The organism is Pseudomonas sp. NPDC089408 (genome assembly GCF_044749445.1).
In the GTDB taxonomy this organism is placed as follows: Bacteria; Pseudomonadota; Gammaproteobacteria; order Pseudomonadales; family Pseudomonadaceae; genus Aquipseudomonas.
This window is the reverse complement of record NZ_JBIVHY010000002.1, coordinates 136,039-193,709: the sequence shown is the minus strand read 5'-3', so window position 1 is coordinate 193,709 and position 57,671 is coordinate 136,039. Positions and strand designations below refer to the sequence as shown.

At 63.7% G+C, this 57,671-nt stretch carries 27 protein-coding genes (1 of these 27 running past the window's edge); 11 read left to right on the top strand and 16 right to left on the bottom strand.

Annotated features, from left to right (window positions below; genetic code table 11):
• The first annotated feature begins 269 nt into the window (after positions 1–269).
• Both ACIP02_RS04215 and ACIP02_RS04210 read left to right on the top strand, forming a co-directional pair.
• Complete coding sequence (locus ACIP02_RS04215; RefSeq protein WP_400613539.1) at positions 270–1,130, top strand: formylglycine-generating enzyme family protein; 861 nt, start codon at positions 270–272, stop codon at positions 1,128–1,130.
• Between the two features lie 127 nt (positions 1,131–1,257).
• Positions 1,258–3,720: a TonB-dependent siderophore receptor gene (locus tag ACIP02_RS04210; RefSeq protein ID WP_400613537.1), complete on the top strand. Its 2,463-nt coding sequence runs from the start codon at positions 1,258–1,260 to the stop codon at positions 3,718–3,720.
• Between the two features lie 421 nt (positions 3,721–4,141).
• Here the strand turns inward: ACIP02_RS04210 and ACIP02_RS04205 are convergent, their stop codons facing one another.
• The 5 genes from ACIP02_RS04205 to ACIP02_RS04185 all read right to left on the bottom strand — a co-directional run bounded on the left by ACIP02_RS04205 (position 4,142) and on the right by ACIP02_RS04185 (position 38,524).
• Positions 4,142–17,212: a non-ribosomal peptide synthase/polyketide synthase gene (locus ACIP02_RS04205; protein ID WP_400613534.1), complete on the bottom strand. Its 13,071-nt coding sequence runs from the start codon at positions 17,210–17,212 to the stop codon at positions 4,142–4,144.
• A 22-nt stretch (positions 17,213–17,234) separates the two neighbouring features.
• On the bottom strand, positions 17,235–29,621 hold the full coding sequence (locus ACIP02_RS04200; RefSeq protein WP_400613531.1) for a non-ribosomal peptide synthase/polyketide synthase: 12,387 nt from the start codon (positions 29,619–29,621) through the stop codon (positions 17,235–17,237).
• A 1-nt stretch (position 29,622) separates the two neighbouring features.
• Complete coding sequence (locus ACIP02_RS04195) at positions 29,623–36,090, bottom strand: amino acid adenylation domain-containing protein (RefSeq protein WP_400613529.1); 6,468 nt, start codon at positions 36,088–36,090, stop codon at positions 29,623–29,625.
• A 484-nt stretch (positions 36,091–36,574) separates the two neighbouring features.
• Positions 36,575–36,835 carry a DUF3077 domain-containing protein gene (locus ACIP02_RS04190; RefSeq protein ID WP_201203624.1) on the bottom strand — a complete coding sequence of 87 codons (261 nt, stop codon included), beginning with the start codon at positions 36,833–36,835 and terminating at the stop codon, positions 36,575–36,577.
• Between the two features lie 705 nt (positions 36,836–37,540).
• Positions 37,541–38,524 carry a TauD/TfdA family dioxygenase gene (locus ACIP02_RS04185; protein ID WP_400613527.1) on the bottom strand — a complete coding sequence of 328 codons (984 nt, stop codon included), beginning with the start codon at positions 38,522–38,524 and terminating at the stop codon, positions 37,541–37,543.
• Between the two features lie 180 nt (positions 38,525–38,704).
• On the opposite strand from ACIP02_RS04185, the gene azu reads away from it, so the two are divergent.
• The gene (gene azu / locus ACIP02_RS04180) at positions 38,705–39,154 is read left to right on the top strand and encodes an azurin (RefSeq protein ID WP_400613524.1); all 450 of its coding nucleotides are present in this window, start codon (positions 38,705–38,707) and stop codon (positions 39,152–39,154) included.
• 34 nt (positions 39,155–39,188) lie between these two features.
• Entirely contained in the window at positions 39,189–40,841 is a 1,653-nt protein-coding gene (locus tag ACIP02_RS04175) for a cyclic peptide export ABC transporter (RefSeq protein WP_400613521.1), read from the top strand.
• A 530-nt stretch (positions 40,842–41,371) separates the two neighbouring features.
• On the opposite strand, the gene ACIP02_RS04170 is transcribed toward ACIP02_RS04175, so the two are convergent.
• Together ACIP02_RS04170 and cysK are read right to left on the bottom strand one after the other, a co-directional pair.
• Complete coding sequence (locus ACIP02_RS04170) at positions 41,372–42,307, bottom strand: aspartyl/asparaginyl beta-hydroxylase domain-containing protein (RefSeq protein WP_400613519.1); 936 nt, start codon at positions 42,305–42,307, stop codon at positions 41,372–41,374.
• Positions 42,308–42,479: 172 nt separating this feature from the next.
• Positions 42,480–43,454 carry a cysteine synthase A gene (cysK, locus tag ACIP02_RS04165; RefSeq protein WP_400613517.1) on the bottom strand — a complete coding sequence of 325 codons (975 nt, stop codon included), beginning with the start codon at positions 43,452–43,454 and terminating at the stop codon, positions 42,480–42,482.
• Positions 43,455–43,587: 133 nt separating this feature from the next.
• On the opposite strand from cysK, the gene ACIP02_RS04160 reads away from it, so the two are divergent.
• The 3 genes from ACIP02_RS04160 (at position 43,588) to ACIP02_RS04150 (ending at position 46,912) form a co-directional block, all read left to right on the top strand.
• The gene (locus tag ACIP02_RS04160; protein ID WP_400613515.1) at positions 43,588–44,661 is read left to right on the top strand and encodes a DUF748 domain-containing protein; all 1,074 of its coding nucleotides are present in this window, start codon (positions 43,588–43,590) and stop codon (positions 44,659–44,661) included.
• Between the two features lie 213 nt (positions 44,662–44,874).
• Positions 44,875–45,720: an AAA family ATPase gene (locus ACIP02_RS04155; RefSeq protein WP_400613513.1), complete on the top strand. Its 846-nt coding sequence runs from the start codon at positions 44,875–44,877 to the stop codon at positions 45,718–45,720.
• Between the two features lie 13 nt (positions 45,721–45,733).
• Entirely contained in the window at positions 45,734–46,912 is a 1,179-nt protein-coding gene (locus ACIP02_RS04150; protein ID WP_400613511.1) for a VWA domain-containing protein, read from the top strand.
• Positions 46,913–47,026: 114 nt separating this feature from the next.
• On the opposite strand, the gene ACIP02_RS04145 is transcribed toward ACIP02_RS04150, so the two are convergent.
• From ACIP02_RS04145 to ACIP02_RS04130, 4 genes are read right to left on the bottom strand one after another with little or no spacing between them, the layout of a single operon-like run.
• The gene (locus ACIP02_RS04145) at positions 47,027–47,944 is read right to left on the bottom strand and encodes a biotin-dependent carboxyltransferase family protein (protein ID WP_400613509.1); all 918 of its coding nucleotides are present in this window, start codon (positions 47,942–47,944) and stop codon (positions 47,027–47,029) included.
• The gene (gene pxpB, locus ACIP02_RS04140; RefSeq protein WP_400613507.1) at positions 47,941–48,627 is read right to left on the bottom strand and encodes a 5-oxoprolinase subunit PxpB; all 687 of its coding nucleotides are present in this window, start codon (positions 48,625–48,627) and stop codon (positions 47,941–47,943) included. The genes ACIP02_RS04145 and pxpB overlap by 4 nt, the downstream gene beginning before the upstream one ends.
• Positions 48,624–49,403 carry a 5-oxoprolinase subunit PxpA gene (locus tag ACIP02_RS04135; RefSeq protein ID WP_400613504.1) on the bottom strand — a complete coding sequence of 260 codons (780 nt, stop codon included), beginning with the start codon at positions 49,401–49,403 and terminating at the stop codon, positions 48,624–48,626. The genes pxpB and ACIP02_RS04135 overlap by 4 nt, the downstream gene beginning before the upstream one ends.
• 9 nt (positions 49,404–49,412) lie before the next feature.
• Positions 49,413–50,699, bottom strand: a complete 1,287-nt coding sequence (locus tag ACIP02_RS04130; protein ID WP_400613502.1) for an MFS transporter — start codon at positions 50,697–50,699, stop codon at positions 49,413–49,415.
• A 129-nt stretch (positions 50,700–50,828) separates the two neighbouring features.
• Between ACIP02_RS04130 and ACIP02_RS04125 the strand changes: the two genes are divergently transcribed.
• A complete protein-coding gene (locus ACIP02_RS04125) occupies positions 50,829–51,740 on the top strand; it encodes a LysR family transcriptional regulator (RefSeq protein WP_400613500.1) in 912 nt (303 codons plus the stop codon).
• 213 nt (positions 51,741–51,953) lie between these two features.
• Here the strand turns inward: ACIP02_RS04125 and ACIP02_RS04120 are convergent, their stop codons facing one another.
• From ACIP02_RS04120 to ACIP02_RS04110, 3 genes are read right to left on the bottom strand one after another with little or no spacing between them, the layout of a single operon-like run.
• Complete coding sequence (locus ACIP02_RS04120) at positions 51,954–52,475, bottom strand: DUF2937 family protein (protein WP_400613498.1); 522 nt, start codon at positions 52,473–52,475, stop codon at positions 51,954–51,956.
• A 9-nt stretch (positions 52,476–52,484) separates the two neighbouring features.
• Entirely contained in the window at positions 52,485–53,258 is a 774-nt protein-coding gene (locus tag ACIP02_RS04115; protein ID WP_201200685.1) for a class II glutamine amidotransferase, read from the bottom strand.
• A gap of 14 nt (positions 53,259–53,272) precedes the next feature.
• On the bottom strand, positions 53,273–53,770 hold the full coding sequence (locus tag ACIP02_RS04110) for an MFS transporter (protein ID WP_400613496.1): 498 nt from the start codon (positions 53,768–53,770) through the stop codon (positions 53,273–53,275).
• Positions 53,771–53,884: 114 nt separating this feature from the next.
• Between ACIP02_RS04110 and ACIP02_RS04105 the strand changes: the two genes are divergently transcribed.
• Positions 53,885–55,927, top strand: a complete 2,043-nt coding sequence (locus ACIP02_RS04105; RefSeq protein WP_400613494.1) for a S9 family peptidase — start codon at positions 53,885–53,887, stop codon at positions 55,925–55,927.
• A gap of 141 nt (positions 55,928–56,068) precedes the next feature.
• On the opposite strand, the gene ACIP02_RS04100 is transcribed toward ACIP02_RS04105, so the two are convergent.
• Complete coding sequence (locus tag ACIP02_RS04100; protein WP_400613492.1) at positions 56,069–56,347, bottom strand: hypothetical protein; 279 nt, start codon at positions 56,345–56,347, stop codon at positions 56,069–56,071.
• A gap of 133 nt (positions 56,348–56,480) precedes the next feature.
• On the opposite strand from ACIP02_RS04100, the gene ACIP02_RS04095 reads away from it, so the two are divergent.
• Positions 56,481–56,852, top strand: coding sequence for a YajD family HNH nuclease (locus ACIP02_RS04095; protein WP_016488597.1), 372 nt, complete (start codon positions 56,481–56,483; stop codon positions 56,850–56,852).
• Between the two features lie 71 nt (positions 56,853–56,923).
• A complete protein-coding gene (locus ACIP02_RS04090) occupies positions 56,924–57,394 on the top strand; it encodes an RNA methyltransferase (RefSeq protein ID WP_400613490.1) in 471 nt (156 codons plus the stop codon).
• A 172-nt stretch (positions 57,395–57,566) separates the two neighbouring features.
• Here the strand turns inward: ACIP02_RS04090 and ACIP02_RS04085 are convergent, their stop codons facing one another.
• Positions 57,567–57,671, bottom strand: partial view of an aldehyde dehydrogenase gene (locus ACIP02_RS04085; protein ID WP_400613488.1) — the end only. The gene runs 1,386 nt beyond the window's last position; the window shows 105 of its 1,491 coding nt (coding positions 1,387–1,491); the start codon falls outside the window, past its right edge — the gene reads right to left on this strand; the stop codon is at positions 57,567–57,569.

Sequence of the window (57,671 nt, the reverse complement as noted above, 5' to 3'; positions counted from 1 at the left end):
CTGCTGGCTGCCACGCACGACCATGCCCGCGACTGGCGCGATGGCAAAGCATGTGGTGGAAGGGCTGGCTGGCATGAACAGGTCTTCGGGAAGAGAACAATGGGCTGGACTATAGCCCGGTGCTTTGCGGCTGGCAACCATCCCTGCATCACTCGATCCCCTGTGTAGGAGCGGCCGCGCTGGCTGAACATGCACTGGTTAATTTTCCACCACCCCGACTCGTCTGAATGCGAAACGCAGCACGCATTCACCTGCTTCGAGGAGTACCGATGAACGTATCCACCTGGCTCTACCGGCCAGCCCAGATCACCTGCCTGCTGCTGGTCAGCGCCTACGCCCACGCCGCCAAGCCCGGCGATGTGTTCAAAGACTGCAAGGACTGCCCGGAAATGGTCGTGCTGCCCGCCGGCAGCTATGTCATGGGCGCCCCCGACGACGAAGTCGGCCGCCAGCCCGACGAGGGCCCACTGCACACCGTGACCTTCGCCAAGCCGTTCGCCATGAGCCGCTACCAGGTTACCGCGGGTGAACTGGACGCCTACATCAAGGCCACCGGCACCGTCATCAAGAGCGGCGACGAGCGCCCAGGCCGCTGGTGCGAAGCCAGCCAGCCGACCTACAAGCAGGGCCCCCGCCAACCCGCAGTGTGCGTCGACTACGACGAAGTGCAGGCTTACACCCAGTGGCTGGCCAAAACCACCGGCAAGCCTTACCGCATGGTCAGCGAGGCCGAGCGCGAATACGCCGCCCGCGGCGGCTCGACCGGGCCCTTCCCCTTCCCCTTCGACGAGCCGGGCAAGTACGAAATCAGCAAGCACGCCAACACCTACGGCCCCAAGGACGGCTACGCCTTCACCTCGCCCGTGGGCAGCTACCCGGCCAACGCCTTCGGCATGTACGACATGCACGGCAATGTCTACGAATGGGTTGCCGACTGCTATCACGAAAGCTACGAAGGCGCCCCCAGCGACGGCAGCGCCTGGATCCACGACCCCAAATGCATCCGCGCGCACATGCGTGGCAACGACTGGGGCGAGCCGCCGATCTTCTCCCGCTCGGCCAACCGCAACGACCGCCTCAAGACCACCCGTGGTGACTTCCTCGGCTTTCGCGTAGCACGCGAATTGTGAAGGTGTGACGCGGTAGACGCAGCAGCCCTGAAAAAAATCGCCAATAAGAATCGTTCCGGTTTTTCTCGGGTGCTGCGTCACATAGCTGACATAACTAAAAACCCCTCTGCCAACGAGACCGCAATAGATGTCCAAGTCCTTGCCCGGCCCGCTCAACCCGCTTGCCAAAGCGTTACTGATCCGTCATTCCCTTCGCCCCCAGCGCGCACTGTCGCGCATCGGCCTGGGCCTGGCCCTGTCCGGTGCGCTGGTTGCCCAGGTGCAGGCGCAGGAATGGACGTTGGATATTCCGGCGCAGTCGATGAATTCGGCGCTGCAGGCGCTGGCCAAGCAGACGGATACCCAGTTGCTGTATAGCCCGGAGGATATCAGTGGAGTGCGTTCCACAGCACTGAAAGGCAAGCATGACCTGCAGTCTTCGTTGCGGACATTGCTGCAAGGCACCGGCTTGCGTTACCAGATCGATGGCAACACCGTGACCGTGACGGCCAGCTCAAGTGCAAAGGACGGCCAGGTCGAACTTTCGGCGACCAACGTCAATAGCATTGGCCTGGGGGCCACTACCGAAGGCACGGGTTCCTACACTACTGGCTCCACCAGTACTGCCACCAAGATGAATCTGTCGATTCGCGAAACACCACAAACCATCAGTGTCATCACCCGCCAACGCCTGGATGACCAGCAACTGCATACGATGAGCGAAGTGCTGACCCAGGCACCGGGCATTACCATGTCCCAGGATGGCGGTGAGCGTTTCAACATCTACTCGCGTGGCAGCCAGATCAACACCTACCAGATCGACGGAGTGACCACGACCCAGGAAAACCAGACGCGGACCATGCCCGGTACGTTGATGGACATGGCCTTGTACGACCGCGTGGAAATCGTGCGCGGCGCCACCGGCCTGATGACCGGCGCAGGCGACCCCAGCGGCGTGGTCAACGTCATTCACAAGCGCCCGACCGCGCATTTTCAGTCATACGTCCAAGGTACCGTCGGCTCCTGGGATTACAACCGCCTGGAAGCGGACGTTTCCGGCCCGCTTGTCGACAGCGGCAAACTGCGCGGGCGCTTTGTCGCAGCCAAGCAGAACAACAACACCTTCATGGATTGGTACAGCCAGGACAAGAACATTGCTTATGGCGTCATCGAAGCCGATGTGACCGATACCACGCTGGTGCGTTTCGGCGTTGACTATCAGACCTACAAGGCCACAGGCGCCCCAGGCGTGCCGCTGATGTACAACAATGGCCAGCAAACCAACTTTTCGCGCTCGACCAGTGCGGGGGCACGTTGGGCGTATGATGATTACGAAACCTACAACTACACCATCAACATCGACCAGCAGCTTGCCAATGACTGGCAACTCAAGCTGGCCGCAAACTACATGGATGTGGACCGTGACGTAGGCGTTGCCTACTACGCCACCAACAGCGTTACTTCCAGCCTGGATCCGGCAACCAACCGCGCCAATGCCGAACGCGGAAAATCCTGGGCCGACCAGACACAAAAAGGGATAGACGTGACATTGCAAGGGCCCTTCCAGGCCTTTGGCCAGACACATGAGCTGATTTTCGGCTACAACTATCAAGAATACGACAACACACACTTCTCCTACACCGGCGGTACGCAAAGTTTCGATTTCGATACCTGGGACAACGAGCTGCCCAAGCCGGATACCTACACGCCTTTGCTGGACTTCAACATCAACTCACGGCAACGCGGATATTTCGCGGCGACGCGTCTTAACTTTACCGATGATCTGCATTTGATCCTGGGTGCACGCGGTAGCGACTACGAGTACAACTACTATTCGAAGGTGCTCAACAACGTGGCCTTGACGCCGGTCGACTACGGCATGAAAGAAAACGGGGTGGTCACGCCGTACGCGGGGCTTGTCTACGACTTGACCCCCGAACAGTCGGTGTACGTCAGCTACACCGATATTTTCAAGCCGCAAGCAAACCGGGACATCGACAACAAGCCACTGGACCCCGTGGAAGGCACCAACTACGAGGTTGGCTGGAAGGGTGAGTTCTTCGACAGCCGCCTCAATGCCAACGCTGCGCTCTATTACATCAAGCGTGACAACCTGGGTGTCGCCACTGGCGAAACGATCCCGAACACCAATGATAACGCCTACAAGGCTGTCAGCGGCGCAAAGACCAAGGGTGTCGACCTGGAGCTTTCCGGTGAGGTTCTGCCGGGCTGGAATGTGCAGTCCAGCTATAGCTGGTCCCGTACCGAGGATTCCGACGGCAATCGCCAGCTGACCCAGTTGCCCACCGACACGGTACGCTTCTGGACCACCTACCGCCTGCCCGGCGAGTGGGACAAGCTGACTGTCGGTGGCGGCGTCAACTGGAACTCCAACACATCGCTGTACTTCACCCGTTACCAGACTTGGGCAAAACAGGATGACTACTATGTGGCCAGCCTGATGGCACGCTACCAAGTCACCGATCACCTGAGCACTACCCTGAACATCAACAACCTGTTCGACGAAAAGTACTATGCCGGTTTTGCCGGGAACTACGGCCACTACGGTGCACCGCGTAATGCCATGTTGAACCTGCGCTACGACTTCTGACGGGCTGCTCGATACAAAAAAAGCGGCGTTGTTCCTGGTGAACAACGCCGCTTTTTTATTGCCTGCTCTGATAAAGCATCTTGGCTGAGAGGTGCTTGGCACAGCATTTTTATCGGCTTTGAGATCGAGCGCCGCCCGCGCGGCGCTTCGCGGCTAAAGCCGCTCCTACATTTGTTTCGGGCCAGTTATGCCTGTGCCGGAGGCGCGCGCACCCTGGGTGCATGGCTGGAGATCGATGAAGAGCAACTGCGTCCCCTTCGATAGCAAATGAACAAACAAGGCGGACAGCAGTGACCTCACAGGCGTGACTGGCCGAAACAAATGTAGGAGCGGCTTTAGCCGCGAAGCGCCGCGCGGGCGGCGCTCGATCTGTGCATCACCTCAAACCCCAAGGCATGCACCTGCAAGCCCTGACCCTACCTCATTGCATGGCCGGCTCCTCCATCAACAGCTTAGCTGCCAACTGCTCGACCACTTCGGCGTGTTTGAGGATGCTGTAGTGGTCCACATCAAACGCCCGGTTCTCGCTGCTGCCCCGAATCAGGCCAGGGTTGGCCTCTCTCGCCGCCCACCAGCACATTGCGGATACCGCGGTTGCCGGCAAGCCCGGCAACTGCCGTGACAAGGCTTTGAGCTGCATTGCCACCCTGAAGGTATGGGCCAGCTCCGAGCTGTCGATACTGGCGTAGGCCGAGGCCTTGCCCCACTGTCCGCGCACGTCATCAATCAACCGGACCAGCCTGGCCTCATCGCTGTCAACCGAAACTACCGGCAGCACAATTTGTGCTTTTTCAACATCGAGGATCACCCTGAGGAAACCCGCCAGGTCTTCTCCCCAATCGCTTTCCTGTTCCGACACCTCGCCAGATGGGATAAAGCTGTCCACCAGTGCAAGCAACGAAACCTGCTGCCCTTGGCTCTCCAGCTCTTCTGCCACCAACACCGCCAACGTCCCACCCAGCGACCAGCCCGCAAGCCGGTAAGGGCCTTCTGGCTGCTTCTGGCGGATGTACTGTGCGTAGTCGATAGCCATCGTTTGTAGCGACTCATCCTGCCACTCACGGTCCAACAGCATGCGGCACTGCAGGCCATAGACACTGCACTGGCCATCCAGGCGGCGCGCCAGTGGCTCGTAGTCGAACACCGTGCCAAAACCTGCATGCAGGCAGAACAGCGGGCTCACTGCGGCGACTCGGGTGTTGAGCAACAACAGCGGGTCAAGGCTGGCCTCGCCATCGGCATAACCAGACAACTCAGCAATCGTTGGTTTGGCCATCACATCACGTAGTTTCAGTTCGATGGCCAGGTCGTCACGTGCGCGCACCTGCGACAACAGTTTGAGTACCCGCAGCGAATCCCCCCCAAGTTCGAAGAAGTTGTCATCGATCCCTACCTCATTCACTTCCAGTACGTTTTGCCAGATCTGCACCAACGCCTGCTCCAAGGCATTGCGTGGGGCCACCCGCACGCGCTCGACGTTGCTCTCGGGCGCAGGCAGCGCATTACGGTCGATCTTGCCATTGGGCGTAAGCGGCAGCGCCGCCAGCAACACGATCCGCGCCGGAACCATGTAATCGGGCAGTTCTGCGCGCAGGGCATCACGCAGCTGTTCGGCCGAGCTCGAGGCCGCAGCCGACACCACATAGCCAACCAGCTGTTTACCCGTGGCGCCCTCCCGTGCCACCACCACAGCGTCTTTGACATCTGTCAGGTTACGCAGGCGTGCCTCGATCTCGCCAGGTTCGATGCGGAACCCACGGACCTTCAACTGGTTGTCCATGCGGCCAATGAAGTCCACCACACCATCGGCCCGGCGGCGCACGCGGTCACCAGTACGGTAAAGGCGCGAGCCTTCGGCGAACGGGTCGGCGACAAAACGTTCGGCAGTCAGCGCCGAGCGCTGGTGATAACCACGGGCAACCCCTTCGCCGCCGATGTACAACTCGCCGGCAACGCCATCTGGCACCGGATTCAGATACTGATCGAGCACATGCAAGGTACGTTGCCCTACCCGCGCACCGATCGGTGCGTACACCGCCTCGCAGCGTTGCTGCGCCGACACCTTCCACAGCAGCGGCGTAACTACCGTTTCCGTGGGCCCATAGCCATTGGTCAGGTACTTTGGGCGCAGTGCGCGCTTGACCAGTTCGAACAACGCATCCGGCACGGCATCGCCGCCAAAGCAGTAGATGCGCACCGGTGGTGCCTGCTCCTGACGCGCCTCGGCAAATTCTGCCAACTGCTGCAGATAGGCCGGCGGGAAGCAGGCGATATCGATGCCTTGGTCATGCAGTACTTGCCAGGTTTCTTCGGCAGTCCACAACCGGTTGTCGCGCACCACCAGGCAGCCTCCTGACGACAAGGTCGACAACCAGCGCTCCTGGGCACCGTCGAAGGCGAACGACATGAACAGCAGCTCGCGGGTGGACGCGTCCATCTCGTACAACTGCGCGATCGCCTGACAGTGCATGCGGATCTGGCCATGGCTCACCGCAACGCCTTTGGGTTTGCCTGTGGAACCCGAGGTGTAGATCAGGTAGGCCAGGTTGTCATCGCTGACGGTACTGAGCACCAGGTTGCCTGGTACCGCCGCAGGCTCGTCACGGTCCAGTTCGATGCAGCGTTGCACCGTGGCAAAGCGCTCGCGCAGTGCACTGCTGGTGATCAGCAGGTGCATGGCTGAATCCTCGACGATCCAGTCCAGGCGCTCTTGTGGGTAGTCAATGTCCAGCGGCACGTAGGCCGCCCCCGTCTTCATCACCGCCAGGAAGGCAACGATCACCTCTACGGAGCGCTCCAGAGCAATACCGACGGTGGCCTCAGGACGCACGCCAAGGGCAAGCAGGCGCTGGGCAAGGCAATTGGCGCGCGCGTCCAGCTCGGCATAGCTCAGCTGGCTTTGACCACACACAACCGCCACGGCATCAGGCTGCGCAGCAACATGCTCGGCAATGCGCTCGGCCAGCCGAGGTCCAGCAGGGCTGCGTGGCTGCAACCTGTTGCGCTTACTGGCCTGTTGCAGCTGGGCGTCACCCAGCATCTGCAAGCTGCCGAGGGTCGCCTGGGGGTTGTCCAGCATGGCACCCAACAGGCTTTCGAAGCAGCTGCGCACTTCACGGGTCGCGGCTTCGGTAAAGCGGTTGCGCAAATACAGGAATTCTACCGAGAAGGTGTCATTCAGGTGCACCGCCAGGTCCATGGCGTAGTTGGTAACGTCACGCGAGCTCACCTGGCCAAAGCGCAAGGTGTTGCTGCCGCCTTCCTGCAGGCGCTGGTCCACCGGGTAGTTCTCGAACACCACGATGCTGTCGAACAATGCCTGCCCTGGGCGCCCCGCCCAGCGCTGAACATCGGCCAACGCTGCATGCTCATGGTCACGCAGTTCCAGGTTGCAGGCTTGCAGTTGTTGCAACCAGCTGCTGACACTTGCCTCCGGCTTCGGGGTCTGCACCACCGGCAAGGTGTTGATGAACAGCCCAAGCATCTCGTCGGCCCCGGCCAGGCCTGCCGGGCGACCGGCCACCGTGGCACCAAAGCAGACGGTGGGCTGCCCGGTGTAGCGCTGCAATAGCAGAAGCCATGCCGCCTGTACCAAGGTATTGGGGGTCACGCGCAAACGCTGCGCCTGCTCACGCAAGTAACGGGTACGCTCGGCGTCCCAATGCAGGTACAGCGCATCGTGCCCGACCAGCCCGGCGTCAGGCTGCGGCGCAACACTGTTGGCCAGCAGCGTCACGCTGTCCAGCGCTGTCAGCCGAGCGCGCCAGAACTGCTCTAGCTCCAGTTGCGACTGTTGGCCCAGCCAGCGAATGTAATCGCGATAGCGGCCGGCGGGTTGAACCACCGAATGGCCATGGTAAGCCTGCAGCACCTCGCCCAGCAGCCGTGAACTGCTCCAGCCGTCCATGAGTATGTGGTGGCGCGTCCATATCAACTGCAGGCGCTCATTACTCAAGCGTACCAATGTCAGGCGCATCAACGGTGCCATGCCCAAGTCAAACCCTTGCGCCGCATCGTTGGCAAGCAATGCCTGCAAATCCTCGTCAGTGCTGTTGCGCCCGCGCCAATCGAGCATGCGCAAAGGCAGCTCGATCTGGCGATGCACGATTTGCAGGGGCTCTGCCAGCGTCGCCGCTGACCAGAAGCTGGTGCGCAAGATATCGTGCCGCGCGATGACCGCGTTCCAGGCGGCAACGAAGCGCTCGATTTCAAGGCCCTCGACCTCCACCGACGCCTGGTTGATGTAAAGCGCCGCTTCCGAGCCCTGCAGGGTGTAGAACAGCATCCCTTGCTGCATCGAAGACAGCGGGTAGATATCGACAACCTGGCGGCACGGCACCGGCAAATCGTCCAGTTGCGCCTGGGTCAGCCTGGCCTGCGGGAAGTCCGATGGGGTAACCGCACGGTTGGTTTCGTCACCGCAATGTGCGATCAGCACCTTGAGTTCCTGGGCGTAGTCATCGGCCAGGCGCTGCACGGTGGCATCGTCAAACAGGCCCCGACTGAAGCTCCAGGCCAACTTCAGCTCACCGCCATACACCTGGCCGGTCACGGCCAGCAGGCTGCTGAGCGCCGAGCTTGCACTTTGCGTGGCGCCGCCGTTTTCCTTGGCAGGCACGAACAAACCACTATCACCGTCGAAGCTGCCATCGAACTGCCCGAGGTAGTTGAAGACGATTTCGCCTTGCGCCAAGCGCTCAAGGGCTTTACGGCTCTGGTCGTCGCCCAGGTAGCGCAGCAGGCCATAGCCCAGTCCTTTGTTCGGGATGGCCCGTAGTTGCTCCTTGATGGCCTTGATCGATTCACCCATCGTCGGCTGTGGGCTCAGCTTGACCGGGTAGATGCTGGTGAACCAGCCCACCGTACGCGTCAGGTCGATGTCGTCGAACAGGTCTTCGCGACCGTGCCCTTCCAGGCGCACCACCAGCTCTGCCTGCTCGCTCCAGCGGCAGACAACCCGTGCCAGCGCGGTCAGCAACAAGTCATTGATCTGGGTCCGGTACGCTACAGGTGCGTCTTGCAGCAATTTGCGCGTCCATGCCTGGTCCAGGTGAGTGGTCACCGAGGTCGCATGCTTCAGCTGGTTGCTGCCTTCCGGGTGATCGCAAGGCAATGCATCGCTGACACCTTGCAACTGGGCCTGCCAATATGCCAGCTCCGGCACGAGCAGCGGGCTGCGCGCGTGGGCCTGCAAATGCTCGGCCCACGCCTTGAACGAACTGCTCTTGGCGGGTAGCACCAGCGGCCGGCCTGCGGCAAGCGCGCTATAGGCCGCTTGCAGGTCTTCAAGCAAAATACGCCAGGACACGCCGTCTACTACCAAGTGGTGGACAACCAACAACAGCCGCTGGCTGCCGTCGGGCAGGCTACCCAGCATGGCGCGCAGCAATGGACCCTGTTCCAGGTTCAGGCTGCGTTGCACCTCGTCAGCCTTCTTCTCCAGCGCCTCGACACTGTCGAACGCATGTACCTGTAGCTCGTGCCCATTGGCCTGGTCGAACTCAGCATGCCATTGCGCTTGCTGATGCTGGAAGCGCAGCCGCAGCGCGTCGTGGTGTTCGCCAAGCGCCCGCAGCGCCGCCTGCAGATGCGTCACTTCCAGCGCCTCGTTAGGCATAAGCAGAACAGACTGGTTCCAGTGCTGCCGCTGCGGTATCGACTGTTCGAAGAACCGCTGTTGCACAGGTGTCAGCGGCAGGCTGCCGGTGACCTTACCTTGCTCGCCTGTCACCCCTTCCACGCGCCGTATCACAGCCATCAGGCCTTGCACGGTCTGGTGTTCGAACAAATCCTTGGGGGTGAACTGGATGCCTGCCTGCCGGGCACGGCTGACTACCTGCAAGGAAATGATCGAATCACCGCCCAACTCGAAGAAGTTGTCGGTCAACCCCACCTTTTCCAGCTTCAGCACATCGGCCCAGATCGCTGCGACTTGCAGCTCCAACTCGGTGCGTGGCGCCACATAGTCTGCTTGTAACAGGCTGGCATCGGCTTGTGGCAAGGCCTTGCGGTCCAGCTTGCCGTTAGGCGACAACGGCAAGTTGCCCAGGAACATCACATGCGCAGGCACCATGTACTCCGGCAAGCTCGCCTTCAACTGGCCACGCAAGTTGTCACGCAGCTCGGCCTGGCCATCAGCGCGCTGCAGTAGCTCGGGCGATGCCGGCACCACGTAGGCCACCAGTTGATTGCCAAGCGGCCCTTGTTGGGCAATCACCACTGCATGCCGCACACTGGCCTGCGCGCGCAGTAGCGCCTCGATTTCCCCCAGTTCGATACGGAAACCTCGGATTTTCACCTGGTGGTCGACCCGGCCGACATACTCCAGCACACCGTCGGCGCGCCAGCGAGCCAGGTCGCCGGTGCGATACAGGCGCTGCCCGCCTTGCCCGGCGAACGGGTTGGCAACGAACCGTTCGGCGCTTAGCGATGGCTTACGGTAGTAACCACGCGCAAGTGCTTTGCCGCCCAGGTAAAGTTCGCCACAAACCCCTACCGGCACCGGGCAAAGGCCGGCATCCAGAACATGCACTTGCGTGTCTGGCAGCACCCTGCCGATCTCCACTTCGCCCGTTCGCTTGCCCAGGCGCTCACTGTGAGTGGCGTTGATGGTGGCCTCAACCGGGCCATAACGGTTGAAGATCGCCACCTGTGGCAAGCACTCGATAGCCGTGTTCAGCAGGTCGTGAGAAATGGCTTCGCCGCCCGAGAACAAGCGTTTCAGGCTGCGGCACTCTGCAACGCCCGGTGCCTCGATAAAGCTCCTGAGCATTGACGGAATGAAGTGCAAGGTCGTGACCCCATGCTGGCGAATCAGCTCGATCAGCAATTGTGGGTCACGTTGATCGCCTTGCCGGGCGAGCAGCAGGCGCGCACCACTGGTCAGTGGCCAGAGGAACTCCCATACCGATACATCGAAGCTGAACGAGGTCTTCTGCAGCACCACATCCTGCTTGTTCAAGGCGTAGGTGCCCTGCATCCAGCTCAAACGGCCGCACAGCGCCTGCTGGTCGATCCCCGCCCCCTTCGGTTTGCCGGTCGAGCCCGAGGTGTAGATCACATACGCCAGGTTTTGCGCTGCAACCCCTGGCGCGGGGTCAGCAACCGGGTAATCGTCAAAGGTGCCTGGCGCCAGGCATATACGCTGGATATGCGCCGGTACCGACAGACCATTGTCGTGCTGAGTCAGCAGCAGCCTGATGTCGCTGTCTTCGAACATGTAGGCCAGACGGTCCTGCGGGTACTCAGGGTCGAATGGCACATATGCCCCCCCGGCCTTGAGAATCCCCAGCAGGCCGATGACCATCTCCAGGCTGCGTGACATCAGGATGCCCACCAGCACATCCGGCCCTACTCCCAACTCGCGCAAGCGGTGCGCCAACTGGTTGGCTCGCCGGTTGAGCTCTGCGTAGCTCAACGTCTGCTCAGCGAAGATCACCGCCGTGGCATCGGGCGAGCGGGCCACCTGTGCCTCGATCATCTGCGCCACACTGCAACCCTCTGGGTGCTGCAGGTCGGCGCCATGCCAGCCGGTCACAACCTGGCGATACTCGTCCTCCAGCAACAATGGCAAGTCACCGACAGCGGCTGTGGCATCTTCGATCAGCGCCTCAAGCAGGTTGCGCCAATGGCCAGCGACCTGGGCAATCGCCTCATCGCTCCAAAAGGCGCGATCATGGGTGAACCTGCACGTGAGGTTGCCACCCAGCACCACTGCCACGCTCAAGGGGTAGTTGGTCTGCTCAAGGTTAGCCACCTCACCAAAGCGCAGCCCCGCGGTAGCCCCCTGCTGCAGCGCCTCGGATACCGGGTAGTTCTCAAACACCAGCAGGCTGTCGAACAGGGCTTCACCGCCCAGGCCCGCCCAGCGCTGCACATCATTCAACGGTGTGTGCTCGTATTCTCGCAGGGCCAGGTTGCACGCCTGCACCTGCTCGATCCACTGCCCGACCGACTGCTCCGGGCGTGGTGCGCCAGCAACCGGCAATGTGTTGATGAACAGGCCAATCTGCTCTTCGACCCCCACCAGTTCCGCAGGCCTGCCGGCCACTGTGGCGCCAAAGCACACCGTGGCCTGGCCGGTATAGCGTTGCAGCAGCAACAACCAGGCCGATTGCACCAGGGTGTTCACGGTAACCCGGTTGGCCCGGGCGAACACTTCAATGCGCGCGGTCTGTTCACGGTCAAACTGCAGGCGATGAATGCTATGGCCACTGCGCTTTTCTTCAGCGTCGATGCGTAGCGCCTGCGCCAGGCGGGTGGGTTCTTGCAAGTCAGCCAGCTGGCCCTTCCAGAAGGCTTCAGCAAGCGCGGCATCCTGGCGTTGCAACCAGGCGATGTAGTCCCGGTAGTGACCGGCCTGCGCGGCGACCGGCTGGCCGGCATAGCGCTGCAGCACCTCTCCCAGCAAGCGGGAGGTGCTCCAACCATCCATCAGAATGTGGTGGCTGGTGTAGATCAGGTGATGGCTGGCAGTGCCCGTGCGGATAATCTGCAACCGCAGCAACGGTGCTTCGCTCAAGGCAAAACCCTGCTGGCGATCGGCTTCGGCCAGGGTGCGCAGCGCCTCGTCCAGATGCAACTGGCCACGCCAGTCATGCTCGGCTACGGGCAGTTCCACATGCTTGCTCACCACCTGCACGGCCTGGCCCAGGTTACCTTGCCAGACAAAGCCGCTACGCAGGATATCGTGCGCCTCGATGGCCCCACGCCAGGCCTGTTTGAAACGTTCGGCATCCAGTCCGTCCACGTCCATGCGCATCTGGTTGATGTAATGGCCACGCTCCTGCTCGTACAGGGTATGGAACAACATGCCCTGCTGCATCGGCGACAGCGGATACACATCGGCGATACGCTCGGCGGCCACTGGCAGGTTGTCCAGCTGCACCTGCGAAAGCCCTGCCAGCGGGAAGTCCGAGGGCGTAACACCCCGGTGCTGTGGTTGGCAGCAATGCGCGATCAGCACGCGCAACTGCGCAGCGTAGTCATCTGCCAGCTGTTGAATGGTCGCGGGGTCGAACTGCTCCCGGCTGAAGTTCCAGGCCAGTTTCAACTCACCGCCGTAAACCTGGCCATTGAGCGCCAACAGGCTACCCAGCGGCGCCTCGGCATCCTGGGCGGCGCCGGCATACTCTTTGGCCGGTACGAACAGCCCAGCCTGATCATCAAAGCTGCCGTCGAACTGGCCCAGGTAGTTGAAGACGATTTCACCCTGTGGCAAAGCCGCCAGCGCTGCCTGCGCCTCGGCGCTACCCAGATGGCGCAGCAGGCCATAGCCCAGGCCTTTGTTGGGCACAGCCCGCAATTGCTCCTTGATGGCCTTGATCGACTGGGCCAAGTCGGCCTGAGGGCTGAGCTTCACCGGATACATGCTGGTAAACCAGCCCACGGTACGGCTCAGGTCAATACCTTCGAACAGGTCTTCGCGGCCATGGCCTTCCAGGCGTACCAATACTTCCTCACGGGCCGTCCAGCGTGCCACCACCCGCGCCAGCGCAGTCAGCAGCAGGTCGTTGATCTGCGTACGGTAGGCTGCCGGGGCTTCCTGCAACAACTGCCGGGTGGTTTCCCGGTCCAGGCGGGTAACGAGCGAGGTAGCATGGCGTTGCTGGTTACCCCCCTGTGGGTGATCACAAGGCAGAGCATCGCTGCTGCCCTGCAACTGGCTTTGCCAGTAGCCAAGCTCCGTTTGCAGCTCAGGGCTAGCGGCATAAGCCTGCAAGCGCTCGGCCCAGGCCTTGAACGAGCTGGTCTTGGCCGGCAACTTCAGCGCTTGCCCGGCGCACAGGGCTTGATAGGCCTGTTGCAGGTCTTCAAGCAGCACGCGCCACGACACGCCGTCCACCGCCAAATGGTGAACCACCAGCAGCAAGCGTTGGCTGCCATCGGCCAAGTGTGCCAATACCGCTCGCAACAACGGCCCCTGAACAAGGTCGAGGCTACGCTGGGCTTGCTCGGCCAATTGCTCCAACGCCTGTACGTCGGCGCAGTGATGCTCCCACAACACGTCCGTCGCCTCGACAGCGCCGAAGCTCACCTGCTGGTCGAAGCGCAGCCGCAGCGCATCATGATGCTCGAGCAGCGCCTGCAGCGCCGCGTTCAGATGCCGCGCCTGCAACGCCTTGCCGGGAACCAGCAGTACCGACTGGTTCCAGTGGTGACGTGCAGGGATCGGCCGTTCGAAGAACCAATGCTGGATCGGCAGCAATGGGGTAACGCCAGTGACCGGCCCCTGGTCGATGGCGCTGTTTTGCACAAGACGCGCCACAGCCGCCAGGGCCTGCACGGTCTGGTTGAGGAACAGTTCCTTGGGGGTGAACTGGATACCTTGTTGCCGTGCCCGGCTAACCACCTGCAACGAGATGATCGAGTCGCCGCCCAGCTCGAAGAAGTTGTCACTCAGGCCAACCTGCTCCAGCTTCAGCACATCCGCCCAGATCGCCGCAATTTGCTGCTCCAGTTCGCTTTGCGGGGCGATGTATTCGCCCTGCAACTGGCTGGCATCCGGTTGCGGCAAGGCTTTGCGGTCCAGCTTGCCGTTCGGCGTTACCGGCAGTTTGTCGAGCAACAGCAGGTGCGCAGGCACCATGTAGTCCGGCAGGCCGGCCTTCAGTGCTTCGCGCAGGCTGTCGCGCAAGGCGTTCTGGTCTTGAGTGCTGTCGGCAGCTACCACATAGCCCACCAGTTGCTTGCCGCTCGGGCCGTCCTGGGCCAGCACCACCGCTTCCTGCACGCTCGGCAGTTCCAGCAGGCGTGCTTCGATCTCGCCCAGTTCGATACGCAGACCGCGGACCTTCACCTGGTGGTCGATACGCCCGGCGTAATCAATCACGCCATCGGCACGGTAGCGCGCCAGGTCGCCAGTGCGGTACAGACGTCCGCCATTAGTGCTGAACGGGTCCGGCACGAAACGCTCGGCAGTCAGCGATGGGCGCTGGTGGTAACCGCGGGCCAGGCCCACGCCGCCCAAGTACAGCTCGCCAGCACTGCCACGTACGGCCGGTTGCAGGCTGCCTTCGAGGATGTGGGTTTTCAGGTTGTCGATCGGCTGGCCGATCGGCACGCTGATGCTCTCGTCCGGCTGGCAGGTCCAGTGGGTAACGTCGATCGCCGCTTCGGTCGGGCCATACAGGTTGTAAAGGCCGGCCGCCGGCAGGCGTTGCTGGGTTTGGCGCGCCAGCTCGGCCGGCAGCGCTTCACCGCTGCAAACCACGCGCTTGAGGCTGGTGCAGCTCTCGACCGCTTCGTGGGTCATGAACGCCTGCAGCATCGATGGCACGAAGTGCAGTGTGCTGATGCCGTACTGGTTGATGGTTTCCACCAGCAGTTGCGGGTCGCGGTGCGCACCCGGCTGGGCCATCACCAAACGTGCGCCGGTCATCAGCGACCAGAAGAACTCCCACACCGACACGTCGAAGCTGAACGGGGTTTTCTGCAGCACGCTGTCGCTGGCATCCAGGCCATAAGCCTTCTGCATCCACCACAGGCGGTTGACCAGTGCCTGATGGCTGTTGCCGGCGCCTTTCGGGCGGCCGGTGGAGCCGGAGGTGTAGATCACATAGGCCAGGTTCAGCGGTGCCACGTCGGTGTTCGGGTTGGCGTCGCTGTAGCCGCTCAGGTTCTCGGTATCCAGGTCCAGACTGCGCAGGCCGGCCGGGATCGGCAGGGTTTCACGCAGGTGCGACTGGGTCAGCAGCAAGGCGATGCCGCTGTCTTCGAACATGTAGCTCAAGCGGTCTTGCGGGTATTCCGGGTCCAGCGGCACGTAGGCGCCGCCGGCCTTCACGATGCCCAGCAGGCCGATCACCATTTCCAGGCTGCGCTCCATGGCGATGCCTACCAGCACGTCCGGCCCTACGCCCTGCTCGCGCAGTTTGTGCGCCAGCTGGTTGGCCCGGCCGTTGAGCTCGGCATAGGTCAGGGTCTGCTCGCCAAAGGCCAGTGCCGGGGCGCCAGGGCTGGCAGCGACCTGAGCTTCGATCAGGGCATGAATAGCCTGCTCGTCCGGGAAGTCGGCTTGCGTGCTGTTCCAGCTCAGCACCATCGCCTGCTGCTCTTGCTCACTCAGCAGCGGCAACTCTGCAACCTGCTGCTCAGGCTGGCTGACAATGCCATGCAGCATGTTGCGCCAATGCTGCGCCATCGCCTCGATGGTCGATGGGTCGAACAGCTCGGTCGCATACGTCAGTGCGGCCTCGATGCCACCCTCGTGCTCGACCGTATCCAGTTTCAGTTCGAATTGCGCGGTATTGTTGCTCCAGGCCACGCTCTCTACCTCCAGGCCCGGCAAGCTGTGACGCTCGCCTTTGACTTGGGTCTGGTGGTTGTACATGACCTGGAACAACGGGCTGTGGCTGAGGCTGCGCTCCGGCTGCAAGGCTTCGACCAACTGTTCGAACGGCAAGTCCTGATGCGCCTGGGCGCCCAGCACACGCTGTTTGACCTGAATCAGCAGCTCTTTGAAGCTGATGCGTGGGCCGAACTCGGCACGGATGACTTGGGTATTGACGAAAAAGCCGATCAGACGCTCGGTTTCCACCCGGTTGCGGTTGGCGACCGGCACCCCCACGCGAATATCCGCTTGCCCGGTGTAGCGATGCAGCAACCCCTGGAAGCTCGCCAGCAGCAGCATGAACAGCGTCACCCCCTGCTCCTGCGCGCATTGCTTGAGCGACGCTACCAGCTCACCAGGCAGGCTGACGCCAGTACTGGCACCGGCGCTGCTGGGCACGGCAGGCCGTGGCCGGTCAGTGTGCAGTTCAAGCACCGGCTGCTCATCACCCAGCTGTTCTTTCCAGAAAGCAAGCTGACGTGCCTGCTCGCCGGCTTCCATCCAGCGGCGCTGCCAGATGGCATAGTCGCGATACTGAATGGGCAAGGCTGGCAGGTTAACGGTCAGGCCCTGGCTATAGCCTTGGTATAGCTGTACCAGTTCCTGCACCATGACCGGCATCGACCAGCCATCGGACACGATGTGGTGCAAGGTAACGACCAATACGTGTTCATCCTGCGCCAGGCGTAACAAGCCCACCCGCAGCAGCGGCCCGCTGGCCAGGTCGAAAGGCTGCCGCGCCTGGGCCTCGACCCAAGCCCGTACCGCCTGCTCATCGGCTTGCTCCTGCACTTCTGGCAGCAGCTCGAATGGCAAGTCTTGCTGCACCACTTGAACGGCCTGGTCGTCCTCCAGATGGAAGGTGGTGCGCAGTGTTTCATGGCGGGCGATCAGTGTCTCGAAGCTGCGCTGCAGGGCCGCCGTGTCCAGCTGCCCCCTGAATTTCAATGCCGAGGGGATGTTGTACGCCGCGCTTTGAGGCTCCCACTGCCACAGGAACCATTGACGTTGCTGGGCATAGGAAAGCTCACAGCGCTGCGTGTCATGCCCCACCACTGGAATGGGCAATTGCGCCAGGCTGATGCCTTTTTCGCCGAGTTTTTCCAGAAAGAGCTTACGTTGTGCAAGAGGCAGTCGAACGAAGCGTTGGACCAGGTCCATGTTTCTTTTTTCCATGTGCATCTCAAATGGCCTCAAGCTCATTCATGAAGTCCTGAAGCTCATCCAGGTCTTCGTCACTATTGGTGTTCAATTCACTGATCAGGGCGGCATAGGCCTGCAGGCTCTCGGCCTGGAACAAAAGCGCCAGCGGCAGGTTCAGGCCAAGCTCGACTTGCAGACGGGCCATGACCTGGGTGGCCAGCAACGAGTGCCCACCCAGCTCGAAGAAGTTGTCGTTCAGGCCAACCCGGTCGAGCTTCAGGACATCGGCCCAGACGGCGGCTACCCGCTGCTCCAGCTCGCTGCGGGGCGCCAGGTACTCCGTTTGCAGCTGCCGTGCGTCCACAGCCGGCAGGGCCTTGCGATCGAGTTTGCCGTTGGCGGTCAGCGGCAAGGCTTCGAGCAGCAACAGGTGGGCCGGTACCATGTAATCCGGCAGGTCGGCCTTGAGCGCGCCGCGCAGGGTTTCGCGCAATGCCGCCTGGCTATCGGCAGTGGCCAGGGCGGCAGCGTCGGCAGGTACCACATAGCCCACCAGCTGCTGGCCACTCGGCCCGTCCTGGGCCAGCACGGCCACCTGGCGCACCACCTGTTGGCCCAGCAGGCACGCTTCGATTTCACCCAGTTCGATGCGGAACCCGCGAATCTTCACTTGGTGGTCGATACGGCCCATGTACTCGATCACCCCGTCCGTGCGGTAACGGGCCAGGTCGCCGGAGCGATACAAACGGCCACCCTGGGCAGCGAACGGGTCTGGAACGAAGCGCTCGGCAGTCAGCCCGGCCCGGCCAAAGTAGCCACGCGCCAGGCCAGCTTCGGCGATTACCAGCTCGCCATGCCCGCCAGGCACCACCGGGTTCAAGGCGGCATCGAGCACATACCAGGACAGGTCGGCGATCACCTCGCCGATCGGGCTGGTGGCGCCCTTGTGCAGGTCTTCGAGGGTGATTGGGCGGTAGGTCACATGCACCGTGGTTTCGGTAATGCCGTACATGTTGATCAGCCGTGGCTGGCTATCGCCGAACACTTCGAACCAGGGTTTCAAGCTGGCAACCTCCAGCGCTTCACCGCCGAACACAACGTGGCGCAAGGCCAGTTGCTCCCCGGCTTTGGCCCGCTCGCAGGCTATCGGCATCAGCTGTTTGAAGGCCGACGGCGTCTGGTTGAGCACGGTCACCTGCTCGCGGACCAGTAAGGCATGGAAGTCCTCGAATGAACGGGCCACATCCTTGGCCACGATGACGGCCTTGCCGCCGTACACCAGTGCGCCGAACAGCTCCCATACCGAGAAGTCGAAGGCATAGGAGTGGAACACCGTCCACACATCGCTGGCGTCGAAGCCGAACCCGTCATGGGTTGCCGCGAACAAGCGCACCACGTTGCGGTGAGCCAGCAAGGTGCCCTTTGGCTTGCCGGTCGAGCCGGAGGTGTAGATCACGTAGGCCAGGTTGTCTGCAGCCACCTCAACGTTGGGGTTGGCAGAGCTGTAGCCGGCAAAGCTGTCCGCTACGATGTCCAGGCATTGGACGTGTGCCGGCACAGGCAGCGCCGCGGCCAAGTGGGCTTCGGTCAGCAACAGCCCGATCCCACTGTCCGCGAACATGTAGGCCAGGCGCTCCTGCGGGTAGCCTGGGTCCAGCGGCACATAGGCACCCCCGGCCTTGAGAATGGCCAGCAGGCCCACCACCATTTCCAGGCCGCGCTCCAGGGCAATGCCGACCAGCACATCCGGCCCCACACCCAGCTCACGCAGCTTGTGCGCCACGCGGTTTGCGCGGCTGTTGAGCTCAACATAAGTCATGGCCTGATCGGCAAAGGCCAATGCCTGCGCCTCTGGCGCAGCCTGTACCTGCGCTTCGATCAGTTGGTGAATGGCACGCGTGTCCGGGTACTGCCTGTGCTTGGGGTTCCAGCCCTGCAAAATCCGCTGCTGCTCAGCCACGCCCAGCAACGGCAACTCTCCCAGCACCTGGCTGGCATCCACCGTCAGCGCCTGCAGCACGTTGCGCAGATGGCCAGCGACCTGCTGGATAGCCGCCTCGCTCCAGCACGCCCGGTCATGGCGGTACTGGATCGACAAGCGGTTGCCCAAGCTCACCAGCAAGGTCAGCGGATAGTTGGTCTGCTCCTGCACGGCCACTTCGCCAAACTGCAGCCCACCGGGTGCACCCTGTTTCAAGGCCTCGGAAACCGGGTAGCTTTCGAACACCACCAGGCTGTCGAACAGCGCCTCGCCGCCCAGCCCTGCCCAGCGTTGCACATCGTACAAAGGCGTGTGCTCGAATTCGCGCAGGGCTAGGTTGCACGCCTGCACCTGGGCAAGCCATTCGCCCACGGTTTGCTCGGGGCGCGGAGCCGCGACCACCGGCAGGGTATTGATGAACAGGCCAACCTGCTCTTCCACACCCGCCAGCTCGGCCGGGCGGCCGGCGACGGTCGCACCGAAGCACACCACCGACTGCCCGGTGTAGCGCTGCAGCAGCAGCAACCAGGCCGACTGCACCAAGGTGTTGACGGTGACCCGGTTGGCCCGGGCAAACGCTTCAATATGCGCCGTCTGCTGCGCATCGAAGTACTGCGCCAGGTCGTGCTGACCGCTACCGGTGCAGGCCTGCGGCTCGCGTATGGCCTTGGCCAGGTGGGTTGGCGCCGGCAAGTTCGCCAACTGTCCTTTCCAGAAGACTTCTGCCGCCGCGCCATCCTGATGCTGCAACCAGGCGATGTAATCGCGGTAGCTGCCCTGCTGGGCTGGCAACGACTGGCCTGCGTAATGCTGCAGCACCTCGCCCAGCAGCCGAGAGCTGCTCCAGCCGTCCATCAAAATGTGATGGCTGGTATAGATCAACTGATGGCGGCCGGCATCGGTGCGCACCAGCACCAGGCGCAGCAGTGGCGCCTGGTCCAGGCTGAAGCCTTGCTGGCGCTCGCTGTCGGCCAGCGTCTGCAAGGCCTGCTCCAAGGCCGGCTGGCCGCGCCAGTCATGCTCGGCAAACGGCAGCGCTACCTGCTTGTGCACCACCTGTACGGCCTGTTGCAGCGTGCCCTGCCAGACAAACCCGGTGCGCAAGATGGGGTGAGCCGCCAGCGCCGCTTGCCAGGCCTGCTTGAAGCGCGGTACATCCAGGCCGTCTACATCGACCCGCAACTGGTTGATGTAGCTGCCGGCCTGTTGCTCGTACAGGGTATGGAACAGCATGCCCTGCTGCATCGGCGACAGCGGGTAGATATCCGCGACCTGCTCTGCCGGCACTGGCAGGCTGTCCAGTTGCTGCTGGCTGAGGCCGGCCAGCGGGAAGTCCGAAGGCGTGATGCCGTAGTGCGTTTGCAGGCAGCAATGGGCGATGACGTCGACCAGCGCCTGCTGGTAAGCCGCAGCCAACTGCTCGATGGTTTGCGTGTGGAAAACAGCCTGACTGTAGGTCCACTCCAGGCGTAGTTCACCGCCATAGACCTGGCCACTCAGCGAAAGCAGACTGGTCAAGGTTGCCGCCGGGTCTTGCTTGGCGCCGTCGTTTTCCTGAGCGGGTACGAACAAACCGGCAGGGTCGTCAAAGCTACCGTCGAACTGGCCAAGGTAGTTGAACACGATATCGCCTTGCGGCAGTGCCGCCAGCGCCGCCCGGGTTTCGGTACTTCCCAGGTAACGCAACACGCCATAACCCAGGCCCTTGTCAGGGACTGCCCGTAGCTGCTCCTTGATGGCCTTGATCGATTCGGCCATGTCAGCCTGCGGGCTGAGCCTGACCGGGTACATGCTGGTGAACCAGCCCACGGTGCGGCTCAGGTCCATGCCGTCGAACAGGTCTTCACGGCCATGCCCTTCAAGGCGTACCAGCACGTCTTCACGGGCGCTCCAATGGCCAACCACGCGGGCCAGGGCCGTCAACAGCAGGTCATTGATCTGCGTGCGGTAGGCAGCCGGGGCGTCCTGCAACAACTGCCGGGTGGTTTCCCGGTCCAGGCGGGTGGTGACAGAAGCGGCATGGCACTGTTGATTACTGCCTTGCGGCATATCGCAGGGCAAGGCACCGGCAGTACCTTGCAGCTGTGCTTGCCAATAGGCCAGTTCTGCCTGCAAGCCGGTGCCTTGAGCGTAGCTATGCAACTGTTCTGCCCACGCCTTGAACGAGCTGGTCTTGGCCGGCAAGCTCAAAGGCTGGCGGTCCGCCAATGTGCGGTAAGCCTGTTGCAGGTCTTCCAGCAGCACACGCCACGACACGCCGTCCACGACCAGGTGATGGATGACCAGCAGCAGGCGCTGGCTACCATCCGCGAGCTCGGCCAACACCGCCTTGAGTAACGGGCCTTGCTCAAGCACGAGGCTGCGCTGGGCATCATTGGCCACCTGTTCAAGCGCTTCGATGTTCGGCAACTGAACTGTCGAGACCAGCTGCGCCGTCTCTGCATCGGCATACGCCGCCTGCACACCACTACCCGCCTGTACAAAACGCAGCCGCAGGGCATCGTGATGTTCGACCAACGCACGCAAGGCGGCGTCCAGGTACAGGCTGTCCACGGCAACGGTAGGTTTGAGCAATACCGACTGGTTCCAGTGGTGGCGCTGAGGAATCGCGTGTTCAAAGAACCAGTGCTGGATAGGTGTCAGTGGGGTCACGCCAGTGACTGCACCCTGGTCGACAAGCGGGTTGTCTTCTTGGCGAGCCACCCACGCCAGTGCTTGCACGGTCTGGTGCTCGAACAGTTCCTTGGGCGTGAACTGGATACCCTGTTGCCGTGCACGGCTGACCACCTGCAACGAGATGATCGAGTCGCCACCCAGCTCGAAGAAGTTATCACTCAGGCCAACCTGCTCAAGCTTCAACACATCCGCCCAGATCGCCGCGATCTGCTGCTCCAGTGCGCTTTGTGGCGCGATATACTCGCCCTGCAATTGGCTGGCATCCGGTTGCGGCAAGGCCTTGCGGTCCAGCTTGCCGTTCGGCGTTACCGGCAGTTTGTCGAGCAGCAGCAGGTGCGCGGGCACCATGTAGTCCGGCAGGCCGGCCTTCAGTACTTCGCGCAGGTTGTCGCGCAATACGCCCTGGTCTTGTGTGCTGTCGGCAGGCACCAAGTAACCCACCAACTGCTTCCCGCTCGGCCCGTCCTGGGCCAGCACCACGGCTTCCTGCACTGCCGGCAGTTCCAGCAGGCGTGCTTCGATCTCGCCCAGTTCGATACGCAGGCCGCGGATCTTCACCTGGTGGTCGATACGCCCGGCGTAATCAATCACGCCATCGGCGCGGTAGCGCGCTAGGTCGCCGGTGCGGTACAAGCGTCCGCCATAAGTGCTAAACGGGTCCGGCACGAAACGCTCGGCGGTCAACGCTGGCCGTTGGTGGTAACCACGGGCCAGGCCCACGCCGCCCAAGTACAGCTCGCCAGCACTGCCACGCACGGCAGGTTGCAGGCTGCCTTCGAGGATGTGGGTTTTCAGGTTGTCGATCGGCTGGCCGATCGGCACGCTGATGCTCTCGTCCGGCTGGCAGGTCCAGTGGGTAACGTCGATCGCCGCTTCGGTCGGGCCATACAGGTTGTAAAGGCCGGCCGCCGGCAGGCGTTGCAGGGTCTGGCGCGCCAGCTCGGCCGGCAGCGCTTCACCGCTGCACACCACGCGCTTGAGGGTGGTGCATCTCTCGACCGCTTCGTGGGTCATGAACGCCTGCAGCATCGATGGCACGAAGTGCAGTGTGCTGATGCCGTACTGGTTGATGGTTTCCACCAGCAGTTGCGGGTCGCGGTGCGCACCCGGCTGGGCCATGACCAGGCGTGCGCCGGTCATCAGCGGCCAGAAGAACTCCCACACCGACACGTCGAAGCTGAACGGGGTTTTCTGCAGCACGCTGTCGCTGGCGTCCAGGCCGTAGGCCTTCTGCATCCACCACAGGCGGTTGACCAGGGCCTGGTGGCTGTTGCCGGCGCCTTTCGGCCGGCCGGTGGAGCCGGAGGTGTAGATCACGTAGGCCAGGTTCAGCGGTGCCACGTCGATGTTCGGGTTGGCGTCGCTGTAGCCGCTCAGTTCCTCGGTGTCCAGGTCCAGGCTGCGCAGGCCGGCCGGGATCGGCAGGGTTTCACGCAGGTGCGACTGGGTCAGCAGCAAGGTGATGCCGCTGTCTTCGAACATGTAGCTGAGGCGGTCCTGCGGGTATTCCGGGTCCAGCGGCACGTAGGCGCCGCCGGCCTTCACGATGCCCAGCAGGCCGATCACCATTTCCAGGCTGCGCTCCATGGCGATGCCTACCAGCACGTCCGGCCCTACGCCCTGCTCACGCAGTTTGCGCGCCAACTGGTTGGTCCGGCCGTTGAGCTCGGCATAGCTCAGGGTCTGCTCGCCAAACGCCAGCGCCGGGGCATCCGGTGTGGCGAACACCTGGGCCTCGATCAGCTGATGAAGGCTGCGCTCGTTCGGGTAGGCGGCCTGCGTGGCGTTCCAGCCTTCGACCAGCTGTTGCTGCTCCGGCTGATCCAGCATTGGCAATTCACCGATCACCGTCTCTGCGTTCTCGACCAGCGCCTGCAGCAGGTTGGCAAAGTAACCCGCCAGGCGGGCGATGGTCTCGTCGCTCCACTGTGCGCGGTCGTGGCTGTACTGCATCGACAGTGTCGCGCCCAGTTCCACCACCAGGGTCAGCGGGTAGTTGGTCTGCTCCTGCACGGCCACGTCGCCGAAGCGCAGGCCACCGGGTGCACCTTGTTGCAGCGCCTCGGCCACCGGGTAGTTCTCGAACACCAGGATACTGTCGAACAGCGCGTCACCGCCCTGCCCCGCCCAGCGCTGCACGTCGTACAGCGGGGTGTGCTCGAACTCGCGCACGGCCAGGTTGCCGGCCTGCACCTGGCCGATCCACTCGGCCACAGGCTGCTCGGCACGCGGCGCACCGATCACCGGCAAGGTATTGATGAACAGGCCGATCTGCTCTTCCACGCCTGGCAGGTCTGCCGGGCGCCCGGCCACGGTAGCGCCGAAGCACACGCTGGCCTGGCCGGTGCAGCGCTGCAACAGCAGCAGCCAGGCCGATTGCACCAGGGTGTTGACCGTGACCCGGTTGGCCCGGGCAAAGGCTTCGATGCGGGCGGTTTGCTCGCGGTCGAAGGCCAGGCGGTGGTCGCCGTAACCGTTGCCACCTGCACGGCCGGCGATGGCCTGGGCCAGCCGGGTCGGCTCGTCCAGTACCGCCAGTTGGGCCTTCCAGAAGGCTTCGGCAACGGCCGCGTCCTGGCCTTGCAGCCAGCTGATGTAGTCGCGGTAATGCGTAGCCTGCGCTTGTGGCGCCACGCCGGCGTAGCGCTGCAGTACTTCACCCAGCAGGCGCGAGGTGCTCCAGCCGTCCATGAGGATGTGGTGGTTGGTGTAGATCAGGTGGTGGCTGGCATCGCCCGTACGCACCAGGACCAGGCGCAGCAGCGGCGCAGCGGCCAGGTCGAAGCCACGTTGGCGCTCACCCTCGGCCAGTGACTGCAGGGCCGGTTCCAAGGCCGGCTGGCCACGCCAGTCATGCTCGCTGAACGGCAGCTCGACGGCCTTGCGTACCACCTGCACCGCCTGCTCCAGCGCGCCTTGCAGGATGAAGCCGCTGCGCAGGATATCGTGGGCATCGAGCGAAGCCTGCCAAGCGTGCTGGAAGCGCTGCACGTCCAGCCCGTGCACGTCCACGCGCAGTTGGTTGATGTAGTTGCCGGCCTGCTGGTCGTACAGGGTGTGGAACAGCATGCCCTGCTGCATCGGCGACAGCGGGTAGACATCGGCGATCTGCGCGGCGGCCAGTGGCAGGCTGTCCAATTGTGCCTGGGTCAATGCGGCCAGCGGGAAGTCGGATGGCGTCACGCCCTGGTGCTCAGCGTTGCAGCAGTGCTCAACCAGTTCTGCCAAGGCGTGCTCGTAGGCGTGCGCCAAGCCTTCGATGGCGGCCGGGTGGTGCACGTCGGCGCTGTAGGTCCACTCCAGGAACAGCTCGCCGCCATACACCTGGCCGGTGATGCTCAGCCAGTTGCCCAGCTGCGCGCCCGTGTATTGGCTACGGCCCGCGCTTTCACCGCTTGGGGCGAACAGTGCACCGGCTTCGCTATCGAAACTGGCATCGAACTGGCCCAGATAGTTGAAGGTGACACGGGGCTGGGCGGCCTGCTCAAGCTGCCCGCGCACCTCGGCATCGCCGAGGTAGCGCAGCAGGCCGTAGCCGAGGCCTTTGTCCGGCACCGCGCGCAGCTGCTCCTTGATCGCCTTGATCGACTGGCCAAGCTCATGGCCGGGGGTGAGGCGCACCGGGAACAGGCTGGTGAACCAGCCCACGGTGCGGCTGAGGTCGACGTCGTCGAACAGGTCTTCGCGGCCATGGCCTTCCAGTTGGAGCAGCACGTTGTCCTGGGCGCTCCACTGGCAAAGGGTGCGTGCCAGCGCCGTCAGCAACAGGTCGTTGACCTGCGTACGGTAGGCGGCCGGGGCCTGCTTCAGCAGCTTGGCGGTGCGCTCGGCATCCAGGCGGGTGGCGGCGGTGCGGGCATGGGTGTTGGCCAGGCTGCCCTGCGGGTTGTCGCGCGGCAATTCGCCGTGGTCGCCAGCCAGTGCCTGCAGCCAGTAGTCGCGCTGGGCTTGCAGCGCCGGGCTGGCGGTGTACAGGGCCAGGCGTTCGGCCCAGGTTTTCACCGGCGTGGTCTTGGCTGGCAGGCTTACCGCCTGGCCAGCGAGCAACTGCTGGTAAGCCTGCTGCAGGTCTTCCAGCAGCACCCGCCACGACACGCCATCGACCACCAGGTGATGTACCACCAGCAACAGGCGCTGCTGGCCATCAGCGAAGTCGAACAACTCGGCGCGCAGTAGCGGCCCATGTTCCAGGTTCAGGCTGGCCTGCACCTCATTGCCGGCAGCGTCCAGTTCGTCCAGCGTTGCCAGGTTTCGCTGGCGCAGCAAAGGGGCGTTGTCCTGTGCCTGGAAGCGTGCCTGCCACTGGCTATCGCCACGGGTAAAGCGCAGGCGCAGGGCATCGTGCTGCCCGACCACGGCGCGCAGGGCCGCCTCCAGCGGTTGCAGTTGCACCGGGCTGGCCGGTTTGAGCACTACCGACTGGTTCCAGTGTGCCGGTTGCGCAACGTCCAGTGCGAAGAATCGCGCCTGGGCTGGCAGCAGTGGCGCTTCACCGCTGGTAGCCGTGTCCACGGCGGAGGCAACTGCAGGCTGCTTGGCTTCGACACGCTTGGCCACCTTGGCCAGCTGGGCGATGGTCTGTTGTTCGAACAGTTGCTTGGGGGTGACCTTGATACCTTGGCGCTTGGCCCGGGCGATAATCTGCAGGCTCAGGATCGAGTCGCCGCCCAGTTCGAAGAAGTTGTCGCTGCTGCCGACCTGTTCCAGCTTGAGCACATCGGCCCACACGGCGGCCAGTTTTTCCTCAATGTCGCCTTGCGGCGCCACATAGCCCCAGCTGACCGCGCCCGGTACGGGCAGCGCGCGCTTGTCGAGCTTGCCATTGGCGGTCAGCGGCAGGCGCTCCAGCAACAGCATCTGCGCCGGCACCATGTAATCTGGCAAGCGCGCCTGCAGTTGCGCTTGCAGCTGCTGCACGGTCACGCCGCTGTCGGATACCAGGTAGGCCACCAGTTGCAGGCGCTCGGCATCGCCTTCCAGCGGCAATGCCAGCACCACGGCCTCGCTGACACCAGGCAGCCCGGCCAGCACGCGGCCGACTTCGCCTGGCTCCACGCGGTAACCACGGATTTTTACCTGGTCGTCGGCGCGGCCGATGAACTCGACCAGGCCATCGGCCGTCAACCGCGCGCGGTCACCGGTGCGGTACAGGCGGGCACCGGCTGCGCTGAACGGGTCCGGCACGAAGCGTTCAGCCGTCAGCGCAGGCTGGCCCAGGTAGCCCTGGGCGACGCCCTGCCCGCCCAGGTACAACTCACCGGCCACCAGTGCCGCCAACGGGTTGAGGTAGGCATCCAGCACCTGGGCGCAGGCGTTGCCCAGCGGGCGACCGACCGGCACCGTGCGGCAGCCCGGCACGGGCTGGCCGGGCTCGAAGGTGAGCACACCCACGGTGGTTTCGGTCGGGCCATAGTGGTTGATGACGCGGCAATCCGGGCGCAGTTGGCGGACCTTTTCCAGCAGGCCCCAGCTGCACGCCTCACCGCCCAGGATCAATGCATTGGCGGGCAGCACATCAGCGCCGCGGGCCGCTTGCAGCAGGCCTTGCAGGTGGCTCGGCACCAGCTTCAGCACGCCCACCTGATGCTGCGCCATGTAGCAGGCGAAGCCATCCGGGTCGAACGCCAGTTCCTGTGGCAACAGGTGCAGCAGGCGGCCCGAGGCCAGGGCACCGAACAGCACAGTATGGCCCAGGTCGGCTGCGGTGGTGGAAACCATCGCCATGCTCGCCGCTGCCGGCAGTTGCAGGCGCTCCAGCACCGCCTGGGTATAGCTGGCCAGCGCCCCGTGGCTGACCACCACGCCTTTCGGCTGGCCAGTGGAGCCCGAGGTGTAGATCAGGTAGGCCGGTTGTTCAGCGGCAATAACTTGCTCGACCGGGCTGTCGCTGCAGGTTGCCCACAGTGTGTGATCGCAGGCAACGACCTGTACGCCATCGAGATCGGCAAAGCGCAGGTCTTCCGGCGCGTGCAGCAACAGCACAGCGCCACTGTCGGCAATCAGTTGCTGCAAGCGCTCCTGTGGCTGCTGGGTGTCCAGTGGCAGGTAGGCAGCGCCGGTCTTGAGCACGGCCAGCAAGGCGCTGACCCACTCGATGGAGCGCGGCAGGCACAGGGCGACGATACTGCCTGCACCCACACCGCGTTGGCGCAGGTAGTCGGCGAGGCGGTTGGAGGCCGCCTCCAGCCCGGCCTGGGTGATGAACCGGTCACCGGCGCGCACGCCGCCGTGGGCCTGGCCTTGGGCCATGGCCTGGCGCCACAGGGCGAGGATGTCGCCATGCGCATACGGCTGCACGCTGGCTGGCAGCACAGCTGCCACTTGCGGGCTGTCGACGATCGCCTGCTGCGGGTCGCGGACCAATGCCTCCAGCACCTGGCGCAGCGAAGTGGCCATGCGCTCGATGGTGGCCTGCTCGAACAGGTCGGTGGCATAGGTGAAGTAGCCTTCGATGCCGTCAGCCTTGTCCGAGAAGTCGAAGGCCAGGTCGAAGCGGGCATCACCGCCGTCGCGGGCAAAGCCTTCCACTTCCAGCGCACCGAGGCGCTTGCGCCCGGCGTCGCTGGCCGCCACATGCTGGTTGATCTTGAACTGGAACAGCGGGTTGTGCGCCAGGTTGCGCTCGGGCAACAAGGCATCGACCAGGTGTTCGAACGGCAGCTCCTGGTGCGACTGGGCGCCGCCAATCACCGCTGTCACCTGCTCCAGCAACGCGGCAAACGTGGCGCGCTCGTCCACCTGCACACGCAGTACCTGGGTGTTGATGAAGAAACCGATCAGGCCTTCCAGCTCCTTGCGGTTGCGCCCGGCATTCGGTGCACCGATGCGGATGTCGGCCTGGCCGCTGTAGCGCGACAGCACCACGGCCATGGCCGCCAGCACCAGCACGAACAGCGTGTGGCCACCCTTGCGCGCCTGGCTACGCAGGGCTTCGGCCTGGGCGCCGGTAATGTCTACGCGCACCACCGCGCCCCGCTGGCTTGGCGTGGCCGGGCGCTCGAAGTCCAGCGGCAGGCTCAGCACCGGCTGCTCGTCACCCAGCTGTGCCTGCCAGTATTGCAGTTGGCGCTGCGCCTCACCGGCTTCAAGCCAGGCGCGTTGCCAGATGGCGTAATCGGCATACTGAATCGGCAAGGGCGGCAGTTCGGCCTGGCGCCCTTCGGCCAGGGCGCTGTACAGCTGGATGAACTCCTGCACCAGCACATCGCTGGACCAACCGTCAGAGATGATGTGGTGCATGCTCAGCGCCAGCACATGCTCCTGCTCTGCCACGCGCAGCAGGGTCACCCGCAGCAGTGGCCCGGCCAGCAGGTCGAACGGCTGCTTGAGCGCCGCGTCCACAGCCACGCTCAGCGTGGCTTCATCAGGGCTGCCATCGAAGATGACCAGCGCCAATGGCAACGAACACTGCGCAAGGATTTCCTGGTGAAACTCGCCGTCCTGCGAAACGAAGCGCGTGCGCAGCGATTCGTGGCGCTGCACCAGCGCATCCAGCGCCTGTTGCAGCACCGCCTGGTCCAGCGCCCCCTTCAGGCGCACTGCCATCGGTACGTTGTAGGCCGGGCTGTCCGGCTCCAGCTGCCAGAGGAACAACAGGCGCTGCTGGGCATACGACAACGGAATGCGCGCCAGGCCGTCGCGGGCGGGCACGATGGGCAGCAGGCGGAAGCTTTGCCCGCTGGCCTGCATCTTGTCGAGGATCTGCTGGCGTTGCTCCACAGGGAGGCCGACGAAACGTTGGGCGATGCGTTGTGCTGCTGTGAGTTCCATGTCAGGCCTCTGTGAATGCGTTCATCATGTTTTCGATATCGCTCAGGCCATCGTCGGACAGCGACAGGGCCTGCTCCTCCAGCGCCTGGGCAAAGGCGCGCAGTTCGGGGTGGGTGAAGATCAGCCGCAGGGGTATGTCCAGCCCCAGCTCGACGTTGATCCGCGACACCGCCTGGGCGGCCAGCAAGGAGTGGCCACCCAGTTCGAAGAAGTTGTCGTTCAGACCGACCCGGGTGACGTTCAACAACTGTGCCCAGAGGCTCGCCAGCTGCTGTTGCCGCTCGGTCTGCGGCGCCTCATAGTCGTGCTGCGGCTGGTTCGGGTCGGGCAGCGGCAAGGCCTTGCGGTCGAGCTTGCCGCTGGGGGTCAGTGGCATGCCTGGCAAGGTCACCAGGTAGGCCGGGATCATGTAGTCCGGCAGGCTGGCCTTGAGGTACTGCTTCAAGGCCAGGCGCAGGTCGCCGGCGTAACCTTCGGTCGGTACGGCGTAGGCACACAGCTGCTTGCCGCCCGGCAGGTCGATGGCCAGCACGGTGGCTTCGCGCACGTCCGGGTGCGCCCGCAGGTACTGCTCGATCTCGCCCAGCTCGATACGGAAGCCGCGTACCTTCACCTGATGGTCGACCCGGCCGCGATAGGCCAGTTGGCCGTTTTCGTCGTAACAGCCAAGGTCACCGGTGCGGTACAGGCGGCCACCGCCAACCGGGTCGAACGGGTTGGGGATGAAGCGCTCGGCAGTCAGCGACGGCCGCTGGTGGTAGCCGCGCGCCAGGCCACCGGCGCCGCCGATGAACAGCTCACCGGGCACGCCCACCGGGGTTGGCGCCATGCCATCGTCCAGGGCATGCAGGCTGCGGCCGGCAATGGCGCGGCCGATCGGCACGCCGCCCTGGCTGATCTGCGCGTCGGTCATCTGTGAGCAGTCATACACCGTGGCGACCACGGTGGCTTCGGTCGGGCCATAAGTGTTCAACAGGCGCACCGCTGGCGGGCCATCAGCCAGCCAGGCACGCAGGGCGTCTTCCGGTACTGCCTCGCCACCGACGTGAATCTGCTTCAACCTGCCATAGGCCTCGGGGCCGCGGCGCTCCAGCGCCAGCAGGCGCCAGTAGGCCGCTGGCAGGTCGGCCACGGTCACCCCATGGCGGTTGATTTCGTCCAGCAGCGTGGCGGTGTCCCACAGCCGCAGGTCACGCAGCACCACGCAGGCACCCTGGGCCAGCGGCGGGAAGAACTGCTCGATGAAACCGTCAAAGCTGAAGGTGGCGAACTGCAGCACGCGGTCGTCCGGGCTCAGCCGCGAATAGTCGCCGGCCACCTGGCAGAACACCGACAAGGCATGGTGATCGATGGCCACGCCCTTGGGCATGCCGGTGGAGCCGGAGGTGTAGATCACGTAGGCCAGGTTGTGCGGCGCGGCCAGGTTGGCCAGCGGCTCGGCGGGCCAGGCCTGCAGCCACTCGGTGCCAGGTTCCAGCAGCACGCAGGGCAGCTGTTTGCCAAGTTGCAGGCGCTCACGCGAAGGGGCATCGGCCAGCAGCAAGCCGATGTTGCTGTCTTCGACCATGTAGGCCAGGCGCTCTTGCGGGTAGTCCGGGTCCAGCGGCACATAGGCGCCGCCAGCCTTGTGGATGGCGACCAGCGCCAGGGCCATGCCCAGACCACGCTCGACCGCTACGCCGACCAGGCGGTCCGGGCCCACGCCCAGCGCCCGCAGGCGGTGCGCCAGCCGGTTGCTGCTGCGGTCCAGCTCGGCATAGGTCATGTGCTGGTCGTCGAAGATCAGCGCCAGGGCCTCTGGCCGCTGTTGCGCCTGGCGTTCCAGCAACTGGTGCGCGCACAGGCCGCTGGCGGATTGCGCGGCCGGGTTCCAGGCATGGGTCAGTTGCTGGCGCTCGGTGCTGCCAAGCATGTCCAGCTCGGCGATGCAGCGCTGGGGTTCGGCACAAATGGCCTCCAGCAGCGCTTGCCAGTGGCCGGCCATGCGCTCGATGCGCGGGGCGTCGAACAGGTCAGTGGAGTAGTTGAACGAAGCGGTCACGCCATCGGAGCGCTCCAGGGTGTTGAGCGAAATGTCGTACTGCGCGCCAGGCTCCAGCAAGTCCACTTCCTTGACCTGCAGGCCGTGCAGGGCATCGCTGGACACCTGTTCGCCAAGGTCGCGCAGGTGGTTGTACAACACCTGGAAGAACGGGTTCACGCCCTGGTCACGGTCCGGGTACAGCGCTTCGGCCACCTCGAGGAACGGCACGTCCTTGTTGGCCTGGGCCTGCAGGGTGGTTTCCTTGATCGCCGCCAGCAGCTGCGGGAACGGCTGGCTGCCATCGACACCGATGCGCGCCACCACCACGTTGATGAAGAAGCCGATAAGCCCTTCCAGCTCCAGGCGGTTGCGGTTGGTCACCGGTACGCCGATGTTCAACGTGTCCTTGCGGCTGTAGCGCGACAGCACGATGGCATAGGCCGCCAGGAACACATGGAACAGCGTGGCGTTGGACGCCACTGCCAAGGCCCGCAGGCGCTCGGTCAGGGCCAGCGGCAGGCGCACGTCGAACCGGCTGCCCTGGTAGCTCTTGACCTGTGGCCGCATGCGGTCGGCAGGCAGTTCGAGCACTTCGTAGTCGTCTTCCAGGCGGCCTTTCCAGTAGTCGATCTGCGCCTGCATCTGCCCTTCGGCCAGCCACTTGCGCTGCCAGGCGGCGAAGTCGGCGTACTGCACCGGCAACGGCTCGAGGGTGTGTGCCTGGCCTGTGGCCGCGGCGTTGTAGGCGGCGGCAAACTCGCGCACCAGCAGGCTCATCGACCAACCGTCGGAGACGATGTGGTGCAGGGTCAGCGACAGCAAATGTTCCTGGTCCTGCACCTTGAACAGTCGCGCACGCAGCAGCGGGCCGCGCTCGAGGTCGAACGGGACGAAGGCTTCGGCCTCCAGCTTGCGCATCTGCGCGGCGTGGTCCTGGCCGCTGAGGTCTTCGAAACCGATCGGCACCGTGGCCGCCGGCAGAATGCGCTGCCAAGGCAGGCCATCGGCCTCGACGAACACCGTGCGCAGCGATTCGTGGCGCGCCACCAGTGCATCCACGGCGGCCTGCACGGCGGCACGGTCGAGGTTGCCGTGCATGCGCACCGCCATCGGCGTGTTGTAGGCCAGGCTTTGCGGGTTGAGCTTCCAGAACAGCCACTGGCGGTTCTGCGAGCGCGACACCGGCAGAGGCTGCTGGCGGTCGAGGATCTCGATGTCCAGGCCCGCGCCCTGCTCGCTGTCGGCCACCGCCTGGGCGAAGGCCTGCAGGTCGACGGTGTCGAACAGCGTGCGCAACGGGATATCCACGCCCAGTTGCTTGCGCACCCGCGAAACGGCCTGGGTGGCCAGCAACGAGTGCCCACCGAGGGCGAAGAAGTTGTCGCTCAGGCCCACCTGGGCGACTTGCAGGACTTCGGCCCAGATCTGCGCCAACTGCACCTGCAGCGGGGTTTGCGCAGGCTGGTAAGCCACCTGGGTAGCGACAGGTTCGGGCAACGCCTTGACGTCGACCTTGCCGTTGACCGTGACCGGCAGCTGCTGCAGCACCATCAGGTGGGTGGGCACCATGTGTTCGGGCAGCACGCCTTTGAGGGTGCTGCGGATCGCGTCCTGCCAGGCCAGGCTGTCGGCTGGCATCTCGCGGGGCACCAGCCAGGCCGCCAGTTGCAATTGCGGCGCCTGGCCATGCACGCGGACCAGGGCATTGGCGACGCCGTCCCGCGCGCGCAGCTGGTTTTCGATTTCGCCCAGCTCGACGCGGTAGCCACGGATTTTTACCTGGCCATCCATGCGCCCGGCGAATTGCAGGTCGCTGCCCTGGCGCACCCAGTCACCACTGCGGTACAGGCGCTGGCCGTGGCTGCCGTTCGGGTCGGGGACAAAGCGTTCGGCAGTGAGTGCCGGGCGGTTCAGGTAACCACGGGCCAGGCCCGCGCCGCCGATGTACAGCTCGCCCTTGGCCTTGAACGGCAGGGGCTGCAGGCAGCGGTCGAGCACCGCGACATGGGTGTTGGCCAGCGGTTGACCGAGGCTGACGTGCTCGTTCAGTTCGGCGACCAGCACACCGACGGTGGTCTCGGTCGGGCCGTAGTGGTTGAACACCTTGAGTTCAGGGGCCAGTTGGCGGATCTTGCCCAGCAGGCCCGGGCTGATGGCCTCGCCACCGAGTACCAGGCACTGCCCCGGCAACGCCGCGCGCCCTGCCACCAGCATCGCCTCCAGGTGCGACGGTACGATCTTCAGCGCATCGACCTGGTGCTCGGCCAGGTAGGCGGCGAAACCTTCGGCATCCAGCACCTGCTCGCGCAATAGCAGGTGCAGGGTGTGGCCGCCGCACAAGGCGCCGAACAGCATGGTGTGGCCAAGGTCGGCCGCCGGGGTCGAGACCTGGGCCATGCTGCGGATATGCTCGACCGGCAGGCGCGCGCTGATGCCATCGACATAGTTGGCCAAGGCTGCATGGCTGATCGCCACGCCCTTGGGCTGGCCGGTGGTACCGGAGGTGTAGATCACGTAGGCCAGGCTGGCCGCTGCGGGAGCCGTGCGCGTGGCGCTGCCAACACCGGTTTGTGCCCAGTCCAGCTGCTGCACGGTGGCTGGCAGCTCGGCGTGCCAGTGACCGGGTGCCAGCACCAGGCGTGTGTCGCTGTCGTTGAGCATGTACGCCAGCCGCTCAGCCGATTGCTCAGGTTCAAGTGGCAGGTAGCCGCCGCCGGCCTTGAGCACAGCCAGCATGCTGGCGAGCATGCCGACACTGCGATCGGCCAGTACACCGACCAGCGTATCTGGCCCTACCCCAGCTTCGACCAGGCGGCTGGCAATGGCCTCGGCGCGGGCCTCCAGCTCGGCATAGCTGGCCTGCTTGCCTGCGGCCACCACCGCAATGCGCTCAGGGTGACGGCGGGCGGCAGCAGCAAAACGCTGGTGCACCATGGGTGCTTCATCAGCCGGCGCTGGCGAAGCACCGGCGCTGGCCAGGCCCGGCAATACCAGCTCGCCCACCGCGCCAGCCGTTTCGGCGGCCAGCGCCTGCACCAGGGCCAGCCACTGCTCGCCGAGGGTTTCGACGGTAGCCGCATCGAACACATCGGTCGCATAGGTGAACGCAGCATGCAACTGCCCGGCGCGCTCGTGGGTGTCCAGCGCCAGGTCGAAGCGCGCACTGTGCTTTTCCAGGGCAATCGGCGCCAGGCTCAGGCCGGAGCGGGTCTCGATGGCCTGTACATCCGCCACCTGCGCCTGGTGGTTGAACAGCACGCGGAACAGCGGGCTTTCGCTAGTGCGCGGCAGGTCCAGGGCCTCGACCAGTTGCTCGAACGGCAAGTCCTGATGGCTTTGCGCGCCCACGGCGGTTTCCCGCACGCGCTGCAGCAGGCCGGCGATATCCAGCAGCGGGTCGATCTCGGTGTGCAGCACCTGGGTGTTGATGAAGCAGCCGATCAGGCCTTGGCCTTCGGCACGGTTGCGGTTGGCGATGGGCACACCAACGCGGATCGCGGCCTGGCCGCTGTAGCGCTGCAGCAGCAGCTTGAAAGCGGCCAGCAGGACCATGAACAGGGTGACGTTGTGCTTGCGGGCCACACCGCGCAGGCGTTCGGCGACGTCTGCGGCAATAGGGAACTCGTGGCGTGCGCCGCGGTAGCTGGGGCGCCCCTGACGGGGGCGGTCCAGTGGCAGTTCCAGCGGCGAATGGTCGTCGCCCAGGCGCGCCTGCCAGTAGGCCAGCTGGCGCTCCTGCTCGCCGGCCTCCAGCCAGCTGCGCTGCCACAGGGCGTAGTCGCGGTACTGGATGGGCAGCGCAGCGAGGGTAGCCCCGCTGCCGGCCACAGCGGCGTCGTAAAGGTGCAGGAATTCGTCGATCAGCACGTTCATCGACCAGCCGTCGGCGACGATATGGTGCAGGGTCAGCAGCAGTACGTGCTCTTGCGCCGCCAGTTGCAACAGGCGCACACGCAGCAGCGGGCCGCTGGCCAGGTCGAACGGGGCCAGGGCTTCGGCTTCGGCGATGGTCTCGATGGCGGCCTGGCGGGCGTTGTCGTCCAGACCGGTGAGGGCATCCTGGCGTAGCTGCAGCGGGGCTGGGGCTGCATCAACCTGCTGGCGCACGTCATCGCCGTCGGCGACAAAGCGGGTACGCAGCGTTTCGTGGCGCGCCACTAGGGCATCGAAGGCCTGCTGCAAGGCGGCCAGGTTCAGCGGGCCGTGCAGGCGCACGGCCATGGGCAGGTTGTATGCCGCGCCTTGCGGGTCCAGCTGCCAGAGGAACCACATGCGCCGCTGGGCGTACGACAGCTGGTCACGCTCGGCCACCTCCACCCCAGGCGCAATCGGCAGCACGGAAAAATCCATGCCCTCGCCCTGCAGCGCCTTGAGGAACAGGCGGCGCTTGTCGGGGCTGAGTTCGATGAAGCGGCGGGCGAGCTTGAGCGTTTGGTCGGCATTCATGTCGAGCGGAGTCCTGGCAGTCGAGCGGTAACTGTCAGACGAAGGTGTGGGGGGGTTATTTAGTGGAGGGTGGCGGGGGTGGCAGGTGTTCGCCAGGACAGGTTCAGCGCCTGTGAGATCGAGCGCCGCCCGCGCGGCGCTTCGCGGGGCAAGTCGGATCGCCGCACCGCCGCTCCCACATCTGTTTCGGGCCAGTTACTTCTGTGCCTATGGTGCGCGCACCCTGGGTGCATGGCTGGAGATTGATGAAGAGCAGCGGCGCCCCCTTCAATATCGAAGGGAACAAACAAGGCGGACAGAGGTGACTTAACAGGATGGACTGGCCCGAAACAGATGTGGAAGCGGCCTTGTGCCGCGAAGCGCCGCGCGGGCGGCGCTCGATCTCACAGGCGACACACCTCTCAAGGCAGGCACCTGGCCGCCCTGCCCCTGTTTCAAGACAGGCACCTTGGCCCCGAAAGAGCCAGCTCAGCCAATACAAGAATCAGCGCATCAACCCCAACTCGGCATCATCCAGCAGCGCCTTGGCCATGGCTGCAAAGTAATGCGATGCCCACATCATTTGCTGGTCGCCATCCATCAAGCCAGTCAGTGAAAGATCACGCGCGTAGCCCATCAGTTCAGAGGCTTGCTCGCGGGCGCTGCGGCAGGGGATGCCCTCGGCGATGCGGAATAGTGGATGGGTCTGGCCTTCGCCCTGGAAGAAGTAGGTGACGCCGGGGGTGGTTTTGGTTTCGTCGGTCATGGATTGGTCATCATATAGGTTATGTGCCACCCGTCCGTTTCCACACATTGGGGTGACAGCTGCACACGGGGTGGAAAACCAGGCATATGATGAACCCGGTAGGCCCGAGAGCCTCCCGCGTACAGCTGTCGTGTCAACAATCATCATATGTCTTGCCAGGTTTCCACACCCGATCGCTGAACCGTCAGCGACAGGTAAAGCCTAGAGGGCGGGATTTGCAGGAACAATCAGACGCGGGTCGACAGAGGTTGTAGGGTATTTCGCAGGGGGTGGAGTTGCCAGTGCTGAGGCGTAGGAATAGTCTGGAATTGATGTAGGTTGCGGGGGCTTGTCGGGGGAATGCATCAGGGCTGGCAGGTGTTCGCCACAACATCTTCAGCGCCTGTGAGATCGAGCGCCGCCCGCGCGGCGCTTCGCGGGACAAGCCCGCTCCCACATCTGTTTCGGGCCAGTCCATCCTGTTAAGTCACCTCTGTCCGCCTTGTTTGTCCCCTTCAATATCGAAGGGGCGCCACTACTCTTCATCAACCTCCAGCCATGCGCCAAGGCTGCACCCCACCTGGCACAGGAATAATTGGCCCGAAACAGATGTGGGAGCGGCGGTGCGGCGATCCGACTTGTCCCGCGAAGCGCCGCGCGGGCGGCGCTTGATCTCACAAGCGCTACACCTCTCAAGGCAGGCACAGGGCAGCCCCCACTCCCAAATCAGCCCAACCCCTCGCTATACCCCTGCGCCATCGCCACCACCACCTTGCGCTTGCCGGTAAACGGCGACCGCGCATGCGCCGCCAGCATGTTGTCGAGCATCAACACATCATTCGCCAGCCAAGGAAAACTGATGGTGCATTCATCCAGCACCCCGCGCACTTCATCGAGCAACGAGTCCTCGATGGTCGTACCGTCGCCGTAGTACACGTTACGCGGCAGGTCCTCTTCCTCGACAATGTCCATCAGCGACTCACGCACCTCCGGCTGCAGGTTGGACACATGGAACAGGTGGGCCTGGTTGAACCACACGTCATCGCCGGTCACCGGGTGGCGTGACACCACCTGGCAACGCTGGCGGGTGCGCAGCTCGCCGTCGTCCTTCCAGATGCACTCGATGGCATGCGCCCGGCAATACGCTTCGACCTGGCGCGGGTCTTCGGTGTTGAACACCTGCGACCATTCCACATCCAGGCCATTGCCGTAGTTGCGCACGTACATCAACCCCTTATCCACCAGCCGTTCACGAATGCGCGCCGGCATGCGCCGGTACACCTCGCGGCTGTCGGCAATTGGCGTTTCACCACCTGTTTCGGCGGGGATCACGCTGTAGAACCAGATCTTCATCGGCCATTCGAGGGTATACGCCTGCTCGTTGTGCAACGGGATACTCTGGTGCGCCGGGTACTCGGTGGAGGTGTACACGCCTTTGGTCACGTTGCTGCGCGGGGTAGAGCCGAACTCGTAGTTGAGCAACGGGTGGCCGAACGAGGCGGCGAACTGGCGGAAGGCTTCGGCACCCGCCACTTCAAAGCCGCGGAACAGGATGCCACCCGCTTGCAACAGGTGCCGGTCGACCAGTGGCTGCAGTTCGGCAAAGGCTTCCAGCAGGTCGATCCCCGGCTCCGGCGCACGCACCAGCAGCGGCAGGTTACCGCGCGCGGCGTCCAGCGGTTCGATGGCAAAGCTCAGCAGTTCACTCATGTACGGTCACCTCAAGCCAGGGCCGCGTTGGCGGCGGAAACGGGATGTGCGCCATGGCAGCGCCTGACTAGATGAACGAGCGGGCCGACGGGAAATTCACCAGCCCCGCACACACAGGTAAAGCCAGCGCGCGCCGGTTCGTCTGAACGATGTGCCCCTTTTATCGCCCAGGAACCGTACATGACTCGCCAGCTTCTGCTCCTCGCCCTGTTCGCCGCGGCTCCGGCCGCCTGGTCGGCAGAGCAATGCGCCGTGGAAATCCACGGCACCGACCAGATGACCTTCGACAAAACCGCCATCAACGTGCCCAAGGCCTGCAGCCAATTCACCGTCACCCTCACCCACCCCGGCGACATGCCGAAAAACGTGATGGGCCACAACTGGGTACTGAGTACCCAGGCCGACATGCACGGTGTGCTGGATGACGGCCAGAAGGCCGGCGAGGCGCAGGACTACGTCAAGCCCGGCGACACCCGGGTAATCGCCCACACCCGCCTGATCGGCGGCGGCGAACAGGACAGCGTCACCCTCGAGACCCAACAACTGAAGGCCGGTACCGACTACAGCTTCTATTGCTCGTTCCCGTTCCACAGCACCTTGATGAAAGGCACCCTGGCCCTCGGCAGCTGACCACGCCCCCATCCCACAAGCGAGATCACGCTTCATGAAAACCTCTTCCCCCGGGGCCATCCGCGAACTGCTGGGCCTGCTCAAACCCTACCGCCCGGCGGTCATCGTCTCGGTGCTGCTGGGCATGGTCGGCGGCCTGGCCGTAACCGCCCTGCTGGCCACCGTCAACCAGGGCCTGCATGCCGAAGGCGGCATGAGCCAGGGCGTCATCCTAGCCTTCGCCGGCCTGTGCGTGCTGGCCCTGGTCAGCAGCGTGGCGGCCGACAGCGGCACCAACTACGTTGGCCAGAAAGTCATCGCCCGGCTGCGCCAGGACCTGGGTGCCAAGGTGCTGTCGGCACCGATCGAGCAGATCGAGCGCTACCGTACCCACCGGCTGATCCCGGTACTGACCCGCGACGTCGACACCATCAGCGACTTTGCCTTCGCCTTCGCCCCGCTGGCCATCTCGCTGACCACGGTGACCGGCTGCATGGCCTACCTGGCCTGGCTGTCGTGGCCGATCTTCCTTATCACCCTGGTCGCCATCGGTATCGGCAGCGGCATCCAGTACATCGCCCGGCAAAAAGGCGTTGCCGGCTTCAACGCCGCGCGCGATGCCGAAGACAACCTGCAAAAGCACTATTCAGCCATTGCCGAAGGCGCCAAGGAGCTGCGCATCGACCGCCGCCGCCGCCACGCCATGCTGACGCGCAATATCCAGGGGACTGCCGACTTCATCGCCAACACCCATATCCGCGCCATCAACATCTTCGTGGCGGCCAAGAGCCTGGGCTCGATGCTGTTCTTCGTGGTCATTGGCCTGACCCTGGCCCTGCAGTCGCTGTGGCCCAGCAACGACCCGGCAGTGATGAGCGGCTTCGTGCTCGTGCTGCTGTACATGAAAGGCCCACTGGAAACGCTGATCGGCAACTTGCCGATCCTCGGCCGCGCCCAGGTGGCGTTCCGCCGCATTGCCGACCTGTCCGAACGTTTTTCCTCGCCTGAACCGCACCTGTTGCTGGAGCCACCGGTCAAACGTGCGGCCCCGACCAGTGCGCACCTGGAACTGCACAACGTCGAGTACGCCTACCCGCCGGTGGACGGCAACGAGCCGTTCCGCGTGGGGCCGGTGAACCTGAGCATCGAGCCAGGCGAAATTTTGTTCATCGTCGGTGAAAACGGCTGCGGCAAGACTTCGCTGATCAAGCTGCTGCTGGGCCTGTACACCCCGCAACGCGGCGAAGTGCGCCTGAATGGCAAAGCCGTCGGGCCGCAGGGGCTGGATGACTATCGCCAGCTGTTCACCACGGTGTTTGCCGACTACTACCTGTTCGAAGACCTGCCCGAGCATGAACACGCGCTGCCGAGCGATGCCACACGCTACCTGGAACGGCTGGAGATTGCCCACAAGGTCAGCGTGCGCGATGGCGCCTTTACCACCACCGACCTGTCGACCGGCCAGCGCAAGCGCCTGGCGCTGGTCAATGCCTGGCTGGACGGCCGACCGGTGCTGGTGTTCGACGAATGGGCGGCAGACCAGGACCCGACCTTCCGCCGGGTGTTCTACACCGAGCTATTGCCGGACCTGAAGCGCATGGGCAAGACCATCATCGTGATTTCGCATGATGACCGGTACTTCGATACGGCGGACAAGGTAGTGCACCTGAGCCGGGGGAAGGTGGTGGAGGCAATGGAGCCCGCCTGACAAGGGTTTCGAAGCTGATGAGGCCTGACTGATATTGTCATTGATGCTCAAATCGAACCCGCCCGCGCGGCGCTTCGCGGCACAAGGCTCCCACCTGGCCTGCTTCACTTTCAAGGTAGGCACTGGCCCTTGTAGGAGCGGCCTTGCGTCGCGATGGGCTGCGAAGCAGCCCCGGCAATTTGTGCATCTGTGCGGAAATCCTGGGGCTGCTTCGCAGCCCATCGCGACGCAAGGCCGCTCCTACAAGGGCCAGTGCTGATCAGAAAAGATATGCAGGGTGCGCGCGCCAAAGGCACAGGAATAATTGGCCCGAAACAGATGTGGGAGCTGCCTTGTGCCGCGAAGCGCCGCGCGGGCGGCGCTCGATTTGACTGGCTATGAAAATGTTGTGACAAGCACCGTGCAGCCAAACCACTGTTTGAGCCCTATAGGCCCTCTATAATCGCTCTATAATCGCTCTATAATTCCCTATAAAGCGCTGAGGCTGACATATTAGGGGCGCTTAGCACCGCGCCCACCACCAGGCAAAATCAGAACAACCAGCGATACAGCAGGTAAGCAACCACCACCGCCAGCACCGGCCGCAGCACGCGGTAGGCCTTGGGGTTGGCGCGTTTGAACTGCTTCACGCGGGTGCTGATTTTATTGCTGAAGCGCTTGCTCCAGGCATACGCCTGGTTGATCCCGCCTACGCGCTCGTCGTCGGTGTTCTGCGGCGCGGTGGCGCGGCCGAGGAAAGCACTGACCTTGCGGTTGATGCGGGTCATCAGCGGGCTGCTCAGCGGCCGTTCGATGTCGCAGAACAGGATTACCCGGGTCACGTCGGTCTCGTTCTTCACCCAATGCACGTAGGTTTCGTCGAACATGACGTCTTCACCATCACGCCAGGCGTATTGCTCACCGTCGACGTAGATGCGGCAGGCATCGGAGTTCGGCGTGGACAGGCCCAGGTGATAGCGCAGCGAACCGGCGAACGGGTCGCGGTGCGGGTTCAGGTGGCTGCCACCGGGCAACAGGGCGAACATCGCGCCCTTGACGTTGGGGATGCTGCTGACCAGCTCGACCGTGCGCGGGCACAGGGCTTCGGCCGAAGGCAGCGGCTTGTCGTACCATTTCAGGTAAAAACGCTTCCAGCCCTTCTTGAAGAACGAACCGAAGCCGGCGTCGTTGTCCTTTTCGGCAGCGCGGATATAGCCCTCGTCGAACAGGCGCATGGCCTCTTCGCGGATTTCCTGCCAGTTGTCCTTCAGCACGTCCAGCTCGGGGAAGCGCTGGCGGTCCAGGTAAGGCTTGGACGGCACGCCAGAAAACAGGTACATCAAGGCGTTATAGGGGGCGAACAACGCCGAATGGTTGACGAACTGGCGCAACACCGGCAGGCGTGCCTTGCCGCGCAGGTGCACGAATAGCACGCTGCCGAAAAATACCAGCAAGACACCTGCCTTGGCTGCAAAGGATAAGGTCATGCGTCACTCCTTGGGGAAGAGACAGGGCTGCGCGGCCTGCTCTCCTGAAAATCATCCTGCCATCATAAACCGATCCCGCCGCGGTACAAACAACCCGGGCGAGATCGCATTCATGAAGATTTTGCAATAAACCAGGCCGCCGAACATTGCGCCGAATCAGCGGCAAGGCTGATTACTGCTGGTTTTCCTGCTCGCTGAACAGGTCGCTGAACAGCATGCTCGACAGGTAGCGCTCGCCCGAATCGGGCAGGATTACGACGATGGTCTTACCCTGCATTTCTGGCTTTTCTGCCAGGCGCACGGCTGCTGCCATGGCCGCACCACAGGAAATACCGCACAGAATACCCTCCTCCTGCATCAGGCGAATGGCCATGGCCTTGGACTCTTCGTCGGTCACCGTCACGACCTGGTCGACAATCGACAGGTCGAGGTTTTTCGGCACAAAGCCGGCTCCGATGCCCTGGATCTTGTGCGGGCTTGGCTGGAGTTCTTCTCCGGCCAGGGTCTGGGTAATCAGTGGCGACGCGGCCGGTTCTACGGCCACCGAAGTGATCGCCTTGCCTTGGGTATGCTTGATGTACCGCGACACACCGGTGATGGTACCGCCGGTGCCGACGCCCGCGACCAGCACATCGACCGCGCCGTCGGTGTCGTTCCAGATTTCCGGACCGGTGGTTTTTTCGTGGATGGCCGGGTTGGCCGGGTTTTCGAACTGGCCCGGCAGGAAGAACTGGGACGGGTCGGAGGCGACAATTTCGTTGGCCTTCTCGATGGCGCCCTTCATGCCCTTGGCCGGCTCGGTCAGCACCAGCTCGGCGCCCAGCGCCTTCAGCACCTTGCGGCGTTCCAGGCTCATCGACGCAGGCATGGTCAGCATCAGCTTGTAGCCACGGGCGGCGGCGACGAACGCCAGGCCGATGCCGGTGTTGCCCGAAGTAGGCTCGACAATGGTCATGCCTGGCTTGAGCTTGCCGCTGCTTTCGGCCTCCCAGACCATGTTCGCGCCAATGCGGCACTTGACCGAGTAACCCGGGTTACGCCCTTCGATCTTGGCCAGGATAGTCACGCCGCGTGGGGCGATACGGTTGATCTGCACCAGCGGCGTATTGCCGATGGAGTGGGCATTGTCTGCAAAGATACGGCTCATGGCAGGGGTCCTTGGCATGAAAACAAGCAGGAAAGACCTCAAGGGTAAGCCTCGGCCAGTGGCCAGTAAAGCCTGTTCGAACTCGGCCGGCCCCGTTGCGGTCAACCAAACATCCCGCATTGGAGACCCGCTGATGAAAGCCCGTTACCGCTGGCCGTTGATCGGCCTGGGCAGCCTGGTGGCGCTGCTGGTGGCGCTGCACCTGGCCCTGCCCTACCTGGTGCGAGATTACCTGAATGACAAGCTTGCCGACATGGGCGACTACCGAGGCCAGATTACTGACGTAGACCTGGCCTGGTGGCGTGGCGCCTACAAGATCAACGGGCTGAAGATCGTCAAGACCACGGGCAAGGTGCCGGTGCCATTTGTGGATGCGCCGCTGATAGACCTGTCGGTCAGCTGGCACGCCTTGTGGTATGACCGCGCAGTGGTCGCCGAAGTGGTCTTCGACCGCCCTGAGCTCAACTTTGTCGATGGCGGCAACAAGCAGAATTCCCAGACCGGCCAAGGGACCGACTGGCGCCAGCAACTGGAAAAGCTTCTGCCCATCACCCTCAACGATGTGCGCATCGACAATGGCGTGCTCACTTTCCGCAACTTCAACTCCAAACCGCCGGTCGACCTCAAGGCCACCCGCCTGCAGGCAAACATTCGCAACCTCACCAACATCCGCGACGAAAAAGGCCGACGCGACGCCAGTTTCGACGGCACCGCGCTGATCGCCGGCGACGCCAAGGTGGAAAGCCGCGCCACGTTCGACCCGTTCAGCGACTTTGACGACTTCGAGTTTCGCCTGCGCGCTACCGGTATCCAGCTGCGCCGGTTGAATGATTTTGCCAGCGCCTATGGCAAGTTTGACTTCAACGCCGGGCACGGCGACGTGGTAATCGAGGCGCAGGCGGAGAATGGTCGGCTGAACGGCTACATCAAGCCACTGCTGCGCGATGTCGATGTGTTCGACTGGCAGCAGGACGTGCAGGAGAAAGACAAGGGCTTTTTCCGTTCAATCTGGGAAGCGGTGGTCGGGGCGACCGAAACGGTGTTGAAGAACCAGCCGAAAAACCAGTTCGCTACCCGGGTGGAACTCAGCGGCAGCGTGCACAAGCAGAACATCAGCGCCTTCGAGGCGTTTTTGCAGATTCTGCGCAACGGGTTTATCCAGGCGTTCAATGCACGTTATGAGCAACCGGCGCCGAAGTCTGACTGAGCGGGCGTGACGGGGCATTCAGGGACTGAATACCCGGTCTGCGTTTGCAGCTGCCTGGGCCCGCGTTATAGTCGGTAACAACTTATAAACATGTGTCGCCTGTACTGGCCCTTTCGCGGGTAAACCCGCTCCTACAAGGGGATTGCGATCCCTGTGTAGGAGCGGGTTCACCCGCGAATAGGCCCGAGCAGGCTTACGGCAGAGGACAAACCCATGAAGTTCGAAGGCACCCGCGACTACGTCGCCACAGACGACCTGAAACTGGCAGTAAACGCGGCCATCACCCTCGAACGCCCGCTGCTGGTCAAGGGCGAACCTGGCACCGGCAAGACCATGCTCGCCGAACAGCTGGCGGCTTCGTTCGGCGCGCGCCTGATTACCTGGCACATCAAGTCCACCACCAAGGCCCACCAAGGCCTCTACGAGTACGACGCAGTCAGCCGCCTGCGCGACTCGCAGCTGGGCGTGGACAAGGTCCACGATGTGCGCAACTACCTGAAAAAAGGCAAGCTGTGGGAAGCCTTCGAGGCTGAAGAGCGGGTCATCTTGCTGATCGACGAAATCGACAAGGCCGACATCGAGTTCCCCAACGACCTGCTGCAAGAGCTCGACAAGATGGAGTTCTACGTCTACGAAATCGACGAAACCATCAAGGCGAAGCAGCGGCCGATCATCATCATTACCTCCAATAACGAAAAAGAGCTGCCGGACGCCTTCCTGCGCCGCTGCTTCTTCCATTACATCGCCTTCCCCGACCGCGGCACCCTGCAGCAGATCGTCGACGTGCACTACCCGAACATCAGCCAGTCGCTGGTCAGCGAGGCGCTGGACGTGTTCTTCGACGTGCGCAAGGTGCCGGGCCTGAAGAAAAAACCGTCCACCTCTGAACTGGTCGACTGGCTGAAGCTGTTGATGGCTGACCAGATCGGCGAGGCCGTGCTGCGCGAACGCGACCCGACCAAGGCTATCCCGCCGCTGGCCGGTGCGCTGGTGAAGAACGAGCAGGACGTACAACTGCTTGAGCGCCTGGCCTTCATGAGCCGGCGCGGCAACCGCTGACAGGAGCCGGGCCATGCTGCTCAACCTGTTCAATGAAATGCGCGCGGCCAAGGTGCCGGTGTCGGTACGTGAACTGCTCGACCTGCATCACGCCCTGCAAAAGCGTGTGGTGTTCGCCGACATGGACGCGTTCTATTACCTCGCCCGTGCCATCCTGGTAAAGGACGAACGCCACTTCGACAAGTTCGACCGTGCCTTCGCTGCCTACTTCAAGGGCCTGGAAAACCTCGACCGGCACATAGAGGCCCTGATCCCGGAAGACTGGCTGCGCAAGGAGTTCGAGCGCTCGCTGACGGACGAAGAGCGCGCACAGATCCAGTCGCTGGGCGGCCTGGACAAGCTGATCGAGGCGTTCAAGAAACGCCTCGAAGAGCAGAAGGAACGCCACGCCGGCGGCAACAAGTGGATCGGTACCGGTGGCACCAGCCCGTTCGGCTCGGGCGGTTTCAACCCCGAGGGCATCCGCGTCGGCGAAGCCGGCAAGCGCCAGGGCAAGGCGGTGAAGGTGTGGGACCAGCGCGAGTACAAGAACCTCGACGACCAGGTCGAACTGGGCACGCGCAACATCAAGCTGGCATTGCGCCGGCTGCGCAAGTTCGCCCGTGAAGGCGCCGCCGAGGAGCTGGACATCGACGGTACCATCGACCACACCGCGCGCGATGCCGGGCTGCTGAACATCCAGATGCGCCCCGAGCGGCGCAATACAGTGAAGCTGCTGTTGCTGTTCGACATTGGCGGCTCGATGGACGCCCACGTCAAGGTCTGCGAAGAGCTGTTTTCGGCCTGCAAGACCGAGCTCAAGCACCTGGAGTATTACTACTTCCACAACTGCGTGTACGAGTCGGTGTGGAAGAACAACCTGCGCCGTACTTCGGAGCGCTATTCCACCTTCGACCTGCTGCACAAGTACGGCGACGACTACAAAGTGGTGTTCGTCGGCGATGCAGCCATGGCGCCCTACGAGATCACCCAGCCCGGTGGCAGCGTGGAGCATTGGAACGAAGAAGCCGGGTATGTGTGGATACAGCGCTTCATGGAGAAATTCAGGAAGATCATCTGGATCAACCCGTATCCGAAGCAGGCCTGGGATTACACCGCTTCGACCCACCTGGTGCGGGACCTGATCGAGGACAAGATGTACCCGCTGACCTTGCAAGGGTTAGAAGAAGGGATGCGGTACCTGTCCAAGTAATGTTGCCGGTACCGGCCCTTTCGCGGGTGAACCCGCTCCTACAAGGGATTTCACAGGCCTGGGCCGGCGCCGTCCTGTGTAGGAGCGGGTTCACCCGCGAATAGGCCAGCAGCCTTACAACCAACGTTCCAGGTAACGCTGCTGCTCCCGCCACGCCTCATCCTGCACCACCGCCCTGAACCGCACGGCAGCCCCCGGCATGCACTGCGCCAGCTGCGCCAACGCCAATGGCGTCAACGCCCCCAGCCGCGGATAACCACCAATGGTCTGCCGGTCATTCAACAACACGATCGGCTGCCCATCCGGCGGCACCTGCACCGCGCCCAGCGGAATCCCTTCGGAAATCATCGGCGAGCCCTGATAAACCAGCTGCGGCCCCAACAGGCGGATGCCCATGCGATCAGCCCGGGTGTCGAGCGTCCAGTCACTGTTGAATGCCTTGAACAGGCTGGTACCGCTGAAATCACCGATCTGCGCGCCCATCACCAGGTCGAGCACGGGCTTTTGTGCATACGCTGGACGCAGCGCTTGCGGCACCTCGCGCAAGCTTGCCGAAGTACCTGCAAAAGCCAGCGCCTGGCCTTTACCAAGCGCAGCACCACGGCCATCGATACCGCCCAGGTCTTCGCGCACCACGGTGGCACAGCTACCCAGCACATCCTCGCCTTGAAACCCGCCTGGTGCCGCCAGGTACGCCCGCACGCCCTGCTTTGGCTGCTTGAGGGTCAACCGCTGCCCTTTACCCAGCGCAAAACTGCGCCAGGGCGCGACCGGCTGATCATCAACCCGCGCATCCAGGTCGGCACCCGCCAAGGCCAGCACACAGTCCTGTTCAGCCACCACGCAGAAACCACCCAGCGCCACCTCGACCACCGGCGCCCCCAGCGGATTGCCCAGCAGCCAGTTGGCCCAGTGCATGGCCACCCAGTCCAGCGCCCCGCCCTGGGTCACGCCCAGGTGGCGCACGCCGAAGCGCCCGGCATCCTGCAACTGGCACAGCGCGGTGCTGGCCTCGATCTGCAACAGCTTCATCCTTGCGCCTCCACATCACCGCCAAGGGCCAGGAATTCACCGCGCGAAACCGCCACGAAACGCACTCGGTCACCGGGTTGCAACAGGCTGTAGCCATCACGTTCACGGTCGAACAGCCGCACCGGGGTACGGCCGATCAGGTTCCAGCCGCCCGGCGATACTGCCGGGTACGCTGCCGTCTGGCGCTCGGCAATGCCGACGCTGCCAGCCGCCACCCGCTTGCGCGGGGTGCTCAGGCGCGGGCTGGCCAGGCGTTCATCAACCAGGCCCATGAAGCCGAAACCGGGGGCAAAGCCCAGGGCAAACACGGGGTATTCGCGTTCGCTATGCAGGTGGATTACCTCGGCCTCGCTCAACCCGCTGCGGGCGGCCAGCATCGGCAGTTCCGGGCCGACACTGGCGTCGTACCACACCGGGATCTCATGGCGGCGGCCGCCACTGCCAGTGTCTGGCTGCAAACCGTCCAACGCCCGGGCGATCAGCGCCCTCGCCTCGCCCGGCGGCAGGTCGAACTGCACCATCAGCGTGGTGTAGGACGGCACCAGGTCCAGCAAGTGCTCGCCGAACACCGCGCGCAGGCGCTGGCTGGCGGCGAGCATCCACGGCATGTTGGCCTCCTCGATGCGTTCGAACAGGCGCACCATCAGGCTATCGATGGCTACCACTTCGATGCGCGGTTTCATCTCGCCTCCAGCGCATCGAGGGCCTGACGAATCTGCCGCACTGCGGCCACCGAACTGTCGTTGTCGCCATGCACGCAGAGGGTGCTGGCCGCCAGTTTCAAGGCACTGCCATCGTCCGCCATCAGCGTGTCGCCACGGGCCAGTCGCACGGCCTGCTCCACCACAAGCGCCGGGTCGTGGTGCACCGCGCCGGGCAGGCGCCGCGATACCAGGTGGCCGCTGGCGGTATAGGCGCGGTCAGCGAACGCCTCGAACCACAGCGGCACACCGATTTCATCGCCCAGCGCCTGGGCGGCGCGGTTGTCGGCAGTGGCCATCAGCATCAGCGGCAGGTTGCTGTCGTAGGCCGCTACAGCCTCCAGCACGGTACGCAGCTTGAGCGGGTCGGCCATCATGTCGTTGTACAGCGCGCCATGCGGTTTCACGTAGGCTACGCGGCCACCCAGTACCTTGCAGATGCCATCCAGCGCACCGATCTGGTAGTGCAGCAGGTCGCGGATTTCTTCCGCGCTGCAGGCCATGGAGCGGCGGCCGAAGCCGACCAGGTCCGGGTAGGCCGGGTGCGCACCGATGGTTACCCCGTGTTCCAGCGCCAGCGCCACGGTGCGGCGCATGATGCCGGGGTCGCCAGCGTGGTAGCCGCAGGCAATGTTGGCGCAGTCGATGTAGGGCATGACCTCGGCATCCAGGCCCATGCGCCAGCTGCCGAAACTCTCGCCCATGTCGCAATTGAGTAGCAGGCGTTCCACCACGCGGCCTCCGTTGTTGTTATCCATATGCCTACCTTACCGCGCCTGCAGTTGTTTGCCGCGGGTTTCCGGCAGGCTTAGTGCAGCCACGATCACCACCCCGTAAGACACCGCCGAAAACACGCCGATACCCAGGCCCAGCGGGACCTTCTGGCCAAGCACGCCGATCAGCAGCGGGAACAGTGCGGCGATGACCTTGCCGATGTTGTAGCAGAAGCCCTGCCCGGAACCACGAATACGCGTGGGAAACAGTTCGGTGAGAAACGCGCCCATGCCGCTGAAAATGCCCGAGGCGAAGAAGCCCAGCGGGAAGCCCAGCCACAGCATCACGCCATCGCTGACCGGCAACTGCGTATACAGCAGCACAATCACGAACGAACCGACGGCGAACAGGATGAAGTTCTTCTTGCGCCCCAGCAGGTCGGACAGGTACGCGCTGACCACATAGCCGATGTAGGAGCCGACGATCACCATTGCCAAGTAGCCACCGGTACCCAGCACGCTCAGGCCGCGCTCGTTCTTGAGGAAGGTTGGCAGCCACGAGGTGATGGCGTAGTAGCCGCCCAGCGCGCCGGTGGTCAGCAGCGAAGCCCGTACGGTGGTCCAGAGCATGCCCGGGGCGAAAATCTCATAGAAGTGCGACGGCGCTTCGGCGTTTTCCACCGCCTTGGCCTCGCGGTACACCTCCGGGTCCTTGACCAGGCGGCGGACGAAGATCACGAACACCGCCGGCACCAGCCCCAGCAGGAACAGCGCACGCCAAGCCTGTTCTGGCGGCAGCCAGGAAAACAGCAGTGCATAGAGAATGGCTGTAAGGCCCCAACCGATGGCCCAGCCGGACTGCACCATGCCCACCGCCTTGCCACGGTCCTGGGCACGGATCACTTCGCCGATCAGCACCGCGCCGGCGGTCCATTCGCCGCCAAAGCCGAAGCCCATCAGGGTGCGGGCGATCAGCAACTGCTCGTAGTTCTGGGCAAAGCCGCACAGGAAGGTAAAGAACGCGAACCATAGCACGGTCAGTTGCAGGGTACGCACGCGGCCGATGCGGTCGGAAAGGATACCGGCAATCCAGCCACCCACCGCCGAGGCGATCAGCGTGCTGGTATGGATAAGCCCGGCTTCGGTGGTGGTGATGCCCCACAGCATGATCAGCGTGGGGATGACGAAGCTGAGCATCTGCGTGTCCATGCCGTCCAGGCCATAGCCGATCTTGCAGCTCCAGAAGGTGCGCCGTTGCTGTGAGTCGATGTCGCGGTACCAGGCGAACGGCCCGGACGAAGGGGGGGAAGTGACCTGCTGCTGCACGCCGGTGGGGTTCATGCTTGCCTCGGCTTGTTGGTATTGTTTTATGGGCGACACAAAGCGTCGCGGCCTGAGCACCATGTTCAGAGGCCGCGCCGCCTGCGTCCAACGAGAAAACCCGCTGGTCTGGAACAAGAAAAACTGATCATGAACCTTCGCTTCCTCGAAACCTTCGTCTGGGTCGCCCGGCTCAAGAGCTTCCGCCTGACTGCAGAAAAGCTGTTTACCACCCAGGCCTCGGTGTCCAGCCGCATTGCCGCACTGGAGGCTGACCTTGGGGTGAAGCTGCTGCTGCGCGATTCCCGTGGCGTCAGCCTGACCCCGGAAGGCGGCAAGGTGCTGGAGTATGCCGAGCGCATGCTGGAAACCGCCAAAGCCATGAAGCAGTCGCTGGACAGCGACCGGGCCAAGGTCGGGCGCATTCGTATCGGGGTGATGGACACGGTGATCCACACCTGGATGAGTGCGCTGGTGGCAGAGCTGACCGAGCGCTACCCGCAGCTGGAAATCGAGCTGGTGGCCGATACCGCGCTGAACCTGCGCGAGCAGTTGCAGAAGGGCTTTCTCGACGTGATCCTGCAGACCGACTTGCTGCGCGAGCAATCGATCCGCAGCCTGGACCTGGCACGTTACCCGATGGGCTGGGTGGTGGCTGCGGGCTCACACCAGCAGCGTGATTACGCCTCGCTGGCCGAGCTTGGCCGGGAGCGGATCATCACCTTCTCGAAGAACTCGCGGCCGCACCAGGAGGTGCTGAGCCTGCTACAGGGCGCAGGGGCCGAAGCGCCGCGCTTGAACTGTGTAAACTCGGTGGCGGCGATTACCCGCCTGTTGCGTGACGGTTTTGGCATTGGCGCGTTGCCGCCGGCGTTGGTGGATGCCGAACTGAGCCGGGGCGAGCTGGTGTTGCTGCAAGGGCTGCAACCGCCGCCGAGCCTGGAGCTGGTGGTGGCCTGGCAGACCGGGGTGGCGTTGGTGGATGAAGTGGTCGGGGTGTGCCGGCAGGTGCTGGAGGGGTATGCGCGGGATGTGGGGGGGCAGCGGATTGTGTTGGTCTGACCTACTGGCTTTTGTGTGGCCGATACACTTTTTTGACCGGCTGACTCGGTCCCTGTAGGAGCGGCCTTGTGTCGCGAAAGGGCTGCAAAGCAGCCCCAGCAATTGCTGCATCGCTGCTGAACCCCTGGGGCCGCTCTGCGGCCCTTTCGCGACACAAGGCCGCTCCTACAGGGACCGCGCAGCCTACAAATAATCAGGGGCCGTTCAGGTGAATCAGCGCCAGCTCTCTTTCACCGCGCCACGCCGCCCGCCGAGGATGACCCAGCCAATCCCCAGCAACACGCTCTCGACCACAAACGCCAGCACAAACCCAGCCCCGACACCCCAGCCAACCGCCTCGGGCACCAGCAGAATCTGGTAGCTGTAGCCATTCAGGGTTTCTTCGCGCAGCTGCGGGTCGGCCTGCACCAGCACATGCCAGGTGCGCTCGGCCCATGACCCTTGCAGTGCCTGCCATTCGTTTTCCAGCAGTTCGTTGCGGATCATCAGGCTTTCGATGCTGTTGGCATCACTGTTGAATACCGGGTCATCACTGCTGCGATAGTGCTGCAGCAACGCCTGAAGGTCACCCTTGAAGAAGCGTTCGGCCGTTTGCCGGAAGCCATCCAGTGCCTCCCGCGACTCGAACAGGTGTGCCTCGACACGCTGGCTGTAGTCCTTGACCAGCCCCGGGACCTGGATACCGGCCAGCAGGCCGAAGGTGAACAGCAGCAACCGCAGGTAACTTCTGAACATGCAGCGTCCTTAGCTCTGGCCGTGCGCTGTGCACTCTCCGTGCCGCCACAAGGCCCATTGACCCGGCTCGTAACGGTGCCAGGTCTCGTTCTCGGTCAGGGCCTCGGTGGCAATCACCGTGACCACGTCGTTGGGGGTGGTTTCGGTATGAAAATCGACGATCAGGTCGACATCCTTCAAGCGCGCCGCACCAAACGGTGCACGCCGGGTAATGTGCACCAGCTTGGTCGAACAGAAGCAGAACAACCAGTCACCGTCGCTGAGCATGCAGTTGAACACGCCCTGGCCACGGTAGCCGGCACAGGCTTCGACCAGCACCGGCAGCAGCTGTTCCACCGGCACCGGTTCGGGGAAGGCACTGCGGATACGGTTGAGCAGGTCGCAGAAGGCCGCTTCGCTGTCAGTGTCACCCACCGGCCGGTAGAAACTTGCCAGGCCCTTGAACTCGCCCAGCTGGCCGTTGTGCGCGAAGCACCAGTTGCGGCCCCACATTTCCCGCACGAACGGGTGGGTGTTGGACAGGCACACCTTGCCGACGTTGGCTTGGCGAATATGGCCTATGACCACTTCGCTCTTGATCGGGTAGCGCTGTACCAGGTTGGCCACTTCCGACTCGCTGCTGGCCGCCGGGTCCTGGAACAGGCGCAGGCCGCGCCCCTCGTAGAAACCGATACCCCAGCCGTCACGGTGCGGGCCGGTACGGCCACCGCGTTGCATCAGGCCGGTGAAGCTGAAGACGATGTCGGTAGGGACGTTGGCACTCATGCCCAACAGTTCGCACATGGCTGGGTCTCCGCTTACAGACGGGGCTCGACCCGGCCATTGCCACGCGGGGCGGCTGGCGGCGGGTCGTCACGGTAACGGTCGCTGCGCTCGGCGGCCAGTGGTGCCTGGGCGCCGAGCTGGTCATCTTCGGCCAGCTGGCGCTGGGCGGCGGCATCAGCCTGCGCACGGCGCTCGCGGGCGCGCTTTTCCAGCGGCCAGCGCAGCAGCACGAAGAGGAAATACAGGGCGAAAGCGATCAAGCCGTACATGGCAAAGTCAGACACCGCGCGCCAGGCGTTGTTGCCGACCTTGAAGGCGACATCCAGGGCGGTGATGGCAATGGCGGGGGCAAAGCTTTCCTTGACCGGGTCGACGATGGTCGGGGTCAGCAGCAGCACCGCCAGCAGCACCCGCAGCGGTTCGCGCAGCCAGCGCCACATCCAGCCGGTGAGCTTGAAGCCCACCAGCAGGCAGCCCAAGGCCGCAACTGCGTACAGGCCCCAGGCGAAGGTGTAGTCGTTCTCGATCATGGTGTTCGTGCAAGCCAGGCAAAGAGTTGCCTATGATAAACACTTTTCCGGGCTGTAGGAGCGGGTTCACCCGCGAAGAGGCCAATACAGGCAACCCCAACCAAGAGACCCTCAATGCCAACCAAGCCCCAACCCCCGATTGCCCAAGCCGACCAGGCCGCCGACCCGTACGCCTGGCTGCAGCAACGCGACTCCCCCGAGGTACTCGCCTACCTGCAAGCCGAAAACGCCTACCAGGAAGCCTGCCTGGCCGACCAGGCACACCTGCGCGAGCAGCTGTTCGAAGAGATCAAGGGCCGCATCCAGGAAACCGACCTGTCGTTGCCATCACCCTGGGGCCCTTACCTGTACTACACCCGGACCACCGCCGGCGACGAATACCCGCGTCACTATCGCTGCCCGCGCCCGGCCGACGATTCCAACACCGTCGATGAAAGCCAGGAGCAGCTGCTGCTCGACCCCAACGCCCTGGCCAACGGCGGCTTCCTCTCGCTCGGCGCGTTCAACGTCAGCCCCGACCACCGCCTGCTGGCCTACAGCCTTGATACCAGTGGCGACGAGATCTACAGCCTGTACGTCAAAGACCTGGCCAGCGGCAACGTCACTGCCCTGCCCTTCGACGACTGCGACGGCAGCCTGACCTGGGCCAACGACAGCCAGACACTGTTCTTCGCCGAACTGGACGACACCCACCGGCCGTGGCGCCTGCGCCGCCATACCCTGGGCACTGACGGCGCCCAGACCGTGTTCGAAGAGCCCGACGGGCGCTTCTTCCTGCATTGCTACCGCACCAGTTCCGAGCGCCAGCTGGTGCTGCTGCTGAACAGCAAGACCACCAGCGAAGCCTGGGTGCTGGACGCGCAAACCCCGCAGGCGCCCTTCGTCTGCCTGGCGCCACGGGTCGAAGGCCACGAGTATTTCCCTGACCACGGCCAGCTCGACGGCGAGTGGCGCTGGTTCATCCGCACCAACCAGGACGGCATCAACTTCGCCCTGTACCACGCCCCGGTTGCGCCGGTGCCCAGCCGTGAACAGTGGCAAGTGCTGGTGGCGCACCGTGACGCGATCATGCTCGAAGGCCTCAGCCTGAATGCCGGTGCGCTGACCCTGAGCCTGCGCGAAGGCGGCCTGCCGATCATCGAAGTGCGCCCGCAAGGCCTGCCGGCCTACCGCGTCGAGCTGCCAGATGCGGCCTACAGCTTGTATGTGCAAGACAGCCTGGAGTTCACCAGCCCACGCCTGCGCCTGCGTTACGAAGCGCTCAACCGCCCTGCCCAGGTACGCCAGCTGGAACTGGCCACAGGCGCCCAGGCCGTGCTCAAGCAAACCCCGGTGCTGGGTGCGTTCGATGCCGACGACTATGTCAGCGAGCGCTTGTGGGCCACGGCCGCCGACGGCACCCAGGTGCCGATCAGCCTGGTACGGCGCCGCCAGGACCTGGGCCAGACCGTGCCGCTGTACCTGTATGGCTATGGCGCCTATGGCGAAAGCCTCGACCCGTGGTTCTCGCATGCGCGCCTGAGCCTGCTGCAGCGCGGCGTGGCCTTTGCCATCGCCCATGTGCGGGGTGGCGGTGAACTGGGCGAAGCGTGGTACCGCGCCGGCAAGCAAGCGCACAAACACAACACCTTCAGCGACTTCATCGCCTGTGCCGAGCACCTCATTGTCGAGGGCGTGACCGCCGCTGACCGGCTGGCGATCAGTGGTGGCAGCGCTGGCGGCCTGTTGATCGGCGCGGTGCTCAACCTGCGCCCCGAGCTGTTCCGCTGTGCGATTGCCGAGGTGCCGTTCGTCGACGTGCTCAACACCATGCTCGACCCCGAGTTGCCGCTGACCGTGACCGAGTACGACGAATGGGGCAACCCTCAGGAGCCGGAGGTGTACAAGCGGATCAAGGCGTATGCGCCCTATGAAAACGTGAAAGCGCAAGCCTACCCGGCCATGCTGGTGGTAGCGGGCTACAACGACAGCCGCGTGCAGTACTGGGAAGCGGCGAAGTGGGTGGCGCGGTTGCGTACGCGCAAGACTGACGGCAACTTGCTGCTGCTCAAGACCGAGATGGGCGCCGGGCATGGCGGGATGAGTGGGCGGTATCAGGGCTTGAAGGATGTGGCGCTGGAGTATGCGTTCGTGTTTGGCGAGCTAGGTATTGCTTGAGATGGCCGGGGGCGCTTTGCGCCCCTTTCGCGACACAAGGCCGCTCCTACAAGGGAACGCGGTCTGCTGTAGGAGCGGCCTTGCGTCGCGATGGGCTGCAAAGCAGCCCCAAAAAAACCAACAGCCACACACATCGGTCAGTCAATCATCATCCACCGCCGGCTTCACAGGCTCCGGCCGCAACCCCGGCAGCGGCTGGTCCTTTGGCGGCCCCGGCACCGGCATCGGTGGCAACAACGGCGCCCCCGGCTGGCTGTCATACGCCTTGGGCGGCGCACTCGGGGTTATCTGCGGGTATGGCGTGGGTGTCGGTGTACCCGGCGCACCGGGCACCGGCGTGGTCAACCGGGGTGGTGTGCTGGCGGCTTCGGCCATAGGTAGGCCAGCCAGCAACAGCACAGCGAGGATCGCGCGCGACATCAGCAACCTCCTGTCGGGAACCTTCCTACAGGCTACGCCTAAATCAAAGCTTTCGCCTGTCCGCCTGCCCTGCAAGCGCGCTAGACTCAATGGCATAACCGTCATCTGCCTGATCAGAACAAAGGAAACACCCATGAGCTCCACCTCTTCCGCCGCCGCCACCGCGCGCCTGGACCGCATCCTTGCCGATGCCAAGCGCGACAAGGAAATGGGCTACCGCGACAAGGCCCTGAGAATGTACCCGCACGTGTGCGGCCGCTGCGCCCGCGAGTTCGCCGGCAAGCGCCTGAGCGAGCTGACCGTGCACCACCGTGACCACAACCACGACAACAACCCGCAGGACGGCTCCAACTGGGAGCTGCTGTGCCTGTACTGCCACGACAACGAGCACTCTCGCTACACCGACCAGCAGTACTTCAGCGAAGGCTCCACCAGCACCCCGAGCATCGCCAAGGCCACCCATAACCCGTTTGCTGCGCTGGCCGGCATGCTGAAGAAAGACTGACCATCGATTCGCCCCCCGCTGCTACCGGGCAGCCCGTATAATCGCGCTTTTTTCGCGAAGGGCCCCGGTACGTGGCAAACAAACGATACAGCTGCATCGGCCTGTTCAACCCCAAATCGCCAGAAAACGTCGGCTCGGTGATGCGCGCCGCGGGCTGCTATGGCGTCAATTCGGTGTTTTACACCGGCAAACGGTACGAACGCGCGCGTGACTTTGTCACCGACACCAAGCGCGTGCACTACGACATCCCGCTGATCGGCATCGACGACCTGCAATGTATCATTCCGCTGGGCTGCACGCCGGTGGCGGTGGAGCTGGTGGAAGGGGCGCGGCCATTGCCGGAATATACCCACCCGGACCGGGCCATCTACATCTTCGGGCCGGAGGATGGTTCGCTGAGCGAAGAGGTGCGGGGGTGGTGTGAAGAAACCATCTACATACCGACCGAGGGTTGCATGAACTTGGCGGCGACGGTGAATGTGGTGCTGTATGACCGGATGGCCAAGGGGCTGAATACCCGGTCGGGGCCCAAGTTCAAGTAATAAAAAGGCCGCCACTGTGTTTGCAGGACCGGCCTATTCGCGGGTGAACCCGCTCCTACATGGGGCCGTGTGAACCCTTGTAGGAGCGGGTTTACCCGCGAATAGGCCAGCCCTGCAAACACAAGGCGGCCAGGTGCCGAACTCCGTCAGAACAGCACCGGTCTTGCTCAGATCACGAAGCGTTGATCCAGATGGTCTTCAGCTCCGTGTACTGGTCGTGGGCCCAGATGGACTTGTCGCGCCCACCAAAGCCAGACTCTTTGTAGCCACCGAACGG

What these genes read in the sequence shown, in the direction of transcription:
- ACIP02_RS04215 (WP_400613539.1), top strand. Translation starts at nt 270, where the DNA reads ATGAACGTATCCACCTGGCTCTACCGGCCAGCCCAGATCACCTGCCTG.
- ACIP02_RS04210 (WP_400613537.1), top strand. Translation starts at nt 1,258, where the DNA reads ATGTCCAAGTCCTTGCCCGGCCCGCTCAACCCGCTTGCCAAAGCGTTA.
- ACIP02_RS04205 (WP_400613534.1), bottom strand. Translation starts at nt 17,212, where the DNA reads ATGGACCTGGTCCAACGCTTCGTTCGACTGCCTCTTGCACAACGTAAG.
- ACIP02_RS04200 (WP_400613531.1), bottom strand. Translation starts at nt 29,621, where the DNA reads ATGGAACTCACAGCAGCACAACGCATCGCCCAACGTTTCGTCGGCCTC.
- ACIP02_RS04195 (WP_400613529.1), bottom strand. Translation starts at nt 36,090, where the DNA reads ATGAATGCCGACCAAACGCTCAAGCTCGCCCGCCGCTTCATCGAACTC.
- ACIP02_RS04190 (WP_201203624.1), bottom strand. Translation starts at nt 36,835, where the DNA reads ATGACCGACGAAACCAAAACCACCCCCGGCGTCACCTACTTCTTCCAG.
- ACIP02_RS04185 (WP_400613527.1), bottom strand. Translation starts at nt 38,524, where the DNA reads ATGAGTGAACTGCTGAGCTTTGCCATCGAACCGCTGGACGCCGCGCGC.
- azu (WP_400613524.1), top strand. Translation starts at nt 38,705, where the DNA reads ATGACTCGCCAGCTTCTGCTCCTCGCCCTGTTCGCCGCGGCTCCGGCC.
- ACIP02_RS04175 (WP_400613521.1), top strand. Translation starts at nt 39,189, where the DNA reads ATGAAAACCTCTTCCCCCGGGGCCATCCGCGAACTGCTGGGCCTGCTC.
- ACIP02_RS04170 (WP_400613519.1), bottom strand. Translation starts at nt 42,307, where the DNA reads ATGACCTTATCCTTTGCAGCCAAGGCAGGTGTCTTGCTGGTATTTTTC.
- cysK (WP_400613517.1), bottom strand. Translation starts at nt 43,454, where the DNA reads ATGAGCCGTATCTTTGCAGACAATGCCCACTCCATCGGCAATACGCCG.
- ACIP02_RS04160 (WP_400613515.1), top strand. Translation starts at nt 43,588, where the DNA reads ATGAAAGCCCGTTACCGCTGGCCGTTGATCGGCCTGGGCAGCCTGGTG.
- ACIP02_RS04155 (WP_400613513.1), top strand. Translation starts at nt 44,875, where the DNA reads ATGAAGTTCGAAGGCACCCGCGACTACGTCGCCACAGACGACCTGAAA.
- ACIP02_RS04150 (WP_400613511.1), top strand. Translation starts at nt 45,734, where the DNA reads ATGCTGCTCAACCTGTTCAATGAAATGCGCGCGGCCAAGGTGCCGGTG.
- ACIP02_RS04145 (WP_400613509.1), bottom strand. Translation starts at nt 47,944, where the DNA reads ATGAAGCTGTTGCAGATCGAGGCCAGCACCGCGCTGTGCCAGTTGCAG.
- pxpB (WP_400613507.1), bottom strand. Translation starts at nt 48,627, where the DNA reads ATGAAACCGCGCATCGAAGTGGTAGCCATCGATAGCCTGATGGTGCGC.
- ACIP02_RS04135 (WP_400613504.1), bottom strand. Translation starts at nt 49,403, where the DNA reads ATGGATAACAACAACGGAGGCCGCGTGGTGGAACGCCTGCTACTCAAT.
- ACIP02_RS04130 (WP_400613502.1), bottom strand. Translation starts at nt 50,699, where the DNA reads ATGAACCCCACCGGCGTGCAGCAGCAGGTCACTTCCCCCCCTTCGTCC.
- ACIP02_RS04125 (WP_400613500.1), top strand. Translation starts at nt 50,829, where the DNA reads ATGAACCTTCGCTTCCTCGAAACCTTCGTCTGGGTCGCCCGGCTCAAG.
- ACIP02_RS04120 (WP_400613498.1), bottom strand. Translation starts at nt 52,475, where the DNA reads ATGTTCAGAAGTTACCTGCGGTTGCTGCTGTTCACCTTCGGCCTGCTG.
- ACIP02_RS04115 (WP_201200685.1), bottom strand. Translation starts at nt 53,258, where the DNA reads ATGTGCGAACTGTTGGGCATGAGTGCCAACGTCCCTACCGACATCGTC.
- ACIP02_RS04110 (WP_400613496.1), bottom strand. Translation starts at nt 53,770, where the DNA reads ATGATCGAGAACGACTACACCTTCGCCTGGGGCCTGTACGCAGTTGCG.
- ACIP02_RS04105 (WP_400613494.1), top strand. Translation starts at nt 53,885, where the DNA reads ATGCCAACCAAGCCCCAACCCCCGATTGCCCAAGCCGACCAGGCCGCC.
- ACIP02_RS04100 (WP_400613492.1), bottom strand. Translation starts at nt 56,347, where the DNA reads ATGTCGCGCGCGATCCTCGCTGTGCTGTTGCTGGCTGGCCTACCTATG.
- ACIP02_RS04095 (WP_016488597.1), top strand. Translation starts at nt 56,481, where the DNA reads ATGAGCTCCACCTCTTCCGCCGCCGCCACCGCGCGCCTGGACCGCATC.